Annotated in this window: 51 protein-coding genes (1 of these 51 running past the window's edge); 38 read left to right on the forward strand and 13 right to left on the reverse strand. The window is 66.5% G+C overall.

Annotation, left to right across the window (positions count from 1 at the left end; all coding sequences use genetic code 11):
- Positions 1-160 precede the first annotated feature (160 nt).
- Complete coding sequence (locus V9K97_RS18555; protein WP_337319996.1) at positions 161-1639, forward strand: NAD-dependent succinate-semialdehyde dehydrogenase; 1479 nt, start codon at positions 161-163, stop codon at positions 1637-1639.
- 67 nt (positions 1640-1706) lie between these two features.
- On the opposite strand, the gene V9K97_RS18560 is transcribed toward V9K97_RS18555, so the two are convergent.
- Entirely contained in the window at positions 1707-2441 is a 735-nt protein-coding gene (locus V9K97_RS18560) for a M48 family metalloprotease (RefSeq protein WP_443303659.1), read from the reverse strand.
- A gap of 272 nt (positions 2442-2713) precedes the next feature.
- Between V9K97_RS18560 and V9K97_RS18565 the strand changes: the two genes are divergently transcribed.
- The 9 genes from V9K97_RS18565 (at position 2714) to V9K97_RS18605 (ending at position 8964) form a co-directional block, all read left to right on the forward strand.
- Positions 2714-3121, forward strand: coding sequence for a hypothetical protein (locus V9K97_RS18565; RefSeq protein WP_258504249.1), 408 nt, complete (start codon positions 2714-2716; stop codon positions 3119-3121).
- Positions 3122-3263: 142 nt separating this feature from the next.
- Positions 3264-3608: a hypothetical protein gene (locus V9K97_RS18570; RefSeq protein WP_337319877.1), complete on the forward strand. Its 345-nt coding sequence runs from the start codon at positions 3264-3266 to the stop codon at positions 3606-3608.
- Positions 3605-5029: a TolC family protein gene (locus V9K97_RS18575; RefSeq protein WP_337319879.1), complete on the forward strand. Its 1425-nt coding sequence runs from the start codon at positions 3605-3607 to the stop codon at positions 5027-5029. Before V9K97_RS18570 ends, V9K97_RS18575 begins: the two co-directional genes overlap by 4 nt.
- A gap of 30 nt (positions 5030-5059) precedes the next feature.
- Positions 5060-6484 (forward strand): multicopper oxidase family protein, encoded by a 1425-nt coding sequence (locus tag V9K97_RS18580; protein WP_337319881.1) that lies wholly within the window; start codon positions 5060-5062, stop codon positions 6482-6484.
- Positions 6485-6504: 20 nt separating this feature from the next.
- Positions 6505-6996 (forward strand): cupredoxin domain-containing protein, encoded by a 492-nt coding sequence (locus tag V9K97_RS18585; protein WP_337298045.1) that lies wholly within the window; start codon positions 6505-6507, stop codon positions 6994-6996.
- Positions 6997-7016: 20 nt separating this feature from the next.
- Positions 7017-7310, forward strand: a complete 294-nt coding sequence (locus V9K97_RS18590; protein WP_337298046.1) for a copper-binding protein — start codon at positions 7017-7019, stop codon at positions 7308-7310.
- Positions 7311-7427: 117 nt separating this feature from the next.
- On the forward strand, positions 7428-7586 hold the full coding sequence (locus tag V9K97_RS27305) for a hypothetical protein (RefSeq protein WP_443303663.1): 159 nt from the start codon (positions 7428-7430) through the stop codon (positions 7584-7586).
- Between the two features lie 287 nt (positions 7587-7873).
- Entirely contained in the window at positions 7874-8119 is a 246-nt protein-coding gene (locus tag V9K97_RS18600) for a DUF378 domain-containing protein (protein WP_258504255.1), read from the forward strand.
- Entirely contained in the window at positions 8116-8964 is an 849-nt protein-coding gene (locus V9K97_RS18605; RefSeq protein ID WP_337319886.1) for an alpha/beta fold hydrolase, read from the forward strand. Before V9K97_RS18600 ends, V9K97_RS18605 begins: the two co-directional genes overlap by 4 nt.
- Positions 8965-8968: 4 nt before the next feature.
- Here V9K97_RS18605 and V9K97_RS18610 read toward each other — a convergent pair whose 3' ends face one another.
- The gene (locus V9K97_RS18610) at positions 8969-9526 is read right to left on the reverse strand and encodes a DUF4142 domain-containing protein (protein WP_337319888.1); all 558 of its coding nucleotides are present in this window, start codon (positions 9524-9526) and stop codon (positions 8969-8971) included.
- 299 nt (positions 9527-9825) lie between these two features.
- Here V9K97_RS18610 and V9K97_RS18615 point away from each other — a divergent pair, with 299 nt between their 5' ends.
- Entirely contained in the window at positions 9826-10098 is a 273-nt protein-coding gene (locus V9K97_RS18615; RefSeq protein WP_337319890.1) for a hypothetical protein, read from the forward strand.
- Positions 10095-10820 (forward strand): alpha/beta hydrolase family protein, encoded by a 726-nt coding sequence (locus V9K97_RS18620; RefSeq protein ID WP_337319892.1) that lies wholly within the window; start codon positions 10095-10097, stop codon positions 10818-10820. The genes V9K97_RS18615 and V9K97_RS18620 overlap by 4 nt, the downstream gene beginning before the upstream one ends.
- Before the next feature lie 3 nt (positions 10821-10823).
- Here the strand turns inward: V9K97_RS18620 and V9K97_RS18625 are convergent, their stop codons facing one another.
- The gene (locus tag V9K97_RS18625) at positions 10824-11030 is read right to left on the reverse strand and encodes a hypothetical protein (protein ID WP_337319894.1); all 207 of its coding nucleotides are present in this window, start codon (positions 11028-11030) and stop codon (positions 10824-10826) included.
- 234 nt (positions 11031-11264) lie between these two features.
- On the opposite strand from V9K97_RS18625, the gene V9K97_RS18630 reads away from it, so the two are divergent.
- From V9K97_RS18630 to V9K97_RS18645, 4 genes are all read left to right on the forward strand, one after another.
- Positions 11265-12182, forward strand: a complete 918-nt coding sequence (locus tag V9K97_RS18630) for a manganese catalase family protein (protein WP_258504264.1) — start codon at positions 11265-11267, stop codon at positions 12180-12182.
- 38 nt (positions 12183-12220) lie between these two features.
- Positions 12221-13147 carry an NAD(P)/FAD-dependent oxidoreductase gene (locus tag V9K97_RS18635; protein ID WP_337319897.1) on the forward strand — a complete coding sequence of 309 codons (927 nt, stop codon included), beginning with the start codon at positions 12221-12223 and terminating at the stop codon, positions 13145-13147.
- A 99-nt stretch (positions 13148-13246) separates the two neighbouring features.
- A complete protein-coding gene (locus tag V9K97_RS18640) occupies positions 13247-14428 on the forward strand; it encodes a zinc-dependent alcohol dehydrogenase (RefSeq protein WP_258504266.1) in 1182 nt (393 codons plus the stop codon).
- Positions 14429-14445: 17 nt separating this feature from the next.
- Entirely contained in the window at positions 14446-14967 is a 522-nt protein-coding gene (locus tag V9K97_RS18645) for a hypothetical protein (protein ID WP_258504267.1), read from the forward strand.
- A 20-nt stretch (positions 14968-14987) separates the two neighbouring features.
- On the opposite strand, the gene V9K97_RS18650 is transcribed toward V9K97_RS18645, so the two are convergent.
- Both V9K97_RS18650 and V9K97_RS18655 read right to left on the reverse strand, forming a co-directional pair.
- Complete coding sequence (locus V9K97_RS18650) at positions 14988-16871, reverse strand: ABC transporter ATP-binding protein (RefSeq protein WP_337319899.1); 1884 nt, start codon at positions 16869-16871, stop codon at positions 14988-14990.
- Positions 16760-20641 (reverse strand): FAD-dependent oxidoreductase, encoded by a 3882-nt coding sequence (locus V9K97_RS18655; protein ID WP_337319901.1) that lies wholly within the window; start codon positions 20639-20641, stop codon positions 16760-16762. The genes V9K97_RS18650 and V9K97_RS18655 overlap by 112 nt, the downstream gene beginning before the upstream one ends.
- Before the next feature lie 326 nt (positions 20642-20967).
- Between V9K97_RS18655 and V9K97_RS18660 the strand changes: the two genes are divergently transcribed.
- The 8 genes from V9K97_RS18660 to V9K97_RS18695 all read left to right on the forward strand — a co-directional run bounded on the left by V9K97_RS18660 (position 20968) and on the right by V9K97_RS18695 (position 31091).
- Positions 20968-22683 (forward strand): RecQ family ATP-dependent DNA helicase, encoded by a 1716-nt coding sequence (locus tag V9K97_RS18660; RefSeq protein ID WP_337319903.1) that lies wholly within the window; start codon positions 20968-20970, stop codon positions 22681-22683.
- A 10-nt stretch (positions 22684-22693) separates the two neighbouring features.
- Positions 22694-24019 (forward strand): lytic murein transglycosylase, encoded by a 1326-nt coding sequence (locus V9K97_RS18665; protein ID WP_337319905.1) that lies wholly within the window; start codon positions 22694-22696, stop codon positions 24017-24019.
- Between the two features lie 130 nt (positions 24020-24149).
- Complete coding sequence (locus V9K97_RS18670) at positions 24150-25403, forward strand: putative Na+/H+ antiporter (RefSeq protein WP_337319907.1); 1254 nt, start codon at positions 24150-24152, stop codon at positions 25401-25403.
- A 75-nt stretch (positions 25404-25478) separates the two neighbouring features.
- Positions 25479-27143 (forward strand): alpha/beta fold hydrolase, encoded by a 1665-nt coding sequence (locus tag V9K97_RS18675; protein WP_443303671.1) that lies wholly within the window; start codon positions 25479-25481, stop codon positions 27141-27143.
- Positions 27144-27179: 36 nt separating this feature from the next.
- Positions 27180-27767, forward strand: a complete 588-nt coding sequence (locus V9K97_RS18680; protein WP_337319909.1) for a helix-turn-helix domain-containing protein — start codon at positions 27180-27182, stop codon at positions 27765-27767.
- A 13-nt stretch (positions 27768-27780) separates the two neighbouring features.
- Positions 27781-28314, forward strand: a complete 534-nt coding sequence (locus V9K97_RS18685; RefSeq protein ID WP_337319911.1) for a GNAT family N-acetyltransferase — start codon at positions 27781-27783, stop codon at positions 28312-28314.
- A 66-nt stretch (positions 28315-28380) separates the two neighbouring features.
- Positions 28381-30027 (forward strand): Mur ligase, encoded by a 1647-nt coding sequence (locus tag V9K97_RS18690; protein WP_337319913.1) that lies wholly within the window; start codon positions 28381-28383, stop codon positions 30025-30027.
- On the forward strand, positions 30024-31091 hold the full coding sequence (locus V9K97_RS18695; protein ID WP_337319914.1) for an aldose epimerase family protein: 1068 nt from the start codon (positions 30024-30026) through the stop codon (positions 31089-31091). Before V9K97_RS18690 ends, V9K97_RS18695 begins: the two co-directional genes overlap by 4 nt.
- Positions 31092-31099: 8 nt before the next feature.
- On the opposite strand, the gene V9K97_RS18700 is transcribed toward V9K97_RS18695, so the two are convergent.
- Positions 31100-32050, reverse strand: coding sequence for an SMP-30/gluconolactonase/LRE family protein (locus V9K97_RS18700; protein ID WP_337319916.1), 951 nt, complete (start codon positions 32048-32050; stop codon positions 31100-31102).
- A gap of 107 nt (positions 32051-32157) precedes the next feature.
- On the opposite strand from V9K97_RS18700, the gene V9K97_RS18705 reads away from it, so the two are divergent.
- Positions 32158-32964 (forward strand): SDR family NAD(P)-dependent oxidoreductase, encoded by an 807-nt coding sequence (locus tag V9K97_RS18705; protein WP_337319917.1) that lies wholly within the window; start codon positions 32158-32160, stop codon positions 32962-32964.
- On the opposite strand, the gene V9K97_RS18710 is transcribed toward V9K97_RS18705, so the two are convergent.
- On the reverse strand, positions 32965-33924 hold the full coding sequence (locus tag V9K97_RS18710) for a LysR family transcriptional regulator (protein ID WP_126745424.1): 960 nt from the start codon (positions 33922-33924) through the stop codon (positions 32965-32967).
- Between the two features lie 138 nt (positions 33925-34062).
- Here V9K97_RS18710 and V9K97_RS18715 point away from each other — a divergent pair, with 138 nt between their 5' ends.
- The 10 genes from V9K97_RS18715 (at position 34063) to V9K97_RS18760 (ending at position 46845) form a co-directional block, all read left to right on the forward strand.
- Positions 34063-35514 (forward strand): aldehyde dehydrogenase family protein, encoded by a 1452-nt coding sequence (locus V9K97_RS18715; protein ID WP_337298066.1) that lies wholly within the window; start codon positions 34063-34065, stop codon positions 35512-35514.
- A 48-nt stretch (positions 35515-35562) separates the two neighbouring features.
- Positions 35563-36528 (forward strand): ABC transporter substrate-binding protein, encoded by a 966-nt coding sequence (locus tag V9K97_RS18720; RefSeq protein ID WP_337298067.1) that lies wholly within the window; start codon positions 35563-35565, stop codon positions 36526-36528.
- Between the two features lie 12 nt (positions 36529-36540).
- Positions 36541-37611, forward strand: coding sequence for a multiple monosaccharide ABC transporter substrate-binding protein (chvE, locus tag V9K97_RS18725; RefSeq protein ID WP_337298068.1), 1071 nt, complete (start codon positions 36541-36543; stop codon positions 37609-37611).
- 8 nt (positions 37612-37619) lie between these two features.
- Positions 37620-39176: a multiple monosaccharide ABC transporter ATP-binding protein gene (mmsA, locus tag V9K97_RS18730; RefSeq protein ID WP_337319919.1), complete on the forward strand. Its 1557-nt coding sequence runs from the start codon at positions 37620-37622 to the stop codon at positions 39174-39176.
- Positions 39163-40377, forward strand: a complete 1215-nt coding sequence (gene mmsB / locus V9K97_RS18735; RefSeq protein ID WP_337319921.1) for a multiple monosaccharide ABC transporter permease — start codon at positions 39163-39165, stop codon at positions 40375-40377. The genes mmsA and mmsB overlap by 14 nt, the downstream gene beginning before the upstream one ends.
- 4 nt (positions 40378-40381) lie before the next feature.
- Positions 40382-41902 (forward strand): sugar ABC transporter ATP-binding protein, encoded by a 1521-nt coding sequence (locus V9K97_RS18740; protein ID WP_337319923.1) that lies wholly within the window; start codon positions 40382-40384, stop codon positions 41900-41902.
- Between the two features lie 145 nt (positions 41903-42047).
- A complete protein-coding gene (locus tag V9K97_RS18745) occupies positions 42048-43082 on the forward strand; it encodes an ABC transporter permease (RefSeq protein ID WP_337319925.1) in 1035 nt (344 codons plus the stop codon).
- Positions 43079-44122 carry a galactofuranose ABC transporter, permease protein YjfF gene (gene yjfF, locus V9K97_RS18750; protein WP_337319927.1) on the forward strand — a complete coding sequence of 348 codons (1044 nt, stop codon included), beginning with the start codon at positions 43079-43081 and terminating at the stop codon, positions 44120-44122. The genes V9K97_RS18745 and yjfF overlap by 4 nt, the downstream gene beginning before the upstream one ends.
- A 47-nt stretch (positions 44123-44169) precedes the next feature.
- Positions 44170-45921, forward strand: a complete 1752-nt coding sequence (locus V9K97_RS18755) for an IlvD/Edd family dehydratase (protein WP_337319928.1) — start codon at positions 44170-44172, stop codon at positions 45919-45921.
- A gap of 6 nt (positions 45922-45927) precedes the next feature.
- Positions 45928-46845, forward strand: a complete 918-nt coding sequence (locus tag V9K97_RS18760) for a dihydrodipicolinate synthase family protein (protein WP_337298075.1) — start codon at positions 45928-45930, stop codon at positions 46843-46845.
- Between the two features lie 28 nt (positions 46846-46873).
- Here V9K97_RS18760 and V9K97_RS18765 read toward each other — a convergent pair whose 3' ends face one another.
- The 5 genes from V9K97_RS18765 to V9K97_RS18785 form a co-directional block, all read right to left on the reverse strand.
- Entirely contained in the window at positions 46874-47128 is a 255-nt protein-coding gene (locus tag V9K97_RS18765) for a hypothetical protein (protein WP_012746204.1), read from the reverse strand.
- Between the two features lie 175 nt (positions 47129-47303).
- A complete protein-coding gene (locus V9K97_RS18770) occupies positions 47304-47810 on the reverse strand; it encodes a hypothetical protein (protein WP_337319930.1) in 507 nt (168 codons plus the stop codon).
- Positions 47811-47889: 79 nt separating this feature from the next.
- Positions 47890-48297, reverse strand: a complete 408-nt coding sequence (locus V9K97_RS18775) for a hypothetical protein (protein WP_337319932.1) — start codon at positions 48295-48297, stop codon at positions 47890-47892.
- A 149-nt stretch (positions 48298-48446) separates the two neighbouring features.
- Positions 48447-51014 (reverse strand): cyanophycin synthetase, encoded by a 2568-nt coding sequence (cphA, locus tag V9K97_RS18780; protein WP_337319933.1) that lies wholly within the window; start codon positions 51012-51014, stop codon positions 48447-48449.
- A gap of 13 nt (positions 51015-51027) precedes the next feature.
- On the reverse strand, positions 51028-53271 hold the full coding sequence (locus V9K97_RS18785) for a cyanophycin synthetase (protein WP_337319935.1): 2244 nt from the start codon (positions 53269-53271) through the stop codon (positions 51028-51030).
- Between the two features lie 139 nt (positions 53272-53410).
- Here V9K97_RS18785 and V9K97_RS18790 point away from each other — a divergent pair, with 139 nt between their 5' ends.
- From V9K97_RS18790 to queC, 3 genes are read left to right on the forward strand one after another with little or no spacing between them, the layout of a single operon-like run.
- Positions 53411-55690: a cyanophycin metabolism-associated ABC transporter gene (locus tag V9K97_RS18790; protein WP_337319938.1), complete on the forward strand. Its 2280-nt coding sequence runs from the start codon at positions 53411-53413 to the stop codon at positions 55688-55690.
- Complete coding sequence (locus tag V9K97_RS18795; RefSeq protein ID WP_337319940.1) at positions 55690-56166, forward strand: cyanophycin metabolism-associated DUF1854 family protein; 477 nt, start codon at positions 55690-55692, stop codon at positions 56164-56166. The genes V9K97_RS18790 and V9K97_RS18795 overlap by 1 nt, the downstream gene beginning before the upstream one ends.
- Positions 56167-56223: 57 nt before the next feature.
- Entirely contained in the window at positions 56224-56928 is a 705-nt protein-coding gene (queC, locus tag V9K97_RS18800) for a 7-cyano-7-deazaguanine synthase QueC (protein WP_337319941.1), read from the forward strand.
- On the opposite strand, the gene V9K97_RS18805 is transcribed toward queC, so the two are convergent.
- A protein-coding gene (locus V9K97_RS18805) for an ABC transporter ATP-binding protein/permease (protein ID WP_337319943.1) crosses the window boundary here: on the reverse strand, positions 56925-57116 show its final stretch. 1614 nt of this gene lie beyond the right edge of the window; the window shows 192 of its 1806 coding nt (coding positions 1615-1806); its start codon lies beyond the right edge, outside the window; its stop codon occupies positions 56925-56927. The genes queC and V9K97_RS18805 overlap by 4 nt on opposite strands.

Genomic DNA, 57116 nt, shown 5'->3' on the forward strand with positions numbered 1-57116 from the left:
CCCGTCGATGGGGTGCCTTGCGCAGCGAAATAAAGGAGGAGGCCGCAGGCCGGGGGACATTCGCGGAGCAAGGTACCTCGTCGGCGGGTGCGCACCCTGAACAGCAGCGTCACCAAACAAGCCCCTCAACCAAACAGAATCGCAAACAAAACTCGAGACCATCGACATGAAAACATCTCCCCTTGCATTGCTGAACGACCCGACCCTCCTGAAGACAGATGCGCTGATCGCCGGCGAATGGATTCGGGGCAAGAGCCGCTTCGATGTGAACGACCCGGCCACCGGACAGAAGCTGGTCGATGTTGCCAATCTCATGCGGGCGGACGCTGCCCTGGCCATTGCCGCGGCCAACAAGGCGCTTGCTGCCTGGCGCGGCAAGACGGGCAAGGAGCGCAGCATCGTGCTGCGCAAGTGGTTCGACCTGCTGGTTGCCAATACCGAAGACCTGGGCCGCCTGATGACCGCGGAGCAAGGCAAACCCTTTGCCGAGGCCAAGGGAGAGGTGGCCTACGGCGCGAGTTTCATTGAGTGGTTTGCGGAGGAGGCCAAGCGCGTCAACGGCGAGGTGCTGCCGCAGTTCGACAACAACCGGCGCTTGCTGGTCATGAAGCAGGCCATTGGTGTGTGCGCTGCCATCACGCCTTGGAATTTTCCACTGGCCATGATCACGCGCAAGGTCGCACCGGCATTGGCCGCGGGCTGCACGGTCGTCATCAAGCCGGCGGAGCTCACGCCGCTTACCGCACTGGCCGCGGCCGAGCTGGCGGTGCGCGCGGGCATTCCGACCGGCGTGCTCAATGTGCTTACGGCAGACAGCCAGAACAGCATCGCCATCGGGAAGGAACTTTGCGAGAGCGACATCGTGCGGCACCTGAGCTTCACCGGCTCCACCGAGGTCGGCCGCATCCTCATGAGCCAGTGTGCGCCCACGGTGAAGAAGCTCTCGCTCGAGCTTGGCGGCAATGCGCCCTTTCTGGTGTTCGACGATGCCGATGTCGACTCCGCGGTCGAGGGTGCCATGGCCAGCAAGTACCGCAATGCCGGCCAGACCTGCGTGTGCGCGAACCGGCTGTATGTGCAAGATGGCATCTACGACAGCTTCGTCGAGAAGTTCGCGGCCAAGGTCAAGGCGCTGAAGGTGGGCAACGGCTTTGACGAGGGCGTGGTGCAGGGGCCGCTTATCGAGGATGCGGCCGTTGAAAAAGTGCAGCGACACGTCGACGACGCGGTGGCCAAGGGCGGCAAGCTGCTGGCGGGCGGCCACAAGATCGAGGGGCAGTTCTTCGAGCCGACGGTCATTGCCGAGGCCACGCCGGACATGCTGTGTGCGAAGGAAGAAACCTTTGGCCCCTTTGCGCCGGTGTTTCGCTTCAAGACCGAGCAGGACGCCATCGATGCCGCCAACAACACCGAGTTCGGCTTGGCGAGCTACTTCTATACGCGCGACGTGGGGCGCATCTTTCGCGTGGCGGAGGCGCTGGAGTACGGCATGGTCGGCATCAATGCCGGCGTGATCGCCACGGAGCACGTGCCCTTCGGCGGCGTGAAGCAGTCAGGCCTGGGGCGCGAAGGTTCCCACCATGGCATGGACGACTACGTCGAGATCAAGTATCTCTGCCTGGGCGACATCCAGAAATAAGAGAGAGAAGTAGGCCCAGGCGACCGGCTACGCGCGCAGGCGGCGCGTGCCGGTCGGGAGGCCGGCCTTACTTGGCCTTGGTGTCGAGGCGCTTCTGCATTGCTGCAGCGCGCTCGCTCGACGGCGGGTGCGAGCTCAGGATCGAGCTGCCCGAACTGCCGCTGCTGAGCGCGGCGAGTTTCTGGAAGCTGCTCACCAGGCCCTTGCGCTCCAGCTTGCGTTCCGTCAGCAGGTCGAACGAGTAGTTGTCGGCCGCGCTCTCTTGCGTTTGGGAGAACTGGGCGTTGATGAACTTCTCGCCGAGGTCGCCCGCTTGCGATTGCGACAGCTGGCCCACGACACCACCGGCGGCGCTGGCAAGGCCGCGGACAGCCGAGGCTGCGTACGCGGTTTGCATGCGCGACTTGGAATGGCCCAGTGCCACGTGGCCGATTTCATGGCCGATGACGCCGCGCAGCTCGTCGTCGTTCATCAGGTCCATCAGCCCGCTGTACACGCGGATGCAGCCGTTGGCCATGGCCCAGGCGTTCACGTCCTTGGTGAGGTAGACCTTGTAGTTGGCCGTCTTGCCGTTCACGCTGGTGGGCATGGCGCGCACCACCTGGTTCAGCCGCGTGGTGTAGCGGCTGTTGGCGGGTGCGACTTCGTTCTTCTGGTCCATTGCGGCGCAAGACTGGTCGGACATCGTTGCAATGTCCGCGTCGGTCAGCGACATGGCCTTGTAGGCCGAGCCGCCGACTTGCGCGAGAGCGCCGGTGTCTGCGCCCTTCATGGCTCCGCAGCCCGCGAGGGCGGCAGCCATGATGACGGAGACGGCGATTGGTAGTTTGAGATGGTGCATTGGAGCTCCCCTTCTTATGAATATTAAAAGTCAGTGCATCAAGCTGGCCGCGCTCCAGCACCCGACTTTGCATCGGTGCGCTGCGCGTCAGCGGGCGCCATCATAGGTGAGCAAAAGCGACTGGAGCCATTGCTTTTTAACTGCGTCGCTTCTTGTAATTCTTTCGTTGGACGGCTGTGGACTAATTCCCGCATCGGTCTTGTTGCTGTTCTCCCGGCCGATACAATTCCCGCATGTATCGGGTCCGCCTGTTCGTTCTTTGGGTCATGATGATCGCCGTGCCGTTCCAGGGGTACGCGGCGGTAGCCATGGCCTTTTGCACACCGGAGCACGGCGGTAGCCATGCGGCTGCAACGGCCTCGGCCGAACACTCGCACGGCGGCAATGGGCATGCGGACCATCACGCCAAGGCCCAAGACAAAGCAAAGCAATCCGCGGATGACAGCGCCGGCAACACCGCCAGCGCCGAGCCCGACGCAATGCACAAGTGCGGCACCTGCGGCGCATGCCACGGCACCGCCCTGATCAGCACGCCGCAATTCGCGGTACTCCACGGCCTGCCTCGCGCAGACCTGGTGGAGCCTCCCCTCGCGATGGCCACGCTCGAGCCTCGCGTTCTCGACAAACCTCCTCGCGCCTAACGCGTTCGCGTTTGTGCATGCGCGCCTGTGACCTGGTCACGGGCCGCCGCTGCCCTGCCGCGAACGCTCATGCATCGCTGCGCCGCGCCCGTTCCCGGGCCGCATTGGCGCACTCCGTTCATGAACACGTTGCGAGGACTCCATGTTCCATCCATTGCCGGCCCGTTGGCTGGCTGTATTTCCCGCCATGGCGGCGGTGGCTGCCATGGCGCAGCCCGCGCCCGGCGCAGCGCCGGAAGCGGCGCCCGCCGCGCTGACCTACAGGTCCGCGCTCGAGGGCTACCGGCCTTTCACTGACGAAAAGCCCATTCCGTGGAAGGAGGCCAACGAGACCGTGCGCCAGCGCGGCGGTTGGCAGGCCTATGCCAAGGAGGCGGCGGGCGGCAATTCGGCAGGGGCCGAACAACCGGCCAAGGGCAAGACGGAAGACCCTGCCGCGCACCGGGGCCACACGATGCCTATGCCGCCCAAGGAGCAGCAGCCATGAAGCCCGCTCTTCGCCTGGGCGCCGCTGCATTCGCGGCCACGCTGCTGGCAGGCTGCGCCTCGGTCGGTATCGACGATGCGCTGCAGGACACGAACACCAGCGCCCGGCAGTTCACAGGCGGCAAGCTCGAACTCAGCCGCACGCAAGAGCAGCGGGACCGCCGTTTGGCGCTCACGCAGGAGCTGCTCTCCAAGCCGCTGTCGCAGACCGATGCGGTGCAGCTCGCTCTGGCCAACAGCCCCTCTGTGCAGGCCCTGGTCGCGCAGAGCTGGGGCGACATTGCCGCGGCCAACCAGTCGAGCCGGTTGCCGAATCCGGTCTTCACCTTCGAGCGCATGCGCCTGAACAGCGAACTCGAGCTTGGCCGGCTGCTGTCGTTCGGGCTGGTGGATCTCATCCTGCTGCCGCAGCGCCTGTCCATCTCGCGGAGCCAGGCCAGCCAGGCCAAGTTGCAGCTCACCGGCGCCGTGGTCGACCAGGTCACGCAGGTCAGGCAGGCCTGGGTTCGCGCCGTGGCGGCGCAGCAGACGCTGCACTATGCCGAACAGGTGAACCGCTCGGCCCAGGCCAGCGCGGAGCTTGCGCGCCGCATGCAGCAGATCGGCAACTTCAGCAAACTGCAGCGCGCGCGCCAGCAGGTCTTCTATGCCGATGCGACCACGCAGCTGGCTTCGGCGCAGCACGCCGCCACGGCCGCGCGCGAGGAACTGGTTCGCGCGCTGGGCCTCGACGATGCACAGGCCGCCAGGCTGGCCCTGCCGGAACGTTTGCCCGATTTGCCCAAGACGCCGCGCGAGGCGAAGGAAGTGGCCAGCACGGCGGCCGAGCAGCGTCTCGACGTGCAGCTCGCGCGTGCGCAGCTCGACGTGGCGGGCAAGTCGCAGGGCATCAACCTGCTGTCGACCTTCGTCGACGTGGAGGTGGGCGGCCGGCGCGACACGATCTTCGACAACGCCGAGGGCACCCGGAGCACGCGGCGCGGCTTCGAGCTCGACATGCGGTTGCCGCTGTTCGACTGGGGCTCGGCCCGGCGCGATGCGTTGAACGCGCAATCGCTGGCCGCGGCCAACCGCTATGACGCCACGGTGCGCGGCGCCTCGTCGCAGTTGCGAGAGGGCTACTCGGCCTATCGCACGGCCTTCGACATCGCGCGGCACTACCGCGACGAGATCGTTCCGCTGCGGCAGGCGATGGCCGACGAAAACGTGCTTCGCTACAACGGCATGCTGATCGGCGTGTTCGAACTGCTGGCAGAAGCGCGCGACCAGGTTGCCAGCGTCACCAACGCCATCAACGCCCAGCAGCAGTTCTGGCTGGCCGACGCCGCCCTGGCGGCCTCGGTCATCGGAAAGCCCGTCGCCATGGGCGCCCCCGCAGCCGGTTCGGGCGGCGAGGCCGCCGCTGCAAGTGCCGCCCACTGAGCGCGCACGCTCATCAACCCATTGAACGACATGACCAACAGACGCAACTTTCTGGGTGGCGCGGGTGCCATCACCGGCGCCCTGGCCGCGGCGAGCGTGAGCAAGGTGGCAATGGCCGCCTTGCCGGAGCCCGTGACCCGCACCACGCCCGACACCATGCCGCCGCTCGCGCCTTCGAGCGGGCGGCCCTACAACCCCGTGGTCACGCTCAACGGCTGGACCCTGCCCTGGCGCATGAACAACGGCGTGAAGGAGTTCCATCTCGTGGCCGAGCCCGTGGTGCGCGAAATGGCGCCCGGCTTCAAGGCCAACCTGTGGGGCTACAACGGCCAATCGCCCGGCCCGACCATCGAAGTGGTCGAAGGCGACAGGGTGCGGATCTTCGTGACCAACAAGCTGCCCGAGCACACCAGCGTGCATTGGCACGGCCAGCGCCTGCCCAACGGCATGGACGGCGTCTCGGGCCTGACGCAGCCGCCGATCCGTCCGGGCAAGACCTTCGTCTACGAATTTGTCGCGCGCCGCCCCGGCACCTTCATGTACCACCCGCATGCGGACGAGATGACGCAGATGGCCATGGGCATGATGGGCTTCTGGGTGACGCACCCGAAGGCCGAGCATCCGCTGATCGAGAAGGTCGACCGCGACTTCGTGTTCTTGCTCAACGCCTACGACGTGGAGCCCGGCAGCGCGACGCCCAAGATCATGACGATGCTGGACTTCAACCTGTGGTCCTGGAACAGCCGCATCTTTCCCGGTATCGACTCGCTCAACGTGCGGCTCAACGACAAGGTGCGCATCCGCATCGGCAACCTGACGATGACCAACCACCCGATGCACCTGCACGGGCACGAGTTTCTCGTCACAGGCACCGACGGCGGCCCCACCCCCAGGAGCACGCGCCAGTACGAGGTGACCACCGATGTGGCGGTCGGCCAGATGCGGCAGATCGAGTTCCTGGCCGACGAGGAGGGCGACTGGGCCTTTCATTGCCACAAGAGCCATCACACCATGAACGCGATGGGCCACGACGTGCCCACGATGATCGGCCTGGACCACAAGGACGTGGCCAGGCAGATCACCAACCTTGTGCCCGACTACATGGTGATGGGTGAGCGCGGCATGGCCGACATGGCCGAGATGGAGATGCCGATTCCCGACAACACGGCGCCCATGATGACGGGCCAGGGCCCCTTCGGTTCCGTCGAGATGGGCGGCATGTTCAGCGTGGTGAAGGTGCGCAAGAACCAGAAGCCGGGCGACTACAGCAATCCCGGCTGGTTCAAGCATCCCAAGGGCACGGTGGCCTACGAGCTGGACGGCCCGCCGCCCGAGCCTGCGCGCCAGCGCGGCGCAGGCGCGGCCGCCATGCCCGCGCGGAACATGCCGGCCAGCAACATCGAAGTGCAGGTCCGCAAGCCGGGCAAGGCCAGTTCCGGCCATGCCGGGCATTGATTTTTATCGAAAGGAAAACCATGAAACACACGCTTCGCCATATCGTTCTCGCCGCCTTCTCCACGTTGGTGGCCGCAGGCGCCTCGGCCGCCGGCAACCATGCCGGCGGCCATGGGCACGATGCCGATGCCGCCATTGGCAAACCCGGCATTGCCGCCAAGGCCACGCGCACCGTCAACGTCGACATGACCGACTCGATGCGCTTCACGCCGGCCGACATCACTGTGAAGCAGGGCGAGACCGTGCGCTTTGTCGTCAAGAACTCCGGACAGCTGAAGCACGAGCTCGTGCTCGGAACCGAGCAGGAACTCAAGGAGCACTACGAAGCCATGAAGAAGAACCCCGAAATGGAGCATGCCGATCCGAACATGGTGACGCTGGCCGCGGGCAAGACCGGCGAGATCGTCTGGCAGTTCACCAAGGCCGGCAAGGTCGATTTCGGCTGCCTGCAGCCGGGCCACTACGACGCTGGAATGAAGGGCGCCGTGAAGGTTGCCAAGGCCGCCAGGTAGACGAGGAAAGGAGAACCCAGATGCCGAACATTCGTATCGCACTCGCAGCCTTCGTTGCCGCGCTTTCATTCACTGGCGCAGCGGCCGCGGCGGAACTTGCCGACGGTGAGATCCGCAAGGTGGACAAGGACAACAAGAAAATCACCATCAAGCACGGCCCGCTGACGGACCTGGACATGCCCGGCATGACCATGGTTTTCGGCGTCAAGGAAGACGCCTTGCTCGACAAGGTGAAGACCGGCGAGAAGGTGCGCTTCCAGGCCGAGAAGATCGACGGCAAGTTCGTCGTGACCGCAATCGAACCCGCGCAGTGAACGGCGGTTCAACCGGCCATTGAGCGGCACGCTGCCGCGCACTCCCGGCATGCCTTGGCGCATGCCTGGCAGTGCCCGGCCTTGTGTTTGGCGCATTCTTCGCCGCAGGCCTGGCAGATGTCCGAGCACAGGGCGCAGATGGACTTGGCATGTTCGCTGCCGCGCGCCATCGCGGCGGCGGCAAACTGGCAGGCGGCCGCGCAGTCGATGTCCAGCGCGATGCACCTGGCCATCATGGCGACATCGCTTTCCTTCAGGCAAGAGGCCGCGCAGTGATTGCACGCCGTGGCGCAGCCGTTGCACGCTTCAATGCATGCGGCATAGGTTTCATGTGGCATTGCTGACTCCTTCGAGCGTTCCAGAAAATGCTCTTCCCCCGATCGGTTGCATGTGTAGGAAGACGGCCCACCGGCTCGTGAGGCGGCGGCGATGCATGCCGCCTCCGCGGCGTGCAACTGCTGGCGGCGCCGACGCTCTCACCGGCGGTTTTCCTACGCGGCGGCCCACTGCGCAGAAGAGCATCCCGCCTTGATTCGGTTTCTCTCAACGCAGGAGCATTTCGCATGAGCACTACCCTTCGCAACGACGCGGCACTCGCCAAACACTCTCTCGGCATCGCGGACTGGATCGCGCTGGTCCTGATGATCGTCGGGGCCATCAACTGGGGCCTTGTCGGCGCATTCAATTTCGATCTGGTCGCCGCCATCTTCGGCGAGATGTCGATGGCCAGCCGCATCGTCTATGTGCTGGTTGGACTGGCGGGCCTCTACGGCCTGACCATGCCGATGCGCCTGGTGCCGCGCAGTTGATCCGCCATCAGCGCGTTGCCGCGAACGGCATCGGCTTTCACCTGGCGACCTGCGGGCCGGAAGATGGGCCCGCGGTGGTCTTGCTGCACGGCTTTCCGGAGTTCTGGTACGGCTGGCGGCACCAGATGGAGCCGCTTGCCGATGTTGGCCTGCGCGTGATCGTGCCCGACCAGCGCGGGTATGGCGAATCGGACAAGCCCGGCGGCATCGGCGCCTATGCGCTCGATAAGCTGGCCGACGACGTATGCGGCATATGCAGCCAGCTGGGGCACGAGCGCTTTGCGGTCGTGGGGCATGACTGGGGCGGCATCGTTGCATGGCATCTCGCCGCACGGGAGCCGGCGCGGCTGAGCCGCCTTGCGATCCTGAACGCGCCGCATCCGGCCACGTTGGCAAGCTATGCGCTCACCCATCCGCTGCAGGCCGTGCGCAGCGCCTACGTCGGGTTCTTCCAGATGCCGTGGCTGCCCGAGATGGCGCTGAGCGTCAACGACCATGCGCTGCTCGCACTGGCGCTCACCGGTCGAAGCCCGCCCGGTACCTTCGACGAGGCGGCGCTGGTCAGGTACCGCGAGGCGTGGTCGCGGGAGGGCGCACTCAGCGCCATGCTCAACTGGTACAGGGCAATGCCGCTCGCGCGGCCCGAGGGCCGGCGCATCGAGATTCCCGTGAAGGTTCTGTGGGGCGATGAAGATCCGGCGCTATCGAGCGGCCTGGCCGAAGCGGGCGCGGCATTCTGTGACACGTGCGAAGTGGTGCACCTGCCGCGCGCCACGCACTGGCTGCACCACGAGATGCCCGAAGAAGTGAATGCGTCGCTGGTTGCGTTCCTTGCCGAGACCTGAACGATCAGCGCATTGCTGAGCCGAGCGACAACGATTGGGCCGCGTCCAGATGCGAGCGCAGGGCTGGCAAGGTCTTGCTCGCCCAGGCCCGCAGCTCGGGGTCGCGAAGCTCGCGGCTTGCGCGCTCGAAGAGCGCAATGTCCCCCTGGTGGTCTTCGATGCCCACGATGCGGATGTACATGCGGTCGAACTCGCTGCCCGAGGCCGACGCCAGGCGGTCCAGCTTCGTGCGCTTGTCGCGCGGGAGCACGCCGGGCAACCGCATTCCACGGGCGCGCACCAGGTCCATGAGTTCGTTGTTGGCACGCGTGTGATGGTCGACGAGCATCTGCGCATAGCTCCGCACCTGCGGGCTCGCGGCGCGGTACATGGCCAGGCGCGATGCCTGCACCTCGTAGCGTCCGTTGGCTGCCGCCGCGGTCACGAACTGGGGGTCTTGAAGGCTGCTCGCGCGGACAGTGGCCGGTGCCGAGCCTGGGTCTGGCGGAGCCGTGCATCCACCCGCGAGTGCGGCAAGGCAAACAAGCATCAGGGCACGCGGGTGCGTTTCGAGCGTATTCAATGGTTCTCCTTGCAGCCCGGCAATCGCGGGCCTTCGCCTCGGCGAGACGAGGCCAATCTAAGTCCTGTGCGCGGGCCGCCGTGTCGGACGCTACCTGCATCTGTAGCCTGCCAACAACTTGCGATCGCCGCATCGGTAAGCCTTTCCGTTGCCATTGCACCGAGAACCGGCGCCTCTTCATCAACGCCGCAACTCATCAATTCCGGCGCGTGTAAAGTGACATCCCGTGAAATTTTTCACACGAAGTAAGCAGTGCCTGGAGCGGCATTGCGTTGGATCGGCAGAGCACAGGGGCAGCGATGGAGCTCATTCCGCAAGGGCGCTACTTTCACAAGGGATGGGAGATCGCCTTCTTCTCCGAAAAGGCGGCGAGCGGAGGCCAGAGCGCCGGCGTGGCCGAAGTGCGCAAGGAAGGCGAGCTTCGCTGTTCGCTGCTTTCCACAGGCATTTTCGAAAGCCGGAACAAGCTGTTCGAAAACCTCAAGGTACGCGGCATCCGGTGGATCGACGAGCACGAAGCCAGGAGAGATGTTGTCGCCTATTGGGAGGGATCGGAGGGACCCGGCTCATGAGCAAAGACCTTGGCTCGTTGCCGCCCGAAGTCTTGCAGAACCGCGTCGCGCAGAAGCCCGCGGTGCTTCTAGTGCCCGGATGGGACGACAGCAAGCACGAGCAGTACGACCGCATCAGCGCCGCGCTGGAAGAGCAGGGCTGGCTCATGCGCCGCGTCGAGTTTCCGGGGGACCGAAGCCAGGACGGCCCGCGCAAGGAAATGAACCGCGACCAGCACCTGAAAGAACTCGTTGCGGCATACGACGGCCTGGTGGCGCAGCAGGTGGTCGAGGGGAGGGCCGTCGCGTTCATCGGCTTCAGCTATGGCGGCTATCTTGGCGCGCTCCTGAGCGCCCAAAGGCCGCTGCAGTGGATGGCGCTGCGCTCACCCGCGCTGTACCGCGACGAGGACTGGTTCGTTCCCAAGGAAGAGCTGGACAAGGACGAGCTCGACCACTACCGCCGCAGCGTTCGAAGCCCCGAAGACAACGCGGCGCTTGCCGCGTGCGAGGCCTTCTCCGGAGACGTCCTGCTGATCGAATCCGAAGACGACGAAACGGTGCCTCATCCGGTGGTCAAGAGCTACAAGGCGTCGTTCAGGAATGCGAGGTCCTTCGACTACCGCCTTCTCGAAGGGGCGGACCACGAACTGTCGAGCAAGGCGGCGCAGAGCCGGTTCATCGATGAGCTGTTGCGCTGGATGAACCAGGTCACCGGCGGCACCGCCGCTGCGCTACCGTAAGCGTCAAGACTTCCGGCGCTTCAGGAAACCCGGCGCGTTCTCGCCCTTGCCGGGCTGCGCCTCGTCGTCGGCCGTGTCTCTTGCCTCTTCCGGCGCGGTCGATTCATCCAGCTCGAGGTCGTTTGCGCGTACCTCGGCCTCGAGCGGCAGCTTGCCCGGCGTGAGAGGCGCGGATTCCGCCGGCGTGGCGGACGGTTGCTTCCGATTCATGACTGGTGCTCCTGCTGTTTCGGCAGCGCCCATCCTCCTGCAGTTCGAGCGGCGGCAGGTCGGACGGAAAGTGCACGCGGTGCAGGCGCCGTCCTGCGCAAGAGTGCAGCCGGAATCAACCTACAGCAGTGTGGCGCGCATGCCGAGTCCGAAGCGCATGGGAGTCTGCAACATGAAAAACGGTCTTCGTTCTTTTCCGTTCTTTCAATCCTCTTTGCTTAAGGAGCCCCACGCATGTTCTCTCACAACAAGCGACTGCAATACACCGTGCGCGTCAGCGAGACCAATCCAGGCCTTGCCAATCTCATGCTCGAACAGTTCGGCGGCCCGCAGGGCGAGCTCGCTGCCGCCTGCCGCTATTTCACGCAGGCCGTGGGCGAGGACGACCCGGGCCGCAAGGACATGCTGTTCGACATTGCCACTGAAGAGTTGAGCCACCTGGAAGTCATCGGCACCATCGTCGCCATGCTCAACAAGGGGGCCAAGGGCCGCCTGGCCGAAGGAGTGGATGCCGAGGCCGAAGCTTTCCGCAGCATCACAGGTGCGGGCAACGATAGCCACATCACACAGGTGCTCTATGGCGGCGGCCCTGCGCTGGTCAACTCGGCGGGCGTACCGTGGACCGCCGCCTACATCGACACCATCGGCGAGCCCACGGCTGACTTGCGCTCCAACATCGCGGCGGAGGCGCGCGCCAAGATCGTGTACGAGCGGCTCATCAACCTGACGGACGATCCCGGCGTGAAGGAGGCGCTGGGCTTTCTGATGACGCGCGAGATCGCGCACCAGAAGTCGTTCGAGAAGGCGCTCTACGCAATCCAGCCCAACTTTCCGCCGGGCAAGCTGCCCGGCATGCCTGAGTTCACGAAGGTCTACTTCGACATGTCCAAGGGCGGCGAGGTGCGCGGGCCCTGGAACCAGGGCGAAAAATGGGAGTTCGTCAGCAAGCCCGAAGAGCAGATGGCGGTGGACGGCGGCTCCGGCGAACCGACCGTGCAGCTCACCGCCGAAGACCAGGCAGCGGTGGAAGCCATGGCCACTCGCACGGCTTCAGACCCGACCAGCAACCCGCCCACGGGCGCGGAGCTGGGCATGTCGGACGACGCCATCCTCGACGAGCTGGCAACCGAACTGGGCAAGCCGAAGGTCTGACCGCAAGGCCGCAGCCAGCGCGCAACGCGAGCTTCATCGTGCAGGCCCGGTCCGAACCCGTCGCCGATACGGTCGTTGTCGGCGGTGGTCCGGCCGGGCTCATGGCGGCGATCTACCTGGCCCGCTTCCGCCGCTCGGTGGTGCTCGTCGATGCGGGCCAAAGCCGGGTCGAGAAGATTCCGCGCTCGCACAACTATCCCGGCTTTGCCGACGGAATCTCGGGTGCAAAGGTGCGCGACATGCTGCGTGCGCAGTTGCGCAGCTATCCGGTCCGCATCGTCGAAACCTTTGTCGAGCGGGCAGAGCGCACGCCGGACGGCTTTCGCCTGGCAACCCAGGAGGGACCCATCGCGGGCAGGCGGCTGCTGCTTGCCACCGGCGTGACGGACATTCCACCCGCGATGCCGCACGTGCGCGCCGCCCTGGACGCCGGCGTGCTGCGCTACTGCCCAGTATGCGATGCCTATGAGGTGATCGGCAAGGCTGTCGGCGTGTATGCCAACGGCCCGGCCGGCGTGGCGGAAGCGATCTACCTGCGTCACTTCAGCGTCGACATCACGCTGTTCATGGCGCAGGGCGGACCCGGCCTTGCTGCGGAAGAGCGGCGCCGCCTGGCTGACGCCGGCATCCGCTGGAACGATGCACCGGTCGAATCCATACGAAGGAACGGCGAACGCGTCGAGCTGACGCATGCAGGCACCCACACGCTGTGCGACACGCTCTACTGCGCGCTCGGCCTGACTGTGCACTCGCAGATTGCAGTGGCGCTAGGCGCATCGGTCGACGACACGGGGTACGTCCAGGTCGATGCGCACCACGCGACGACCGTGCCCGGCTTGTATGCGGCGGGCGATGTGTCCAGCGGCCTCAACCAGATTGCTGTGGCCATGGGCGGCGCGGCCATTGCGGCTTCGGCCATTCACCGTGAACTCGGACCCGACTGGCCGGCGCGTGCCGGCACTTGACGCAATGTGGGCGCTGTCCGACGAGTCCTGTGGGTCTCTGCTTGCGCGGCGTACTCACCCGGCGCAGATGCTGGCGCCGTATTCAAGAAGGAGCAACCGATGCTGGCAATGAACTACCGCGGCCCCTACCGGATTCGCGCGGTGCACAAGCCCGAGCCCGAGATCGAACACCCCGGCGACGCCATCGTGCGGGTGACGCGCTCATGCATTTGCGGGTCCGATCTGCACCTGTACCACGGCCTGGTGCCCGACACGCGCATCGGCTCCACCTTCGGGCATGAGTTCACGGGCGTGGTCGAGGAGGTGGGCTCGGCGGTGCAGCACCTGAAGCCGGGCGACCACGTGCTGGTGCCTTTCAACATCTTCTGCGGCAGCTGCTACTTCTGCCAGAAGGAGCTCTACAGCAACTGCCATTCGACCAACCCGGAGGCCACGGCGGTGGGCGGCATTTTCGGCTACTCGCACACGGCGGGCGGCTACGACGGAGGGCAGGCCGAATACGTGCGCGTGCCTATGGCGGACGTGGGGCCCACGGTGATTCCGGCCGACATAGACCTGGACGATGCCGTGCTGCTGACCGACGCACTGCCCACCGGCTACCAGGCCGCCGAAATGGGCGACATTCGCGAAGGCGACACGGTGGTGATCTTCGGCGCGGGGCCGGTCGGCATCTTCGCGGCCAAGTCGGCCTGGCTGCTGGGCGCGGGCCGCGTGATCGTGGTGGACCATGTCGACTACAGGCTGGAGTTCGTGCGCTCGTATGCGCAGTGCGAGGTGATCGACTTCAAGCAGGTGGGCGACATGGCGATCCACATCAAGAAGATGACCGACGGCCTTGGTGCCGATGTGTGCATCGATTGTGTGGGCTGCGAGGCGGCGGGCAACTTTGCGCAGACGCTGCTGGGCGTCAAGCTCAAGCTGCAGGGCGGTGCGGCCACGGTGCTGCACTGGTGCATCAATTCGGTTCGCAAGGGCGGAACCGTATCGATCGTCGGCGTGTACGGGCCCACCTTCAACGCGGTGCCCATCGGCAATGCGGTGAACAAGGGGCTCACGCTGCGCATGAACCAGGCCAGCGTGAAGCGGCACCTGCCGCGCCTTATCGAACACATCCAGGCTGGCCGGCTGGAGCCGCGCCGCGTGATCTCGCACCGCATCGACCTGCGAGACGTGGCCGATGCGTATCACATCTTCTCGAGCAAGCTCGACAACTGCATCAAGACCGTGCTGGTGCCGCCAGGCATGGTGCGCGAAACCACCACCGCCGCCGCGAGCCTTTGATCGACTGGAGCGCACCAATGAACATGCCAGATCCTTCGAACACCCGTTCGCCGTCGCCCAGCCATGCGCACATCATCGGCTGGGGTGCCGACCTCGACCCCGCCATGCGCCCGGCCTACCCCAAGGAGCGCACGCCGCCGCGGCTGCCACACCCGGTGGAGCCGCCGGAGCAGCAGCACTCGCATGCGGAGGTGCTTCACTCGACCGAGCGCCCCGGCATCACGCCCATCTTCGGGAGCACCTTGCCGCCTTCGGGCCTGAGCGGCCGCTTGCGGCGCGTGGCGTTCCGGCATTCGGAAAACGACCTCCGGCACTGGCTCATGCTGCTGCTGGCCGACCGGGTGCAGATGGGCGAGGGCCTGATCGAGGACATCTCGCGCGGGCACGTACCGAACGTGTATGCCGAGATGGGCGGCCGCGCCGAGCTCAGGCACAACCCGATGGGCGCCGCGCGCAAGGCCGCCATCGGCGTGGCGGTGCTGGCGCTCGTAGCCATGGCGTTCAAGGGGCGCAGGCGGACTCGCCGGCTGCGGGGCTAGGCGGCTGCTTCAGGAGGCAATCAGGGCGTTTCCTGCCCCTCGGCCTGCAGCCTCCAGAGTTCGGCGTACACGCCGCCGAGCGCGATGAGTTCGTCCGGCGTGCCGTCTTCGACGACGCTGCCATTGACCAGCACGATGATCCGGTCGAAGTTGGCCACGGTCGAGAGCCTGTGCGCCACGGCCACCACCGTGCGGCCGTGCATCAGCCGCCCCAGCGCCGCCTGTATTTCCGCTTCGGAGCGGCTGTCGAGCGCCGAGGTGGCCTCGTCCAGCAGCAGCACTGGCGCATTCTTCAGCATGGCCCGCGCAATGCTGATGCGCTGCCGCTGGCCGCCTGAGAGGCGCGCGCCGCGTTCACCCACGATGGTGTCGTAGCCGTGCGGCAGGGCGCGTATGAAGTCGTCGCACAAGGCATGGCGCGCGGCGGCCACCACCTGCGCATTGGTTGCATCGGGGTTTCCGTAGCGCAGGTTTTCCATCACGCTGCGGTGAAAGAGCGACACATCCTGCGGAACCACGCCGATCGCGTCGCGCAGGCTGTCTTGCCGCACCTGTGAAATGTCGACGCCGTCGACCATGATGCGGCCGTAGGTCGGGTCCATGATGCGTCCGATCAGCCGGATGAAGGTCGACTTGCCTGCGCCCGAAGGCCCCACCACGCCGAGCCGCTGCCCCGCCGGAATGACGAGGTCCAGATGCTCGAAGACCGGCCGCTCGTCGTTGTAGGCAAAGCCCACGTCGTCGAAGACGATGGTGCCGGCGCGGGGCAGGAAGGGCGGCGCATGCGGCTTGTCCGAAACCTCGTGCGGCACCGTCACCACGTGCAGCATTTCGGCAATCACGCCGAAGTGCTGCGAAGCATCGACCAGCGACAGCGCAAGCTCCCGCGAGCCGTGCAGGATGCGAAAGGTCAGCGCACTGATCAGCACCACGTCGCCCGCCATGTTCTCGCCCGCGCGCCAGGCCTCCACGGCCCAGATCAGCATCGAGCCCGCCATGAGCCACATGCACACGTCGTGGAAGGCGCGGGCCTTTTCCAGAAAAAGCCAGCTGCGGCGCTGGGCCTGCGCCTCGAGGCCGAAGGCTTCGCGCAGCCGCCGGTACTCGCGCTCGCGCGCCGAGAAGGCCATGACGGTGAAGATGTTGGAGACCACGTCCACCAGCTCGCCGCCCACCTGCGACGCCTTTTCGGCAAACGCCTGCTGCAGGGGCCGCACGCGGAGCCCGAAGAAATACATGAAACCCGCCACCACCGCCACAAAGGCGATCAGCGTGAGCGCCATTCGGATGTCGATGGTGCAGAGCACCACCACCGCACCCAGAAAGTCGACGCAGGGTGGCAGGATCTTCCAGATGAGCGTGCCAAAAATGGCACCGGTGGCGCCGGCCGTTACCGTGATGCGGTTGCCGAGCGACCCCGCGAGATGGCGCGAGAAATATTCGAGCGAATGGCCCGAGAGATGGCGGAACAGGTCGAGCCGCACGTCCACGCCCGTGCGCACCACGGTCAGGCAGCCGAGCCAGCCGCTCAGCCGCCAGAAGGCGCTTTCGGCGCCGATCAGCACGATGAACAGGCCGAGCCACTGCCACACCGCGCGCGAGGTGCGGTCTTCGCTGGCCATCGTGTCGACGATCAGCTTCATGCCGTACTGCACGCCCACCGAGCATGCGGCGGCGGCAACGATCAGCGCGAGCAACGCGCCGAAGACCCCCCGCCGGCGCTGAACGTAGTGCCACAGGAAAGCGATGGGCCGGCCCGGCAGCGGGGAGGTGCCGGTTGTGGCCGCGGCGTTCAGGCTGCCACCGCCACGGCCGGTGGCGCCGGGTTGGCATTCAGGCCGAGCGCCGCTTCCGCCGCCTTGCGCCCGGCCACGAAGGCGTGGTCGGAGTTGTAGTACTCCCATTCGCTGTAGCGGCCCGCCAGCAGGATGTCGGCTTCGGCCAGCCAGTTGCGAATGGCTTGCACATGCGCCGCGCGCGCATGGTCGTACACCACGTAGGCACAAGGCATGTCGACTTCGTTCGCGGCAAGAAGCTGGTCGTCGGGCCGCAGCAGCCCCACGCGCACGCAGTCGTCGAAGCAGCGGCGCACCAGCGCGTCGCCCTCGGCCGGCAGCGGCTTCAGCGGCGAATAGGTGATCTCGCAGGTCAGGCCGAAACCGCCCGGCGCGTTGCAATGCGGGCTGGCGTTGCCCTGCACGAAGATGCGGTGGAACACCGTGTCCTCGGGGTAGTAGATCCAGTGCTTGTCGGTGATGTTCTCGCGCGCCACGCCCAGGTTGACGCAGCGCACCGACACATGGCGCAGGTGGCGGGCGGCCTCGCGCACGAACGCCGGCGCCTCGGCGCCGATGGCCTCCACCAGCCGGGGCAGCGGCATGGTGCTGATCAGCGTGTTGAACGACACGGTACGGCCGTTGTCGAAAGTCACCGTCTTGCGCGAGGGCGACACGGCGGTCACCCGCGTGCCAAGCGCCAACTCTCCTTCGAGCAGCGGCAGGAAGCCGTTCATCAGCGCCTGGAAGCCGCCGCGCAGCGGGTAGCCGAAGCGCGCGTTGGGGCCGACGGGCTTGCGCACCGGTTGCAGCGCGCCCTCGATCATTTCTTCCAGGTCGGGCAGCGGCACGCGTCCGCCGAGCCAGGAGGTTTCCATCTCGCTGAGCGGCACGGCCCATAGCTTGCGGTTGTACGGAATGGCAAAGTGCTTGGCCACGCCTTCGCCCCAGACCTTGTAGATAAACTCCTCGAAGTTGCGAGGCGGTGTGGCGGGCGTTGCCGCATGCGGCATGCCTGGGGCAGGGCTCTCTAGCGCGGCGGGTGGCGCCGCCGCGCGCGAAGGGCCGGTGGGCGACACGCGCAGCTCCGGCTTGCCGATGCTGCCGAAGCGTGCCTCGATGGCGCCGATCAGGCATTCCTTGAGCACCGGCGGCGGCAGGCCGTGCAACGCCGACTGGAAGGGGTAGCGCGTATAGACCGACTTGCTGTAGATCCAGGCCTCGCGGTCCTGCCAGTGCACGTTGTCGCCGAGCAGGCGCTTGTACAAATCGAGCACGTACGGATCGTTGGAGAACATGATGTGCCCGGCGTAGTCGAAGGTGAAGCCCTTGTCTTCGACCGAGCGGCACCATCCGCCGACGGTTGCGTTCTGCTCGACCAGCAGGCTGCCGTGGCCCGCGTGCAGCGCGGCGGCCAGGCCCGTGGGGCCCGCGCCCAGGATCACGGTGGCATACGCATCGGCCATTCCGTCGGCTTGCTCATTCGCGGCCGGCGCCAGCGTGATGGGCGCGAGCGTGTTGTTGCTGCTGGTGCCATGCGCCTGCGGGGGCGCTTGCCTCGTGCGCTTCTTTTCGCCTTCCTCCGCGATCAGCGACGCCATCTCGTCCGCGGTGCGGTCCCACGAAGTGGCCCGCACGATCGCCTCGCACGCGCTGGCCTGCCGTGCCTGCTCTTCAGGGCCGCGCGCGAGCACGGCTTCGCATGCTTCGACGAAGGCTGTGCTGCCATGGGCAATGGACACCACGCCTGCATAGGGGCCGACCACGTCGTGGATCGGCGTGCTGACCACCGGGCGGCCCGCGGCCATGTATTCGAGCGTCTTGGTCGGACTGATGTAGCGCGTGGCCTCGTTCAGCGCAAAGGGCATCAGGCACACGTCCCAGCCGCCGATCAGCGCCGGCAGTTCGTCATACCCGCGCTGGCCCAGCCAGTGGATGTTGGGCCGCTGCGGCAGCGTGGCGGGGTCTATCTTCACCACCGGACCGACGGCCACGATCTGCCAGTCGGCATGCGCGTCGGCCAGCGCGGCAAGAATGTCCAGGTCGATGCGCTCGTCGATCACGCCGCAATAGCCGAGCCGCGGGCGGCCGATGCCGGCCTGGGCCTCGTGCTCCCGGTGGTCGCCGGGCGCGCGCGCAAAGTGGGGCGCGTCGACGCTGCTCGGAAAGCAATGCACGCGGGGGTGCCGCTCGCGCTTCGACTCGTACAGGCTCTGGCCTCCGGTAAACACCAGGTCGGCCGCCTGCAGCAGGGCGCTCTCGCGCTGCAAAAGCTGGCGCGGCGCGTGGCGAAATGCGGAGAGCTCGTCCATGCAGTCGTACACCACGCCGGCGGGGGACAGCCCAGCGGCCAGCGGCATGGCCATGGGCGTGTAGAACCACAGCCAGTAGTCATCGATGGCCGCTTCGCCCAGGTATTCGGCAAGCAGCTTCTGCAGCTGCGGAATGTGGTCGTCGTGAAAGCCCGGCGCACCGGCGGTGAGGTGCGGGCGCAGCACCACCACGCCTTCGCACGGCGACAGCATCTCGAGCACCGGCTGCGCCGCGCCGGGCATCGGCTCTTCGACGAACACCACGGGGAAGCGATGCGCCAGTCGCGAAAGCAGTTGCTGCGGGCGCTGGTAGACGAAGTTCCAGCGCAGGTGGGAGAAGACGATCAGGTGGGTCATGGGCTTTCCTGGAGTTGACGGCGATGAAGAAGGTGGTGCCTCGGTGCCGGCCAGCAGCGCCTGCCAGTGCTCCAGGCGGCGCGCCGACGGGCGGTGGAGGGTTCGCACGCCCGTACGTTCGTCCACGTCCCACAGGCCGCTGCGGTGCCAGGCGCGAGCGTCTTCCCAGTCAGGGCGGTCGATGAGCGGGTACAGGCAGATGCCTTGCAGCGGAACCCCGGCCGTCTTGCAGCGCATGGCCAGCGATCCCACTTCGTCGATCCACTGCGCGCGTCCGTCGCCGACGTGGCCGGTCTCGGCGATGAACACGGGGCGGCCGTAGCGCTCGCACACCTCGGCCACCATGGCCACGGGATCGCGGCGGCGCGCATCGCGCAGGTGCCAGTGGAGGCGCTCGTTGGTCGGGTGCTCCCACTGGTTGTTGTGGTAGTAGTTGAGGCCCAGAACATCCAGGTAGCGGGGTGCGCCGCCAAGGCCCGGTTCGAGCCGGCCGCAGAGCATGTCCCAGGCTTGGTATTGCGCGGCGGAAAGCGCGCGCACCTCCTCGGCCCATTCGGGCTGGTCGCCCGTGGGCACGATGTGGATGATGGGATCGGTGTGCACGATGCGCGCATCCGGGCAGGTGGCCCATAGCGCATCGCAGGCCTGCAATGCGGCACGCGCAAGGTTGCACTTGAGCTCGTAGCCGCGTTCGGGCGAGTCGGCCTGGAACGGATGGATCAGCGGCGTGCTGCTGGCGGCCCAGCTGAGGAAGGAGATCTCGTTGACGGGCTGGAAGAAAAGCGGCTCGCCATCGCTGCTGTCTTTCAAGGCACGCGCAACCTGGTCGCAGAAGCCGGCAAGGCGCGCGGGAAAGTCGCGCGAAAACATGTCCACGCCGTCCGGCACTCCGTAGTGGTGAATCGTCCAGATGACCTGCAAGCCGAACTTGCGGGCGGCCTCTGCGGTGCGTGCGAGGCGTGCCATGTCGGCGCCGGGCCCTGCCGCGGCGCTAGCGCGCCAGCCGATGCTCTCGCGAATGGTGCGAATGCCGAAGCGCGCGAGCTGGGCGTAATCCTCTTCGAGCCGCTCCCAATGACCATTGCTGCGGTTCATCAGCACCTGCTCGCCGCGGCTGTTCACATGGTCGGCACCTTCGAAGCCTCCCATCCAGAACGAGCGGAACAGTGGCTTGGCGGAGGGCGGCTGCGGCTCGCTGCGTTCTTGCGAAGGCGGTACGGCTGTGTTCAAGGTGGCTCTCTTCGTGTCGAGTGGACGCCAAGCTGGCGCGGCCCTTGTGCAGGGCAACGGCCATGCCCGCGTGTGCGCGCATCGGCCCGGCCAGAGGACCAGCGCACGTCCGCAGCATTTGCGGCAATTTGTGCCGCCATGCAGTCAGCGCGCCGCGCCGACACGCCGCGTGGGCGCGCTCTCACAAGGAGGCTGCCGCGCGGCAGGCAGATTGGCGGCCGGCCATGCAACAGAGGAGAAGCAAACTGGAGAAGACCACGCAGCAAGAAAAATCTGAAAGGCCCCGCGTCCGCAAGAAGCGGGCTGCGCCGACGGCAGAAGCCGGCGTGGACCGGGTGCTTCACGAAGTGTTTGGCCACGAGCGCCTGCGCCCCGGGCAGCGCAGCGTGATCGACAGGGTGGTCGCGGGCGAAGCGACGCTCGCCGTCATGCCCACGGGCGCCGGCAAATCGCTTTGCTACCAGGTGCCCGCGGTTCTCGCGTCCGGGCAGACGGTGGTGGTCTCGCCCTTGATCGCGCTCATGAAAGACCAGTGCGAAAAGCTCAACGCCAAGGGCGTGCGCGCCGTGCAACTGAACAGCCTGTGCGCCGCCGACGAGATCGATGCGGCCGAAGCAGCCATTGCCGACGGCTCCGCGCGCGTGATCTTCAGCACGCCGGAACGATTGGCGGACGCTGCCTTTCTGAAGCTGCTGCAGCAGCGGGCAACATCGTTGCTGGTCGTCGACGAGGCGCATTGCATCTCGCAGTGGGGGCACGACTTTCGACCCGCGTTCCTGGAGATAGGCGCGGCGGTGCGCGCCCTGCGCAAGCCGGTGGTGCTGGCGCTCACGGCCACCGCCAATGACGAGGTGGCCGAAGAGATCATGGAGAAGCTCGGCATCCCGCGCGCGGGCCTGATCGACACCGGTGCCTACAGGCCCAACCTGCACTACACCGTCGAGCCGATGATGCGGGAGGAAGACAAGCTGCAGCGTGCGCTGGCGCTGGTTGCGGGCCTCGAAGGAAGCGGCATCGTCTACACCGCCACGGTGAAGGCGGCCGAGTCGCTTGCCGCCAGTCTTGCGGATGCGGGCGAGTCGGTGGGCCTGTACCACGGCAAGCAGCGCTCGGGCGAGCGGCACGCGGCGCAAGACGCGTTCATGGCCGGCAAGCTCCGCGTGATGGTGGCCACCAATGCATTCGGCATGGGCATCGACAAGCCCGACATCCGCTTTGTGCTGCACTACCAGATGCCCTCGAGCCTGGATGCCTACTACCAGGAGTCGGGTCGCGCCGGCCGCGATGGCGAGCGCGCGGATTGCGTGCTGCTCTATCTGCGGCGCGACAAGGCCGTGCAGCAGTTCTTTCTGGCCGGCTGGTTGCCCGAGGTGCCCGAACTGCGCGCGCTGCAGCAGGCCTTGTCGAGCCCGCCTCCCGCGGCCGAAGGTTGGACGGCGGCAGAGCTCCAGCAGCGCGCGCGCCTGCCGCGCGGCAAGCTTCGCGTGTTGCTGAGCCTGCTGCGGCAAGAGGGCCTGCTGAAGCGCAACAGCGAGGGCCTGCTGCGCTGGGCAAGAAAGCAGCCGCTCGAAGACGCCGAGCTCGACGCGCTGCTGAACGGCCACCGCGAAAAGCGCGAGCAGGAGCGCGAGGCGCTGGAGCGCATGACCTTCTATGCGACCACCGGCATGTGCCGATGGCAGGTGCTTCTTTCGGGATTGGGGAGCGACGAGCTCGCGCAGCGCTGTGGTGCCTGCGACAACTGCGTGCGCCTGGCCAGGCACGAGCGGGCGCAGGCCGCGCGAGATGCGCAGGCGGAACCAGTGGCCGAAGAAGAAGCCGGCGCCACTTCGCCGCGTGTCGCCTTTGCAAAAGGCGATTCGGTGCGCGTTCCGCGCTATGGCGTCGGGTCCGTGGCAAGTGCCGATGCGGTCTCCGTCACCATCGAATTTGCGGATGGCAGCCAGCGCTGCTTCCAGCCCCAGTTCGTGCGTCCGGTGCTTGCGCGGCGGGCGAGCCGGGCGGCGCAGCGTCTGGTAACAGGCCGTGCGAGCCAGCGGTGAGAATCGATGAATGCATCAAGCAAGCAGTCTTTCCATTTCGCGCTTCAACAGGTTCGCACTCCTGGCCGCATCGGCGGCCGTTGCCGCATTGCTGGCCAGCTGCGCATCCGCTCCACCACCCGCTACCGTAAAGCCGCCCGCATCGGCAACCGGTGCCCGGCCCGCAACCGCATCTGCGACATCAGGAGCGGCTGGTGCGGAAGACCAGGCAGCCGAACAGCGGTTCGCAAAGTGGGTGGCTGATTTTCGAGCTACCGCCCGCGCGGAAGGCATTAGCGACGCCACGCTGAAGAGCGCGTTCGATCAGGTCCAGTACTTGCCGCGCGTGATCGAACTCGACCGCGCCCAGCCCGAATTCACGCGCACCGTCTGGGAGTATCTGGACAACGCCGTTACGCCGCAACGCGTGGCAACGGGGCAGGACAAGCTCCTGCAGGTTCGCGCCGAGGCCGATGCAGCCGCTGCGCGCTACGGCGTGCCGCCTGCGGTGATCGTCGCCATCTGGGGCATGGAAAGCAACTACGGCGGCAACTACGGCAATACCCCGGTCATCGACGCGTTGGCCACGCTCGGCTTCGAAGGGCGCCGCGAAGATTGGGCCAAGCGCGAGTTGCTGTCGGCATTGAAGATTCTCGACAGCGGCGACATCGCGCGCGAGCGGATGATCGGCTCCTGGGCCGGTGCCATGGGCCAGACGCAGTTCCTGCCCTCCAACTTCCTGGCCTATGCGGTGGATGCCGATGGCGACGGTCGGCGCGACATCTGGGGCAGCATGCCCGATGTGGTGGCTTCCACCGCCAACTTTCTTTCGCGCTCCGGCTGGCAGGCCGGCGTGCCCTGGGGCGTCGAGGTGCGGTTGCCGCCGGGCTTCGACTACGGCCGTGCCGATACGTCGGTGCGGCAGTCGTCCGCGCAATGGGCGGCCGAGGGGCTGCGCGCGATCGACGACCAGCCGTTGCCGGAGTTTGCCGAGGCCACGGTGCTGCTGCCGGCGGGTGCGCGCGGGCCGGCCTTTTTGATCGGGCCGAACTTTCGTGCCGTTCTGCGCTACAACAACTCGACCAACTACGCGCTCGCGGTCGGCCTTCTTGCGCAGCGCCTGGGCGGCGGGCCGGGCGTGCAGGCGGCATGGCCGCGGGACCTGCCCGCGCTCTCGCGCAGCCAGATGGTCGAGTTGCAAACCGCACTCAACCAGCGCGGCTTTGCGACCGGCGCCGCGGATGGTGTGATGGGCCCCGCCACGCGCGAGGGACTGCGCCGCTACCAGCGCAGTGTCGGCCTGCCGGCGGACGGCTATCCCAGCGCGGAGCTGCTGCAGCGCCTGCAGCAGCCATAGCCTGACCTGCAGCGATTGACGGGCTGCGGTGCATGCCCGTTAAACTGGCATCGGGTGCGAGGCTGCTTTCCATGGCGTCGCAGGTTCATGCGCTGGTCGGGCCGCCGCGCGGAGCAGTCACGCCAATCCCATGCAAGAACCCACCATCCAGTACATTGCCGCAGGCCTCTTCGCCGTCGCGCTCATCCACACCTTTGCCGCCAAGCAGTTCGAGCGGCTGTCGCACCGCTTTCCCCGCCATGCCGGCCTGTTCCACCTGCTGGGTGAGGTGGAAGTCGTCTTCGGCTTCTGGGCCATCGTGCTCGTCGTTGCCATGGCCCTGGTGGTGGGCGGCGGCCCGGCGCTCGGCTATGCGGAATCGCGCAACTACACCGAGCCGCTCTTCGTCTTCGTGGTGATGGTGGTGGCCGCTTCACGGCCCGTGCTGCGCACGGTGATGTCGGGTGTGAGCCTTGTCGCACGGGTGCTGCCGGTGCCCACGCCCATGGCATCGGCCTGGCTCGGCCTGGCGGCCGTGCCGCTGCTGGGCTCGCTCGTCACCGAGCCGGCGGCCATGACCATTGCGGCGTTGATGCTCGCACCGCAGATCTTCCGGCCGCAAGTGCCTGAGCCGGTGAAGTACCTGGCGCTGGGCGTGCTGTTCGTCAACATATCGATCGGCGGCACCCTCACGTCGTACGCCGCGCCGCCGGTGCTGATGGTCGCTTCGACATGGCAGTGGGACAGCGCATTCATGCTCGCCACCTTCGGATGGAAGGCCGCCATTGCGGTGCTGGTCAACGCAACCGTGGCCACCTTCGTGCTGCGCAAGCACCTGAATGCTGCGCCGTCGGCTGCAGAGGCCGAAGCGCCCGTGCCGCCCGCTGTGGCCCTGGTGCACCTGGCGCTGCTCGCCGGCATTGTGCTGTTCGCCCATCATCCGGTGGCGTTTCTCGGGCTCTTCCTGATGTTCCTCGGGTACACGCAAGCCTACGAACGCCACCAGAGCCCGTTGATCATCAAGGAGGCGCTGCTCGTCGGTTTCTTTCTGGCCGGGCTGGTGGTGCTGGGCGGAATGCAGCAGTGGTGGCTGGAGCCGGTGGTTTCGAGCCTGCAGCCGCTGGCGCTGTTCTTCGGCGCGCTGGGCCTCACGGCCATTACGGACAACGCGGCGCTCACCTACCTGGGCTCGTTGATCGCGAACATCTCGGACGAATCCAAGTACATGCTGGTCGCCGGTGCGGTGGCCGGCGGCGGCTTGACGGTGATTGCCAACGCGCCCAATCCGGCGGGCGTGGCGTTGCTCAAGCGCGGCTTCTCGGACGAAACTATCGGCGCCGGTGGCTTGCTGCTGGGGGCGCTCGGGCCGACGGTGGTGGCTGCCGCGGCATTCATGCTGCTGTAGCGCAACGGCCGCCCGGCGCGTGAAGATCGGCAGCGGTGTGATCGCGCCGCGCACGCAGATGAAGGAGACAAGAGCATGTTCATGCGTTGTCGCACGGGCCTGGCCGCTGGCGCGGCGTTCATGGCCTTGGCAACGGCGGGCTGCGCCCACCAGGGCGGCGCCGCTTTCACGCACGCTCGCCCTGAGCCGCCGCCCACCGATTGCCGCGCCTGGGTGGGAGTCGACCGCAATCACGAGCTGCCCGGCTACCTGCTGCCGCAGCCCGGCGGCGATACTGTTTGCGTGCCGCTCGGCGTCAACGCGCATCGGCCTCCCGCGGGGTATGCAGGCGACTACTACGTCGACGAGTTCACCGACGCACGCCTGAAGGAGCGCTGGCGTGCTTGCAAGGCTGATGCCGCCTGCTTTGCGCGCATCGACGCGCAGGTGCAGCGTTGGCTGCCACCGAACAAGGCGCCTTCGACCCGCTCGACCGGCACCGTCGATCCCTCGGGAAAGATCGATCCCGATGGCGCGGTGGACCTGCGGCAGATCCGCCGCCCGGCGTTCTTTGCGAAGGCGCCTTATGCGGAGGCCATTGCGCGGGCCGATGCCAGCACCTACATCGTCGAGTTCACCGTGCCGCGCGACACCTTCGAGCGCATCGACCTGAAGATGACCGACCCCGTCAAGCTGCGCGGCTGGTACATCGAAGGCCGCGGTGTCGATGACGGCAAGGGCGGCATCACGCGCGCGCTGGTGGTCATGGCGCCGGGCGGCGGCGGGCAGCTCACGGCGATTCAGCATCCCGACGAGAAAGCCTACCGCATCGATCCGGCCACGGGCAGGGCAGTGGACATCCGCTTTCCGAATGCCACGACCGAAACGATGGGGCAGCGCTGGTGGCGCGAGAACCTCGATGCGCTGAACCAGGCGGGCTTCGACGTGCTGGCCTACGACCGGCGCGGCGAGGGCATCTCGGGCGGGTTCAGCGACACGAACACGCTGGAGCAGGGCGAAGACGTCTTTCGCGTTCTGGCGCAGTTCGACACCGGCAACGGCCTGCGGCTTCTCACGCCTGGCGGGCGCACGCTTGCAGGCGATGAGGCCGCCGGCAAGCTGCTGGGCGGCATGAAGTCGACCCGCATTCCCATCCTTCTGGGCGGCTATTCGCGCGGCTCCATGTCGATGGCCTGGGCCATGGCCAAGAACTATTCCGGCGCATGCAGCTACGACATGCCGGTGCCCGAATGCGCCGCGCCCAAGGGGCTGGCAAACATCAAGGGCGCGATTCTGCTGGCGTCCTTTGCGAGCGGTGCGGGGTACCTGCCGTCGTCGCCCGATCTGGCCGACCGCAACCTGTTTCTCGGCGCCATGGCGGCCGAGCATCACATCCTGTTCTATCCCAACTCGGCGCCGCTCGCGGGCATGCACCAGTGGCCGGCTGCCTTCTTCGGCAAGGGCTTGTGGGACCGTGCGGAAACGCTGGAGGGCACCGTTGCGGCCTATGACCGCATTCGCGGTGCGCGCGAAATCGTGGCGGCCCGCGCGCCCCATTCGATCGAGGCCTGGCCGGAGAGCGACAGGCAATATCTGCGCGAGCGGATGGTTGCCTTTGCCAAGGTCGCGATAGCCGGCGGCACCGTCGTGCCGGGGGCAAAGCCCTGGTCGAACCTGAAAGAGCTGGTCGCGACCACGCCCGATTCATGGGAGGCTTCGTCCAAGCCCAAGGCTGCTGAGGCGGTTCGCACTTTGCCTTGACTTTGCTTCCATCATGTTGGATATTCCTCCGACATCATGGAAAACGAATCGTCCAGCCTGAATGAACGCATCGCGCAGCGCGTGCGAGACCTGCGCGCCGCGCGCGGCCTCTCTCTCGATGCGCTGGCGACGCATTGCGGCGTCAGCCGCTCGATGATCTCGCTCATCGAGCGCGGCGAAAGCAGCCCGACAGCGGTGCTGCTCGAAAAATTGGCCACCGGCCTCGGTGTTCCACTGGCCTCGTTGTTCGAGGCGCCCCAGCCCGAGGCCGGGCCGGTGTCGCGGCTGGCCGACCAGCCGCAGTGGCGCGATCCGCATTCCGGCTATGTGCGCCGCAATGTGTCGCCAGCCGGCACCTCATCGCCCATCCACATCGTCGAGGTGCTGTTTCCGCCCAAGGCCCGCGTGGCCTACGAAACCGCCGCTCGGGAACCGCAGGTGCATCAGCAGGTGTGGATGCTCGAAGGAACCATCGAAGTCACGCTCGGCGACGAACGCCACCGACTCGACGCGGGCGACTGCCTGGCGCTGGTGCTCGACCGCCCCATGAGCTACTACAACCCGACCCGCAAGATCGCGCGCTACGCCGTCGTGATCGCGACCCCGCCCTTTGCTTCAAGATGATCGTGGAGATGAGATGACAGATACGGCAACACTCGCGCCGAGCATTCGCGCTCTTACCAGCGTCAACGACGCGCACATCTGGCAGCTTGCCGATGTGCTTATCGACTGCGTGGAGGGCGGTGCATCCGTGAGCTTCATGCTGCCGCTCTCGCGCGATCGCGCACTCGCCTTCTGGCAACGCGTGGGCGAAGGCGTGGCCCGCGGCGAGCGCGCGCTGCTGGTGGCCGAAGACGCGCAAGGCATCGTCGGAACCGTGCAGCTCGTGCTCGATCAGCCGGAGAACCAGCCGCATCGCGCCGAAGTATCCAAGATGCTCGTGCACCGGCGCGCCAGGCGGCAGGGCATTGGTGCGCTGCTGATGCAGGCCGCCGAGCGGCTTGCCCGCGAACACGGCAAGACCTTGCTGGTGCTCGATACATCCAGCCCGGACGCCGAGCGGCTTTATGCCCGCCAGGGCTGGACACGGGCTGGCGTGATCCCGGGCTTTGCACTGCTGCCGGGCGGCGAGCCGTGCGATACCACTTACTTCTACCGGTCGCTGGGCTAGCGTGTCCGGTTCGGCGCGAGGCCTGTCATCATTCGCGCCTGCATGAACCAGGAAACGACCCTCCCCATGGATCTGTTGAATCGCGCCAGGCAGGTCCTGGCGGCGCCTGACGGCACGTTGCCCGGAACCGCCGCCACACCCGAGGCGGGCTGCGTGGCCTTCGTTGCGCTGGGCGACGGTGCGAGCCGCGCACGCGTCACGGCCGGGCGCGGTGCCACCGCTGATGAGGCTTGGCAGCAGGCGGGCGATGCCGCGCTTGCGCTCGTCCGGCGCATCGGCCTGGAGCCCTGCCGCATGCGCGTGGAAATCGTCGACGAGGTCGAGCCCATGACCTGGAGCGCATTGAAAGAGCGCCTGTCGCGCACCAAGCGCAACTACTTCAACCGGGGCGTGTCGTTCGACGCCAAGTTCGAAGTGGCGCTGCTCGCGCCCGAGATCAACGGCAGCGCCATCTTCTACAACGGCACCGTGGAGCATGCGGAGCCCAACCCGGGCAACCTGCGCCTGCACGGGCAGCGGCGCTTCGGAAGAGACATCGACTTCCCCTCGGACGACGACGCGCCGGTGTGGTGCTTCACCACCCGGGGCGCCTACGTTGACGCCGAGGGGGCATGGCCCCTTACCGCCAAGGGCCAGGCCGCGTGTTATCGAACGCTGCCTGAGTGGAACGCGGACCAGGCGCGCCGGCTTGTCGACACCGCGAGCGACTACCTCGCCGCGCAGGTCAAGCCCTCGGGCGAGTTCTACTACGGTTGGTTTCCGTGTTTCGACCGGCCGATTCCCACCTACAACACCCTGCGCCACGCCAGCTCGACCTACGCGCTGCTCGAGGCCTGGGAGCTGACCCGCAGCGACACCCAGAAGGCGGCCATCGACCGCTCGCTGGCCTTCTTGAAAGACCGGCTCATCCGTCAGGTCGAGCTGCCCGACGGCACGCGCGCCGCCTACCTGCTGGATGTGGGCAATGAAATCAAGCTTGGCGGCAATGCGGTGTGCCTGCTGGCTTTGGTCAAGTACACCGAGCTCACCGGCGATGCGCAGTACCACCCGCTGATGGAGCAACTCGCGCTCGGAATCCAGGCCATGCAAGACCCGGCGAGCGGGCGCTTCGTGCACGTGCTCAATCATCCGGGGCTCGATGTGAAGGATGCGTTCCGCGTCATCTACTACGACGGCGAAGCGGCCTTCGGCCTCATGCGCCTGTACGGCCTCACGCGCGATCCGCGCTGGCTTGCCGTGGTCGAAAAAGCCTTCGAACATTTCATTGCCGCGGAGCATTGGCGCGCGCACGACCACTGGCTGAGCTACTGCGTCAACGAGCTCACGCGCTACAGGCCCGAAACGCGCTACTACCAGTTCGGCCTGCAGAACGTGGCCGACTACCTGGACTTCGTGCTGCAGCGCATCACCACCTTTCCCACGCTGCTCGAATTGATGATGGCCGCGCGCGAAATGGTGGCGCGGCTCGATGCCGACCCCGCGCTGCGCCCGCTGCTCGAAGGGCTCGACCGCGACAAGTTCGACCGCGCGCTCGAGCATCGCGCGCGCTACCTGGCCAACGGTTATTTCTGGCCTGAGCTCGCGATGTTTTTCCGGAACCCCGACCGCGTGGCCGGTTCGTTCTTTATCAAGCACCACAGCTTTCGCGTTCGCATCGACGACGTGGAGCACTATCTTTCGGGCCTCGTCGCCTACTGGAAATACCGCCGATGAACAGCCGCATCACCTCGCGCGAGTTCGGCCGCATGCCCGATGGGCGCGCCGTGACCGAATACACCCTCGACAACGGCCGGGGCCTCAGCCTCAGCGCCATCAACCTTGGCGGCATCGTCACGGCGCTGCATGTGCCCGATCGCGGGGGGCAAAGCAGCAACATCGTGCTCGGCCTGCCCACGCTCGAGGACTACCTGAAGCCGCATCCGCACTTCGGCACCATCGTCGGCCGCTATGCCAACCGCATTGCGGGCGGGCGCTTCACGCTGGACGGCGTTGCGCATCAGGTCGCGGTGAACAACGGCGCCAACTCGCTGCATGGCGGGCACAAGGGCTTTGGTACGCGCTTCTGGCACATCGAAGAAGTGCCGGCAGACAGCGCGGCGGGCGAAGTGGCCATTGAGCTGCGCTACACCAGTGCGGACGGCGAAGAGGGCTTTCCGGGCGAGGTGCAGGTGACCGTGCGCTACGTGCTCGGCACCACCGACAACACATGGCGCATCGACTACCGCGCCGAGGCCGACCGGGCTACGGTGTTGAACCTGAGCCACCACGACTACTTCAACCTGGCCGGCGGCGGTGCCGTGCGGGACCATCGGCTGACCATTCCGGCGAGCCGCTTCTGCCCCGTGGATGCGGGCCTGATTCCCCTCGGCCTGGCGCCTGTGGACGAAACGCCGTTCGACTTTCGCGTGCCCGCGCAGATCGGCGCGCGCATGGACGAACCGGATGAGCAGTTGCGCGTGGCGGGCGGCTACGACCACAACTGGGTGCTCGACCGCGAGCCTGCCGGCCTGGCGCTGGCGGCGCGTCTGGAGCACGAGCCCTCAGGCCGCGTGATGGAGGTGCTGACGACGGAACCGGCGGTGCAGTTCTACTCGGGCAACTTTCTCGACGGCAGCCTTCGCGGGCGCAGCGGCGAGAGCTTTCGCCAGGGCGCGGGCCTGTGCCTGGAAACGCAGCACTATCCCGATTCGCCGAATCAGCCGGGCTTTCCTTCGACGGTGCTCCGGCCCGGAGAAACCTTCAGCAGCAGCACGCTGCACCGCTTCGGCGTTGCTTGAATAGCTAGCTAGCTGTTGACCGCAGCCGCGCCGAACTCCGCGGCGGGCAGGCCGGGGCTTCCGATGCGAACCGAAAACAGCGCGCCGGCCAGCGGCTCCGCTTCGATCTGCTTGGCCGTGAGCCCGCTGCGAGCGGTGGTGATGTAGAGCGTGCACATGTCTTCGCCACCGAAGGCGCAGTCGGTCACATTGCTGGCAGGCAGCTCGATGCGGCACAGCTCGGCGCCGCTCACCGGGTCATGGCAGCTCACGCAGTGCCCGCCCCAGCGCGCAATCCACAGGCGGCCGGCCGCGTCGGTCGTCATGCCGTCGGGCAGGCCGTCGCCCTCGGCAAAGCGCAGCCACACCCGCTTGTTGCTCACGGTGCCGGCCTCGCGGTCGAAGTCATACGCATACACGCAGCCTTCGACGGTGGCGTTGAAATACATCGTGCGCTCGTCGAGCGACCACGCGGGGCCGTTGGTGACTGCAAAGCCGTCGTCGTGGCGCGTGCAGCGGCTGTCGGCATCGAAGCGGTAGAGCGCACCCGTCGGCGCCACGCAATCGAAGTCCATCGTGCCGCCCCAGAAGCGGCCCTTGCTGTCGCACTTGCCGTCGTTGAAGCGGTTGCCGGGTCGGTCGGTTTCCGGTTGGTGCAGGTAGCGCGGCGGCACATCGACAGCCGGGTCGAAGAAGGCGAAGCCGCGGCGCATGGTGACGATCAACCCCGGCGCGCCTGCGCGCTCGGCCAATGCGGTGATCTCTTCGTCGAACTGCCAGCTTTGGCTCGCGCCGCTTTGCGGGTCGTAGCGGTACAGGCGGCATCCGAGGATGTCGATCCAGTAGAGCGCCCGTTCGCGCGGCGACCACAGCGTGCCCTCGCCGAGCGTGGCCTCCGCCGGCCACAGGCATTCGGGCTGGCCAAGAATGGTTGGCGCACCGAGGGGTGCGGGCGTGGATGTGCTGCCGTTCTGGGTCACTTGTTTTTGCACCTTCGTTGTCTCGGGTCCTTGACGCGGCGGATCGTATCAAGGCATATTGATAATAGAAATCAAAGTTTATGGCATTAACTGATATTGATTTTGCAATGTCATCGCCAAGCCCGGAGACACACACCTTGACGGATTCCCAGAAGTTATCGATTCACCCCAGCCTGAAGGGGCGCGCCGTGTTCGTCACCGGCGGCGGCAGCGGCATTGGCGCGGCCATTGTTGCCGCCTTTGCCGCGCAGGGCGCGCGCGTGGCGTTCATCGACATTGCCGAAGGCGCCAGTGCAGCGCTGGCGCAACGGATCGCCGACGAAGGCCATGCGGCGCCGTGGTGGCGCGCCTGCGACGTGCGCGACATCGGCGCCATGCAGAAGGCCATTGCCGATGCGGCCGCCGAACTGGGCGACTTTGCCGTGCTGGTCAACAACGTGGCGAGCGACGACCGCCACACGCTGGAATCGGTCACGCCCGACTACTACGACAACCGCATGGCCATCAACGAGCGGCCCGCGCTGTTCGCCATTCAGTCGGTGGTGCCGGGCATGCGGCGGCTGGGCTTCGGCTCGGTGGTCAACCTGGGATCGACGGGCTGGCAGACCAAGGGCTCGGGCTACCCCTGCTATGCCATTGCGAAGTCTTCGGTTAACGGCCTCACGCGCGGCCTGGCGGTGGATCTGGGCAAGGACCGCATCCGCATCAACACCGTGTCGCCCGGCTGGGTGATGACGGAGCGGCAGGTTCAGCTGTGGCTGGACGACGAGGGCGAGCAGGCGCTCAAGCGCAACCAGTGCCTGCCCGACAAGCTCATGCCCGAGGACATCGCGCGCATGGTGCTGTTCCTCGCGTCGGACGACGCGAAGATGTGCACCGCGCAGGAGTTCACGGTGGACGCGGGCTGGACCTGATCAGTCCATTTCGAGCTTGCGGCCGTAGACGCTGAAGCTCGCGGTCTTCAGCGCCTTCATCATCACCTTGGCCGCGGGCGAGAGCAGCCGGTCGGTGCGCGTGATGATGCCGAAGGCGTCCATGTGGCAGGGCATGTCCAGCGGCAGCAGCGACACGATGCCGTGCGCCGCGTAGTAGCGCGCCACGTCGCTGGCGAGCACGGCGACCATGTCGCTTTGCTGCAGCATGCGCGTGATGAAGAGCAGGGCCGAGCTCTCGATGATGTTGCCCGGCGGTGAAAGGCCTTCCTCCTGGAACATCAGCTCGAAGCGGTGGCGCAGCACGCTGCCCGCGGGCGGCACGATCCAGCCGGCGCCCACCACGTCGCGCAGCGTGAGGCTGCTCATGCCCAGCAGCGGATGGCCGGGGCGCACCAGTGCGCACACCGGCTCCTCGGCCAGCGCCTCGTAGCGCAGTTGCGACTTGTCGTGCTCGGCGAACAGCCGTGCCACCAGGATGTCGAGCTTGCCTTGCTCGAGCCGGTCGATCAGCACCGCGCTGGTCTCGATCTCGAGCGACACGCGCAGGTCGGGCTGTTCGCGCTTCACCATGGCCACCGCGGGCGGCATCAGCGTGAGGCCCGGCGCGGTGATGGCGCCCACGCCCACCTGGCCGAAGCGGCCCGCCTTGAGCGCGGTGAGTTCGTCGTGCGCCTGGTTCAGGCTGGCCAGCGCCACGCGGGCGTGGCGGATCATGGTTTCGCCGTACCAGGTGGGGCGCATGCCGCGCGGCAGCCGGTCGAACAGCGGCACCTCCAGCACGTCTTCCAGGTCTTTCAGCAGCTTGGAGGCCGCGGGCTGGGTCATGTTGAGCACCTGCGCCGCGCGGTGGATGTTGCCTTCCTCCGCCAGCGCCACCAGCAAAAGCAGCTGCCGCGTCTTGAGGCGGGCGCGGATGAACCAGTGGTTGTAGTTGGTCATTTGTTATTGAAACTTTGGGCTGCCGGGTTTTCCAGAATCCAGCGATTGATATGCATTTTGTCGAAAAAATGATTGGATTGATATCAATTCTGTTTCTAGACTCGCGGCACTTCAAGAAAACGAGAGGCAAGAAGCGCGGTGATCCACGGCGAGCTTCATCAGAGCGTGCGGCAGTACATCAATGGCCGCTGGGAAACCAGCGCGACCACGGGTGTGAGCGCCAATCCTTCGGACACCAGCGAAGTGGTGGCCGAATACGCGCGCGCCGATCGCCGGCAGGTCGAGTTCGCGATTCGCGCGGCTGCCGACGCCTTTCCGCACTGGAGCCACAGTACCCCGCAACGCAGGGCCGACGTGCTCGACCGCATCGGCACCGAGCTCTTGGCGCGCCGGGACGAACTCGGCCTGCTGCTGGCGCGCGAGGTCGGCAAGACCTTGCCCGAGGCGGTGGCCGAAGCCACGCGCGCCGGCCAGACCTTCAAGTTCTTCGCGGGCGAGGCGATGCGCGGCGGCGGCGAAAACATGGCCTCGCTGCGCGCCGGCGTACAGGTCGACGTCACGCGTGAGCCGGTGGGCGTGGCGGGGCTCATCACGCCGTGGAACTCGCCGCTGGCGGTGCCCGCCACCAAGATTGCGCCTGCGCTGGCGCATGGCAACAGCGTGGTGTTCAAGCCGGCCGAACTGGTGCCGGCCTGCGGCTGGACGCTGGCCGAAATCATCAGCCGCGCCGCATTGCCGGCGGGCGTTTTCAACCTGGTGATGGGCAGCGGCCGCGAGGCGGGCCAGGCGCTGGTCGACAGCCCGCTGGTCGATGCGGTGAGCTTCACCGGCTCGGCGCGCAACGGCGAGCGCATTCTCCAGGCCGCTGCCGCGCGGCGCGCCAAGGTGCAGCTCGAGATGGGCGGCAAGAACGCGCTCGTGGTGCTGGCCGATGCCGACATCGATCACGCGGTCGATTGCGCGGTGCAGGGCGCCTACTTCTCCAACGGACAGCGCTGCACGGCGTCGAGCCGGCTCATCGTCGAGGCCGCCGTGCACGACGTCTTCGTTGCGCGGCTGCACCAGCGGCTCAAGACGCTGAAGATCGGCCATGCGCTGGAGCGCGGCGTGGACATCGGGCCCCTGGTCGACGAAGAGCGGCTCGCGCGCAGCCTGGCCTGGGTCGAGATTGCTAAAGAAGAGGGCGCCGAGCATGTGTGGGGCGGCGCGCCGCTCAAGCGCGCCACGGCCGGCCACTACATGAGCCCGGCGCTCTTTCTGGCCAGGCCCGAGCACCGCATTGCGCGCGAGGAAATCTTCGGCCCAGTGGCCTGCGTGCTGCGCGCCGCCGACTACGACGAAGCGCTGGCGCTGTGCAACGACACGCCCTCGGGCCTCAGCGCGGGTATTTGCACCAACTCGCTCAAGCACGCGATGCATTTCAGGCGCCATGCCGAAGTGGGCATGACGATGGTCAATCTGCCGACCGCGGGGGTGGACTTCCACGTGCCCTTCGGCGGCCGCAAGGGGTCGGGCTACGGGCCGCGCGAACAAGGGCGCCACGCCGCGGAGTTCTACACGACGGTCAAGACCGGCTTCATGCGGGCCTGACCACCACGGACGGTTTTCAACAAGCACTTAGAAAGAAGGAGACAAGCCATGAAACTCAATCGCCGCACCCTCAATATCGCGCTGGCCGCAGCTTCGCTCGGCGGGCTTCTGCCTGCCACGGCACTGGCGCAGAAAAAAATCGTGCTGGGCTTCAGCCAGGTTGGCGCCGAAAGCGAATGGCGCACCGCCAACACCGAGTCGATCAAGTCTTCCGCCAAGGAAGCGGGCATCGAGCTCAAGTTCTCCGACGCGCAGCAGAAGCAGGAAAACCAGATCAAGGCGATCCGCTCGTTCATTGCGCAGAAGGTGGACGTGATCGCCTTCTCGCCGGTGGTGGAGTCGGGTTGGGAAACCGTGCTGCGCGAAGCCAAGGCCGCGAAGATTCCGGTGGTGCTGACCGACCGCGCCGTGAACACCAAGGACGATTCGCTCTACGTGACCTTCATGGGATCCGACTTCGTGGAAGAAGGCCGCAAGGCGGGCCGTTGGCTGGTCGAGAAGATGAAGGACCAAAAGGGCGAGGTGAACATCGTCGAGCTGCAGGGCACCGTGGGCTCCGCCCCGGCCATCGACCGCAAGAAGGGCTTCGAGGAAATCATCAAGGCCGACCCGAAGTTCAAGATCGTGCGTTCGCAGACCGGCGACTTCACGCGCGCCAAGGGCAAGGAAGTGATGGAAGCCTTCCTGAAGGCCGAGGGCAAGAAGATCAACGTGCTGTACGCACACAACGACGACATGGCCATCGGCGCCATCCAGGCCATCGAGGAAGCAGGCCTGAAGCCGGCCAAGGACATCACGATCATCTCGATCGATGCCGTCAAGGGCGCCTTCGAAGCCATGATCGCCGGCAAGCTCAATGTGTCGGTCGAATGCAGCCCGCTGCTCGGCCCGCAGCTGATGAGCGCCGTGAAAGACATCAAGGCCGGCAAGGCACTGCCCAAGCGCATCGTGACCGAAGAAGGCATCTTCCCCATGGAAGTCGCTGCCAAAGAGTTTCCCAATCGCAAGTACTGAGAGCCTATTCCCATGAAACGCAACTTCCTCAAGGCCTCGCTCGCAGGCATCGCGCTGGCCATGGCCGGCATCGCACCGCTCGCGCATGCGCAGGACAAGGGCCCGATCGCCATCTCGATGCCCACGAAGTCGTCAGCCCGCTGGATCGCCGACGGCGCCAACATGGTCAAGTACTTCAAGGAAAAGGGCTACAAGACCGACCTACAGTACGCCGACGACGACATTCCGAACCAGCTCGCGCAAATCGAGAACATGGTCACCAAGGGATCGAAGGTGCTGGTGATTGCGGCCATCGACGGCTCCACGCTGTCCGACGTGCTGCAGAAAGCGGCCGACAAGGGCGTGAAGGTCATTGCGTACGACCGGCTCATCAAGGGCTCGAAGAACGTCGACTACTACGCCACCTTCGACAACTTCCAGGTGGGCGTGCTGCAGGCGCAGTCGATCGAGGCGGCACTTGGGCTGAAGAGCGGCAAGGGCCCGTTCAACATCGAGCTGTTCGGCGGCTCGCCGGACGACAACAACGCCTTCTTCTTCTACAACGGCGCCATGTCGGTGCTGGACCCGTACATCAAGAGCGGCAAGCTCGTGGTGCGCAGCAAGCAGATGGGCATGGAAAAGGTCGGCACGCTGCGCTGGGACGGCGCGGTGGCGCAGGCGCGCATGGACAACCTGCTGTCGGCCTACTACACCAAGGACCGTGTCGATGCGGTGCTGTCGCCGTACGACGGCTTGTCGATCGGCATTCTGTCGTCGCTCAAGGGCGTGGGCTACGGCTCCGCTTCGCAGCCGATGCCCGTCGTCTCCGGCCAGGACGCCGAGATTCCTTCGGTCAAGTCGATCCTGCGCAAGGAGCAGACCTCGACCGTGTTCAAGGACACGCGCGAACTGGCCAAGGTCACGGTGGCCATGGTCGACGCGATGCTCTCGGGCAAGACGCCTGAAGTGAACGACACCAAGACCTACAACAACGGCGTCAAGGTGGTGCCTTCTTACCTGCTCAAGCCCGTGAGCGTGGACGGGGGCAACTGGAAGCAGGTGCTGGTCGACAGCGGCTACTACAAGGAAAGCCAGGTCAAGTGAGAAGCGGCATGGAAGCAGACTCGCGCAGCATCCTCGAGATGCGCGGCATCACCAAGACGTTTCCCGGCGTGAAGGCGCTGAGCAATGTCAACCTGGCGGTGCGCGCGGGCGAGATCCATGCGGTGGTCGGCGAGAACGGCGCGGGCAAGTCGACGCTCATGAAGGTGCTGAGCGGCGTCTACCCGTGCGACTCGTACACCGGGGAGATCCACTTCGAGGGCGAGCTGCGCCGCTTCAAGAGCATTGCAGACAGCGAGAAGCTCGGCATCATCATCATTCACCAGGAGCTCGCGCTGGTGCCGCTGCTGTCCATTGCCGAGAACATCTTTCTCGGCAACGAAATTACGCGCGGCGGCGTGATCGACTGGTTTGCCGCCTACGGAAAGACGCGCGAGCTGCTTGCCAAGGTGGGCCTGAAAGAGCCGCCCACCACGCTGGTGACCGATCTGGGCGTGGGCAAGCAGCAGCTGGTCGAGATTGCCAAGGCCCTGGCCAAGGAAGTGAAGCTGCTGATTCTGGACGAGCCCACCGCCAGCCTCAACGAGAACGACAGCGACGCCTTGCTGATGCTGCTGCTCGAGTTGAAGCGGCAGGGCATCGCGTCGATTCTCATCTCGCACAAGCTCAACGAGATTGCCAAGGTGGCCGACTCGATCACCGTGCTGCGCGACGGCGCCACGGTGGAAACAATGGATTGCCGCAACCAGCCGATCAGCGAGGACCGCATCATTCGCGGCATGGTCGGCCGCGACATGGCGCACCGCTATCCGCAGCGCCATCCGAAGATCGGCAACACCGTGTTCGAAGTGCGCGACTGGCGCGTGCACCACGCGCTGCATGCCGACCGCGAGCAGATCAAGGGTGTGAACCTGCATGTGCGCCAAGGCGAGATCGTCGGCATTGCGGGCCTCATGGGCGCGGGGCGCACCGAACTCGCAATGAGCGTGTTCGGCAAGTCCTACGGCCAGCGCATCAGCGGCACGGTGCTGATGCACGGCCAGCCGGTGGACGTGGGCACGGTGCGCAAGGCCATCGACCAGGGCATTGCCTATGTCACCGAAGACCGCAAGGGCCTGGGCCTGGTGCTGGAAGAAAACATCCAGAAGAACGTGAGCCTGGCCAACCTGGAGGCGGTGTCGAGTTCGATGGTGATCGACGACGCGCGCGAATTCAAGGTGGCCAGCGACTACCGCAAGGCGCTCAACATCCGCTCTTCGGGTGTGGAGCAGTTGGTGGTCAACCTGTCGGGCGGCAACCAGCAGAAGGTGGTGCTCAGCAAGTGGCTCTTTACCAAACCCGAACTTTTGATCCTCGACGAGCCCACGCGCGGCATCGACGTGGGCGCCAAATATGAGATCTACACCATCATCGACCAGCTCGCGAGCGAGGGCAAAGGCATTCTCATGATTTCTTCCGAACTGCCGGAGCTGCTAGGCATGTGCGACCGCATCTATGTGATGAACGAGGGCCGCTTCGTGGCCGAATTTACGGCGGCAGAGGCTTCGCAGGAACGCATCATGCACGCCATCGTGAGCGCCGGGAGTTCCGTCCATGTCGCAGCCTGAAGCCAACGCGGTGAACGCCGCCGTCCCCGTCGCAGAGGCTGCCCCGAAGCTGCACGCCGGCTTCCTGAAGAACAACCTGCGCGAATACGGCATGCTGATCTCGCTGGTCGCGATCATGGTGCTGTTCCAGGTGCTGACCGACGGCACGCTGCTGCGGCCGCTGAACCTGACCAACCTGCTGCTGCAGAACAGCTATGTCGTGATCATGGCGCTGGGCATGCTGCTGGTGATCGTGGCGGGGCACATCGACTTGTCGGTGGGCTCGGTCTGCGGCTTCATCGGGGCGCTGGCGGCGGTGCTGATGGTCGAGTACGAATGGCACTTCGTCCCCACGGCCCTCATCAGCATTGCGGCGGGCGCGGTCATTGGCGCGGCGCAGGGCTGGTTCGTCGCATTCCGAAAGATTCCGTCGTTCATCGTCACGCTCGCGGGCATGCTGGTGTTCAAGGGGCTCACGCTGGCGTTGCTGGCGGGGCAGTCGGTCGGGCCGTTTCCGGTCGAGTTCCAGCGGCTGAGTTCGGGCTTCATTCCCGATCCGCTGGGTGGCGACACATTGCGCACCACCTCGCTGGTGGTCGGCGCGCTGGCCGCCGCGGCGCTGGTGTTCTTCAAGCTGCGTGGGCGCGCCAAGCTCGCGGCGCACGGCATGGAAACGGAGCCGTACGTGTTCTTCCTTGTGAAGAACCTGTTTTTCGCGGCCATCATCCTGTTCTTCAGCTACCTGTTGTCGACCTACAAGGGCCTGCCCAATGTGCTGATCGTGATGGCGGTGCTGATCGTGGTGTACGACTTCGTCACCAACCGCACCACCATCGGCCGGCGCATCTACGCGCTGGGCGGCAACGAAAAGGCGGCGCGGCTGTCGGGCGTGAAGACGCAGCGCCTTGCGTTCCTGACCTTCGTGAACATGGGCGCGCTGGCCGCGCTCGCGGGCCTGGTGTTCGCGGCGCGGCTCAACACCGCCACGCCCAAGGCCGGCCTGGGCTTCGAGCTCGACGTGATCGCGGCCTGCTTCATCGGTGGGGCCTCGGCCTCGGGCGGCGTGGGCCGCGTGATGGGCGCGGTGATCGGCGCGTTCATCATGGGCGTGATGAACAACGGCATGTCGATCCTGGGCATCGGCATCGACTACCAGCAGGTGATCAAGGGCCTGGTGCTGCTGGCTGCGGTGTTCATCGACGTCTACAACAAGAACAAGTAAGCGCATGACGGGCGGCAGCATTTCACCCGTGCTCGAACTGCGGGGCATCCACAAGCAGTTCGGCGACATTCCGGTGCTGCGCGATGTGCAGCTGCGGCTCTACCCGGGCGAGATCCATGCGCTGATGGGCCAGAACGGCGCGGGCAAGTCGACGCTCATCAAGGTGCTGACGGGTGTGCTGCCATCAAGCGGCGGCGAAATATGCCTCGACGGGCAAGCCATTCATCCCGCATCGCCGCTCGAAGCGCAGAAGCTGGGCATCAGCACGGTCTACCAGGAGGTCAACCTGTGCCCGAACCTCTCGGTGGCCGAGAACGTGTTTGCGGGCCGTTATCCGCGCTGCGGCGCGGCGCAGGGCTTTCGCATCGACTGGGCGGCCGTCAACCGGCGCGCCGCTGAACTGCTGGCCCGCATCGGGCTCGACATCGACGTGACCCGGCTGTTGTCGAGCTACTCGGTGGCTGTGCAGCAGCTGGTGGCCATTGCGCGTGCGCTGGGCGTGTCGTCGAAGGTGCTGATCCTCGACGAGCCGACTTCGAGCCTTGACGACGACGAGGTCGAAAAGCTGTTCGAGGTGCTGCGGCGCCTGCGCGGGGAAGGGTTGGCCATCGTCTTCGTGACCCACTTTCTGAACCAGATGTATGCAGTGTCAGACCGCATCACGGTGCTGCGCAACGGCAACTGGGTGGGCGAGTGGCGTGCCGCGGACCTGGGACCGCAGGCGCTGATTGCCGCAATGCTGGGGCGGGAGCTCGCGGCCCAGTCGGCCCGACCCGCTGCGCTGCCGGCGTTCGACGAAGCGGCGCCGGCCTTGCTTCAGGCAGAAGGCCTGGGACAAACAGGGCAGTTGCAGGCAACCGATTTGCGCGTGCGCGCCGGTGAGGTGGTCGGCATTGCGGGCCTGCTGGGCGCCGGCCGCACCGAGCTCGCGCGCCTGCTGTTCGGGCTCGAAACGCCCGACCGCGGCGTGCTGAAGATCGACGGACGGACGGTCAGCTTTTCGAACCCGGCGGACGCGGTTCGCGAAGGGCTGGCGCTGTGCCCCGAAGAGCGCAAGACCGACGGCATCGTGGCCGAGCTGTCGGTGCGCGAGAACATTGCGCTCGCGCTGCAGGCGCGGCTCGGCACGCGGCGCTTTCTGCCGCACGCCGAACAGACCGCGATGGCCGAGCGCTTCGTCGCGTCGCTGGGCATCAAGACCGCGAGCGTGGAAACACCCATCGGCCTGCTTTCGGGCGGCAACCAGCAGAAGGCGATGATTGCGCGCTGGCTCGCAACGGAGCCGCGCCTGCTGATACTCGATGAGCCCACACGCGGTATCGACGTGGCGGCCAAGCAGGAAATCATGGAAGAGATCCTTCGGCTTGCGCGAGCGGGCATGGCGGTGGTCTTCATCTCTTCCGAAATCAGCGAAGTGGTGCGCGTGGCGCATCGCATCGTGGTGCTGCGCGATCGCAAGAAGGTGGGCGAACTGCCGGGCGGTTCGACCGAGGACGAGGTCTACGAAATGATTGCAGCAGCATGAGCACCCTTTTGTCTTTCTCCCTCCCTTTCCGGGGGAGGGCAGGGGTGGGGGCACAGCGGCCTTCGATTGAATGCTGCTGGCTCGCGAGCGCCGTCTGCCCCCATCCCAGCCTTCCCCCGGAAGGGGAAGGAGCAAGGCAGAACACATGACGCGCCTCTCTACCTTCATGCGCCACCGCCTGGCCTGGCCCATCGTCACGCTGCTGCTCCTGCTCGCAGTCAACACAGCCTTCAACGCCAGCTTCCTGCACCTCGAGTGGCGCGACGGCCATCTCTACGGCAGCCTGATCGACATCGTGAATCGCGCGGCACCGCTGGTGCTGGTGTCGCTGGGAATGACATTGGTCATTGCCACGCGCGGCATCGACATTTCGGTAGGCGCCGTGGTGGCCATTGCGGCGGCCGTGGCGGCCTGGATGATCGGCGGCTCGGTCGCCAGCGACGTAAGCCGCTTTCCGATGTGGCTGGCCATCCTGGCCGCCCTTGGCGTGGCGCTGCTGTGCGGCCTGTGGAACGGCCTGTTGGTGGCCAAGGTCGGCATGCAGCCGATCATCGCGACGCTGATCCTCATGGTGGCGGGGCGCGGCATTGCGCAGCTCATCGCTGACGGGCAGATCATCACGATCTACTACAAGCCGTTTTTCTTCCTTGGCAGCGGTTATCTGCTGGGCCTGCCGTTCTCGCTGTTCATCGTGGCGGTGGTGTTCGTGCTGCTGTACCTGGCCATCACGCGCACCGCGCTCGGCCTGTTCATCCAGGCGGTCGGCATCAACCCGACCGCGGCGCGCGTGGCTGGTGTGCAGGCGCGGCGGCTCATCGTTGGAGCGTATGCGTTCTGTGGCGTGTGCGCGGGCATTGCGGGCCTCTTGATCAGCTCCAACGTCAAGAGCGCAGACGGCAACAACGCGGGCCAGCTGCTGGAACTCGACGCCATCCTGGCCGTGACGCTAGGCGGCACCGCGCTCACCGGCGGGCGCTTCAGCCTCATGGGTAGCGTGATCGGCGCATTGATCATCCAGACGCTGACCTATGCCATCTACTCGCTGGGTGTGCCGCCGGAGATCAATTTGGTCGTCAAGGCGGTCGTGGTGTTTGCGGTGATGCTGTTGCAGTCGCCGGAGTTCAGAGCAGAAGTGCGGTCGCTGGTGCAGCGGCCGGCGCATGAAGGGGGACGGGCATGAGCGCGGTGATCGAGGCGGCTGCACCCTCACCCCAACCCCCTCCCACCAGTGGGAGAGGAGGAGGGAGAGGGGGCAGGGCAGGGCTCAATCCGAAGTACTTGCCGCTCACGGCGACCATCTCGCTGTTCTTGCTGATGGCCACGCTCGGTTCGGTGTTCTACGACGGCTTCTTTTCGGCGCAGGTGTTCCTCAACCTGCTGATCGACAACGCCTTCCTGATCGTCGTGGCCGTGGGCATGACCTTCGTGATTCTTTCGGGCGGCATCGATCTTTCGGTGGGCTCGGTGATTGCGCTGACCACGATGGTGTCGGCCTCGCTGGTCGAGAAGCACGGCTGGAGCCCTATGGTGGTGATTCCGCTGGTACTGGCCATGGGCACGGCCTTCGGCGCGTTCATGGGCCTGCTCATCGAGCGCTTCAGGCTGCAGCCCTTCATCGTCACGCTCGCGGGCATGTTCCTGGCACGCGGGCTTTGCTACCTGATCAGCATCGATTCGATCAGCATCACCAACGAGTTCTATTCGGAGGTCTCGCAGATCCGCATTCCCATCTGGGGCGAGGCTTCGCTGTCGATCAGTGCGGTGATCGCCGTCGTGGTGCTGCTGGCCGCGGTGTTCATTGCGCACTGCACGCCCTTCGGCCGCGCGGTGTACGCCATTGGCGGCAGCGAGCAGTCGGCCATGCTGATGGGCCTGCCGGTGCGTTCCACGCTCGTTGGCGTGTACACGCTGTCGGGCTTCTGCTCGGCGCTGGCGGGCGTGATCTTCACCTTCTACATGCTCTCGGGCTACGGCCTGCACGCGCTGGGGCTGGAGCTCGATGCGATTGCGGCGGTGGTCATCGGCGGCACGCTGCTCACGGGCGGCGTGGGCTATGTAGCGGGCACGCTCTTCGGCGTGCTGATGCTCGGGATCATCCAGACGCTTATCTCGTTCGACGGCACGCTGAGCTCGTGGTGGACGCGCATCGTGGTGGGTGCGCTGCTCTTCGTGTTCTGCCTGCTGCAGCGCTTCTTCACTTCGCGTGCGCCCCGGCGCTGACGCGTTCGTTGTTTTTCTCTTTTCTCTCGCTTTCAGGAAACTTCCGCATGCCGGACCAAACTCCCAAGAAGAAGCTTCGCTCGACCGAATGGTTCGGCTCGGCCGACAAGAACGGCTTCATGTACCGCAGCTGGATGAAGAACCAGGGCATACCGGACCACGAGTTCGACGGCCGCCCGATCATCGGCATCTGCAACACATGGTCGGAGCTCACGCCGTGCAACGCGCACTTCCGCAAGATCGCCGAGCATGTGAAGCGCGGCATCTCCGAGGCGGGCGGCTTTCCGGTCGAGTTTCCGGTGTTCTCCAACGGCGAATCGAACCTGCGGCCCACCGCCATGCTCACGCGCAATCTTGCGAGCATGGACGTGGAAGAAGCCATTCGCGGCAACCCGGTCGATGCGGTGGTGCTGCTCACGGGCTGCGACAAGACCACGCCCGCACTGCTGATGGGCGCGGCAAGCTGCGACATTCCCGCCATCGTCGTCACGGGCGGGCCGATGCTCAATGGCAAGCTCGAAGGCAAGAACATCGGCTCGGGCACGGCCGTGTGGCAGTTGCACGAGTCGCTGAAGGCCGGTGAGATCAACCTGCACCAGTTCCTTTCGGCCGAAGGCGGCATGTCTCGCTCGGCGGGCACCTGCAACACCATGGGCACGGCCTCGACGATGGCCTGCATGGCCGAAGCTCTGGGCGCCTCGCTGCCGCACAACGCGGCCATTCCGGCGGTCGATGCGCGGCGCTATGTGCTTGCGCAGATGTCGGGCATGCGCGCTGTCGAAATGGCGAAGGAGGGCCTCACGCTCTCGAAGATTCTCACGCGCGAGGCTTTCGAGAATGCGATTCGCGTCAATGCGGCCATCGGCGGATCGACGAACGCGGTGATTCACCTGAAGGCCATTGCTGGGCGCATCGGCGTCGACCTCGAGCTGGAGGACTGGACGCGCATCGGCAGCAACACGCCGACCATCGTCGACCTGATGCCCTCGGGCCGCTTCCTGATGGAAGAGTTCTATTACGCCGGCGGCCTGCCTGCGGTGCTGCGGCGCCTTGGCGAAGCCGGCCTGCTGCCGCACCCCGGCGCGCTCACCGTCAACGGCCAGTCGATCTGGGACAACGTGCGCGAGGCGCCGAGCCTCGACGACGAGGTGATCCGGCCGCTGGACAAGCCGTTGATCGCCGACGGCGGCATTCGCATCCTGCGCGGCAATTTGTCGCCGCGCGGCGCGGTGCTCAAGCCGTCCGCAGCGTCGCCAGAGTTGCTGAAGCATCGCGGTCGGGCCGTGGTGTTCGAGAACCTCGAGCACTACAAGGAGCGCATCGTCGATGAAAGCCTGGAGATCGACGCCAGCTCCGTAATGGTGATGAAGAACTGCGGCCCCAAGGGCTACCCCGGCATGGCCGAAGTCGGCAACATGGGCCTGCCGCCCAAGCTGCTGCGCCAGGGCGTGAAGGACATGGTGCGCATTTCGGATGCGCGCATGAGCGGCACGGCCTACGGCACGGTGGTGCTGCACGTCGCGCCCGAAGCGGCCGATGGCGGGCCGCTTGCGGCGGTGCGCGACGGCGACTGGATCGAGCTCGATTGCGATGCAGGCCGGCTGCACCTGGACATCAGCGACGAAGAGCTGGCGGCGCGCCTGGCATCGCTTTCGAGCAAGGACGCACAGCCCATGAGCACGCGCGGCGGCGGCTACCAGAAGCTCTACGTCAACCACGTGCTGCAGGCCGATGAAGGCTGCGACTTCGACTTTCTGGTGGGCTGCAGAGGCTCCGCCGTTCCCCGTCACTCACACTGATCCAACATGACTCCCAGATACCGCGGCATCTTCCCGGTGGTGCCCACCACCTTTACCGAACAGGGCGCGCTCGACCTCGAAAGCCAGAAGCGCTGCGTCGATTTCATGATCGATGCCGGCTCCGACGGCCTGTGCATCCTGGCCAATTTTTCCGAACAGTTCGTGCTGTCCGACGAAGAGCGCGAGGTGCTTACGCGCACGATGCTGGAGCACGTGAACGGCCGCGTGCCGGTGATCGTGACCACCACGCACTACAGCACCAAGGTGTGCGCCGAGCGCAGCCGGCGCGCGCAGGACATGGGCGCGGCCATGCTGATGGTGATGCCTCCCTATCACGGCGCCACGTTCCGTGTGCCCGAGCCGCAGATCTTCGAGTTCTACGCCGGCCTGTCAGATGCGGTGAGTATTCCGATCATGATCCAGGACGCACCGGCGAGCGGCACGGTGCTGTCGGCGCCGTTCCTCGCGCGCATGGCCAAGGAGATCGAGCAGGTCGCGTACTTCAAGATCGAGACGCCCGGCGCGGCCTCGAAGCTGCGCGAGCTGATCCGCCTTGGCGGCGACGCCATCGAAGGCCCGTGGGATGGCGAGGAAGCCATCACGCTGATGCCCGACCTCGATGCCGGCGCCACGGGCTCAATGACCGGCGGGGGCTACCCGGACGGCATTCGCCCGATCATCGAGGCGCACCGCGCCGGCGACCGCGACAAGGCCTTTGCGCTTTACCAGCAGTGGCTGCCGCTCATCAACTACGAGAACCGGCAAGCCGGCCTCCTGGCCTGCAAGTCGCTCATGAAGGAAGGCGGCGTGATTGCCTGCGAGGCACCGCGGCATCCTTTGCCGGCAATGCACCCGGACACGCGCGCAGGGCTGATCGAAACCGCGAAACGGCTCGATCCGCTGGTGCTGCGCTGGGCGCGCTGAAGAGAAAAGACTTGAAAGAGAAGGGCGCTCAGCTCTTCTCGAGTTCGCTCACCTGCAGCGACAGGTCGAACAGCTTCGACTTGCTCGCGTAATAGCGGTCCAGCCGCCATTCCTTCAGGATGTCCATGGCGAGCTCGAAGCTCTTGTAGTCAAGGCTGTAGAGCGTGACCAGCTCGAAGCTGCGTTCGGATTCGAGCGCCAACACGAGCTGGGCCAGGATCTTGGCCGATTCGTTGGCCGGGTCCGTTTCTATGAATCGGCGAGCGACCTTGATGGCATTCATGGGAAAGGTTTCCTCGGTAGGCAGAGACCGAGAACTATAGCTAGCAGCCCGCCGTGCTTTATGACAGTCGTGTGACAAGCGGGGTCATCGCAGCGTGCGCGGGCCTGGTGTATGCAGCCCGTCGCCGCATCGAAAGGCGGCGACGGGTGCCGCAGCTGCCGACCTCAGCGCTGCATCAGCGTGCGGGCAGCGGCGCCGGCTGCATGGGCGCGATCGGCGTCATGGGAGCCATCGGCGCGATCGCCGGAGCCGGTACGCGTGAAGGCGCGGGCACTGGAGCCGGCATCACGGCAGGAGCCGGCATGACCACGGTGGTGACCGATTCGCGGATCACGCCGCCGCCCATCACGCTGCCATCGACGGCACCGCGGGTGTTGCCACTGCCGCCAAGCACGCGTGCTTCGCAGTCGGCGCGATCGGCCGGCGGCTGCAGTCCGCAGCGCGCGAGCGCGTTGCGCTGGTAGTCGGGCGCGCTGGTCAGGCCGCCGCGAGCGGCTTCCTGGCGTGCGGCGCCGGCTTCGCGAATGCAGGCGGCCCGGTCTTGCTGGTTGTGCCCGCAGACCGCGATCTCCTGGTGGTAGGTGGAATCGCCGCGACGCGGCTGCGCCGAGGCCGATGTGGCCGCGGCAATACCGCCCACGGCAATCAGGGCGGCAATCATCGAACGTGCTGTGCTGTTCATGGTGTGCTCCTCTAAGTGGCGTGAAACGAAAACTGTTCGACAGGCTGCTTCAAGCCAGGTTCCACGCGTGGATGGCTGCTCAGCGCGAAGGCGCGGCAGGTTGCGGGGGCAGGGGTGTCACGGTTTCGCGGATGACGCCGCCGCCCATCACGCTGCCTTCAGTGGTGGTGCGTGCGCCGCCCTGCAGGCGGGCTTCGCAATCGGCGCGGTCGGCAACCGGCTGTTCGCGGCAACGCGCCATGGCATTGGCGTCTGCGCGGCCCGGGCCCACGTTGGTCAGGCCATTGCGCTGCGCTTCCTGCCGCGCGGCACCGGCCTCGCGAAGACATGCGGCGCGGTCCTGCTGGACGCCGTCGCACACGGCGCGCTCCTGCTGGGCGCGTTCCGCGGAACCGGGCGCCTGGGCCAGCGCCGGGGCAGTTATGAAGAAGCTGCTTGCTGCAAAAAGCGCGGCAGCAGAAAGGTTGGAACGAACTGTTGTTGTCATCGGGTGCTCCTGGTTGAGGCGCGCCCTCCGAAAGCGCGACCGGAGCAACAGTGTGGTCCGGCCGCCCCCTAAGGGGTGTGGGACTGCAGAGACAGCAGCCCCGGCCAGACTCGCCGATGCGTGTGGGACGTGTCCGGCACCCGCCGGGATCAGCCCGCTGCGATGCGCTGTGCCAGGTGTGCGAGCGCTTCTTCGACCTGGTCGACCAGGATCAGCGACAGGTCGCCGGGTTGCAGCCGCGCGAGCGCGGTGTCGATGGCAACGAACTCCCCGCGGATCTCGTCGATGTAGCGCGTGCGTGCCGCGCCTTGCAGGCCCTGGCGCAGCAGCGCCATTACCTCGCCGTCGGCACGGCCGCGCTGGGCTGCGTCCTGGTAGAGGATCACGTCGTCGAAAGCCTGGCCCAGGATGGCCGTCTGGTCGCGAATGTCGGAATCGCGCCGGTCGCCCGCGCCGCTGATCACCACCGAGCGCTTGTTGGCCGGCATGGTGTCCACGGCCGACACCAGCGCGCGCATGGCGTCGGTGTTGTGGCCGTAGTCGGCAATCACGGTGGCGCCGCGGTAATCCATGACGTTGAAGCGCCCCGGCACGCCGGCCGCGTCGTTCATAAAGCTTGCGAGGCCGCTGCGGATGGTGTCCCAGTCCAGGCCCACGGCCCACGCCGCGGCCACCGAAGCCATCACGTTGTCGACCTGGAAACCGATGGTGCCGTTGCGCGTGATCGGCACGTCGCGCAGCGCAATGCGCTCGCGCCACGAGCCCTCGGCCGCCACCAATGCGTCCTGGTCGACGTACACCGTGCGCTTGCCCTGTGCGCGGTGCGTGGCCATGACCGGATGCTGGCGGTCGGCGGTGAAGAAGATCACGTGGCCGGGGCAGCCGGCGGCCATGGCGGCCACGTTGGGGTCCGCGGCGTTGAGCACCGCATAGCCGTCGGTCGCCACGTTGCGGACGATCACGCGCTTGAGCACCGCCAGGTCTTCGACCGTGGTGATGTAGTTCAGGCCCAGGTGGTCGCCGCTGCCGATGTTGGTGACCACGGCCACCTGGCAGCGGTCGAAGCCGAGGCCTTCGCGCAGTACGCCGCCGCGCGCCACTTCGAACACGGCCGCATCCACGTCGGGGTGCATGAGCACGTTGCGCGCGCTCTTGGGGCCGCTGCAGTCGCCGCTGTCGGTCTGGCGGCCGTCGACGTACACGCCGTCGGTGTTGGTCATGCCGGTGCGCAGGCCGCTCGATGCGAGCAGGTGGTTGATGAGGCGCGCCGTGGTGGTCTTGCCGTTGGTGCCTGTGACGGCCACCACGGGAATGCGGCCGTCGTCGCCGGGGGCGAAGAGCGTGTCCACGATGGCCTCGCCGACCGCGCGGCCGCGGCCGAAGGAGGGCGAGATGTGCATGCGCAGGCCGGGCGCGGCATTCACTTCGACCACGCCGCCGTGCTGCTCTTCGAGCGGGCGCAGCACGTTTTCGCACACCATGTCGACGCCGCAGATGTGCAGGCCCACCATCTGCGCCGCATCGACGGCGCGCGCGGCCACCTCGGGGTGCACGGTGTCAGTGACGTCGGTGGCGGTGCCGCCGGTGGAAAGGTTGGCGTTGTTGCGCAGCACCACGCGCTCACCGCGCGCGGGCACGCTCTCGGGCGTGAGGCCCTGAGCCTCGAGCCGGCCGATGGCAATATCGTCCAGGCGAATCTTGGTGAGCGAGGTGGCATGGCCTTCGCCGCGGCGCGGGTCGAGGTTCACTGCGTCGACCAGCTGGCGCACGGTGGAGTTGCCATCGCCGATCACGTTCGGCGGATCGCGCCGCGCGGCGGCCACGAGGCGGTCGCCCACCACCAGCAGGCGAAAGTCGAAGCCCGGCAGAAACTTCTCGACCATGACTTCGCCGTACGCTGCGGCCGATTCGTAGGCGGCCGTGAGCTGCTCGCGCGTCGTGATGTTGACCGTGACGCCCTTGCCCTGGTTGCCGTCCTGCGGCTTCACCACCACCGGCAGGCCGATTTCCATGGCCGCGGCCCAGCCGTCGTCGGCGTCGGCCACCGGCCGGCCCAGCGGCACGGGCACGCCGGCGGCATTGAGCAGCTGCTTGGTGAGTTCCTTGTCCTGCGCAATCGATTCGGCCACGCCGCTGGTGCTGTCGATTTCGGCCGCCTGGATGCGGCGTTGCTTGGAGCCCCAGCCGAACTGCACCAGGCTGCCGCTGGTGAGGCGGCGGTACGGAATGCCGCGGGCCACGGCGGCATCGACGATGGAGCCGGTGCTCGGGCCGAGCCGCTCCGACTCGTCGAGGTCGCGCAATTCAGTGATGGCGGCGGAGGCGTCGAAGGCCGTGTCGGCCAGTGCGGCGGCAATCAGCTCTTCGGCCAGCGCGAGCGCGCGGCGCCCGACGGCTTCTTCGGTGTATTGGAAGGTGACCTGGTACACGCCTTCTTCCACGGTGGGCGAGGTGTGGCCGAAGTTGACGGCACAGCCGGCCTGCGCCTGCAGCGCCACGGCGGCGTTCTCGAGCACGTGCGCGAGTGCCAGCGGCTGGCCCAGCACCATCGGGTGCAGTTCGCCGATGGTGGGAAAGCGCGCACGCAGGCGGGCTTCGAAGCCCGGCAAACGGCTGATGGCGTTTTCATTGCCTTCGCAGGCAACGACCGCTTCGATGGCGGTGTGGCGGCTCCAGAGATTGGGACCGCGCAAGGCGCGGATACGGGTAACTTTCATGGGGCGGCGCGCATCAGGCAAATTGGGGTTGGGACGAAAGCGGCTGCGTCTGCGAGAGCTGCAGCGAGGCCAGCGCCGCCTGCAGGTCGGCTTCGAAAGCCTCGACACCCGCACCGATGAGGTTCAGCGGAATGCCCAGCGCCCAGGCTGCGGCCACCGCGGCCAGCAGGCTCTCGAGGCTGACGCCCGCATGCGTGGCGCGCCAGACGGTCAGGCGGCCGAGGCCGGGCAGGAACGATTCGCTGCTGCCGGTGGCCAGCACCACGCGGTCTTGCCGCACCAGCACGGCCTTGCCGCCCGCGGCCTGGTGTGCGGTGAGGGCAGGCGCCTGCGGATCGGCGGCATACAGGATGACGGAGCCGTCGCACAGCGGCGCCAGGCCCGCCACGCGCGGATCGCCCGCGTTGAGCACGGCTGTTCCTTCGGCCAGAACCACGTCGACCTGCGTGCGCAGCACCTTGACCATCTGGTCGCTTTCGGTGATGTCGTAGTCGGCCAGCGCCTCCACGCCTTCCAGGTCGGTGACGATGCCCACTTCGCAGCGGTCGTACGCAAGGCCGTCGCGCAGGATCGTTTCGGCGCCGTTCTCGATGACGACGGCTTCCACCGCGCGGTTCACGAGCAGGCGGTGGCCGGCGTCCCAGTTGGCGCTGTCGCGTGCATCGACGCGGCGGCGCTCGAGGAACAGGCCGTCGCGGCAGGCAAGGCCGGTGTGGCGCCCGCCAAGGTTGATGACCCAGGCGACCAGCCGCGCAAGCACGGCGGTGCCTTGGGAGCCTGCAACGCCCACCACCGGAATACGGCCCGGTGCGTCGTTGGGGAACAGGTGGTCGCAAATCGCGCGGCCCACCGGGCGCGGCGAACCGACGGCCGGCTTCAGGTGCATCAAGAGGCCGGGGCCGGCATTCACTTCGACGATGGCGCCGCGCTGCGGGCCGAGCGGCTTGCCGATGTCCTGCGCCACGAGGTCGATGCCCGCAATGTCGAGGCCCACCACGCGCGCGGCCAGCACGGCGGCATGCGCCACTTCGGGATGGACCTGGTCGGTGCAGTCGTTGGCCATGTTGCCGTTGCGCTGGATGGTGACCACGCGGCTCGCGGCCGGCACGGAAGCACCGTCGAGCTCCTGGCGCTTGAGCTCGAGTTGCAGCTTGGCATCGGTGGCCAGCACGATCAGGTCGAGCGGGTACTCTTCTTCAGCGCCGCGGCGCGGGTCGCTGTTGAGCTGCTTTTCGATGAGTTCGGCCACGGTGCTCTTGCCGTCGCCCGTCACGGTAATGATCTCGCCGCGCGCGGCCGCCACCACTTCGCCGCCCACCACCAGCAGGCGGTGTTCGTGGCCGCGAATGAAGCGCTCGACCATCACATCGCTGCCTTCGGGCTCGGCCACCGCGAAAGCGGCCATGACTTCTTCGCGCGTGGTGAGTTCGAGCGACACGCCGCGGCCGTGGTTGGCGTCCGAAGGCTTCACGACCACCGGCAGGCCGATGTCTTCGGCGGCTTCCCAGGCTTCTTCGGCGCTGGCCACTACCTGGCCTTCGGGCACCGGTACGCCGCAGCTGGCGAGCAGCGACTTGGTCAGTTCCTTGTCGCTGGCAATCGATTCGCCGATGGCACTGGTGTAGTCGGTCTCGGCGGTCCAGATGCGCTGCTGGTTGGCGCCGTAGCCCAGCTGCACCAGGTTGCCGCTGTTCAGCCGCATGTGCGGAATGCCGCGGTCCGTGGCTGCGGACACGATGGCCGCGGTGCTCGGGCCCAGGTAGCAGTCTTCGACCTTGGCCTTGACCGCATCGACCGCCTTTTGCACGTCGGCGGCGGTGAACGGGTCGTTGTTGATGGCCGCCATCAGCAGGCGGTGGCCTTCGGCCAGCGCCACCCGGGCCACCTGCTCGTCGCGCGCGCGAAACACCATGCGGTAGACGCCGTGCTCCGAGGTGCTGCGGGTCTGGCCGAAACCGGTCGGCATGCCCGCCAGGTTCAAGAGTTCGATCACCACGTGTTCGAGCACGTGGCCCGACCAGGTGCCTTCGGTCAGCCGCTGGATGAAGCCGCCGCGTTCGCCCACGCCGCAGTGGTGCTCGATGAGCGCCGGCAGCAGGGTCGTCAGGCGGTCGGTAAACCCGTCGATCTTGTTGGAGGGGTAGTCTTCCAGCTGGCCCAGGTCGAGCCACACTTCGAGCACCGGACGGTAGGTCCAGAGGTTGGGGCCGCGCAAATAGTTGATGCGCAACAGGCGGATGTCGTCGAAACGGGTCATGCAAACGTTCGATGTGCTTTGGCCGAGCACCACGGCGCCTTCAAGCGCGCCCATGGCAATCGGTCAGAATCGGCGCCCGACAAAGGACGCCATGGCGCGGTCCCTGAGGCCCGCGACGGGCAAGAGTCAAAGAAACACAATGCAACATCACGATCCAGTCGGCACCCGGGAGGGCGAAACAGAGGCGGCATCAGACGCGCTGAAAAGCCGGCTCACTGCCGCGGAAAACGTTCTGGTCACATTCCCGGTTGACCTCGACGAAGAACTTCTGTTTACGTTTGGCCTTGTGGCCCTGACCGACCGGCGGCTGATGGCGCTGCAACCGGGTGGGCAATGGTGTGAGTGGTCACTATCCGATGAGTCGCTGGAACTGTATCTCAACGACCATTCGGGCGTCGGAACCCTCGATCTGATCGGGGCCAAGGGCCGGCTGGCGCGCTGGCGCTTCACCTTGGCCAACCAGCCCGCCGCGCTGCGGCTGCTCAAGCTGTTCGGCCAGCGCGCGAACGGCGTTGTCGCCGAGGCGACAGCGGAGCCCGATGGCGACGACCTGGCCGCCGCCGACGCCGAGCTGCAAACGCCCCCTTCGACCTGGGTGCTGCTGCGCCTGGGCCGCTTTGCCAAGCCTTATCGCAAGCAGCTGATCGCGGGTTTCTTCCTGACCCTGATTTCGACCGCCGCGACGCTGGTGCCGCCGTACCTGACCATCCCGCTGATGGACGACATCCTGATTCCGTTCCAGAACGGGCAGAAGATCGATCCGTCCCGGGTGGGGCTGTACCTCAGCGGCCTGCTGGGCGCGGCGCTGGTCGGCTGGGGCCTGGGCTGGGCGCGCACTTATCTGCTGGCGCTGGTGTCGGAACGCATCGGCGCCGATTTGCGCACCACCACGTACGAGCATCTGCTTACGCTGCCGCTCGACTATTTCGGCGGCAAGCGCACGGGTGACCTGATGGCGCGCATCGGCTCGGAAACCGATCGCATCAACGTGTTTCTCTCGCTGCACGCGCTCGACTTTGCGAACGACGTGCTGATGATCGTGATGACCGCGGTCATTCTGGTGTCCATCAACCCGCTGCTGGCGGTGGTCACGCTGGTGCCGCTGCCCTTCATCGCCTGGATGATCCACGTCGTACGCGACCGGCTGCGCACGGGCTTCGAGAAGATCGACCGGGTGTGGTCGGAGGTCACCAACGTGCTGGCCGACACCATTCCGGGCATTCGCGTGGTCAAGGCCTTTGCGCAAGAGCGCCGCGAAGCCGAGCGCTTTCGCATTGCCAACGTCTACAACCTGCAGGTCAACGACAAGCTCAACCGCACCTGGTCGCTGTTCACGCCCACCGTGTCGCTGCTGACCGAAATCGGCCTGCTGGTGGTGTGGGGCTTCGGCATCTGGCAGGTGGCGCGCGGCAGCATCACCGTGGGTGTGCTCACCGCCTTCATCGCGTACATAGGCCGTTTCTACACGCGACTCGATTCCATGAGCCGCATCGTCTCGGTCACGCAAAAGGCCGCGGCGGGCGCCAAGCGCATCTTCGACATCCTCGACCACGTGAGCAACGTGCCGGAGCCCGCCAACCCGGTGAAGATCGAGCGCGTGCAGGGCCGCATCGAGATGAGCGGGCTGGGCTTTCGCTACGGTTCGCGCGCGGTGATCCGCGACCTCGACCTGACCATCGAGCCCGGCGAGATGATCGGCCTGGTGGGCCACAGCGGCTCGGGCAAGAGCACGCTGGTCAACCTGATCTGCCGCTTCTATGACGTGACCGATGGTGCCATCAAAGTCGACGGCACCGACATCCGCCGCTTTGCCGTGGCCGACTACCGGCGTCACGTCGGGCTGGTGCTGCAGGAGCCGTTTCTGTTCTTCGGCACCATTGCGCAGAACATCGCCTACGGCAAGCCCGATGCCACGCGTGAAGAAATCGTGGCCGCAGCGCGCGCCGCGCATGCGCATGACTTCATTCTTCGCCTGCCGCATGGCTACGACTCGCTCGTCGGCGAGCGCGGCCAAGGCCTTTCGGGCGGCGAGCGCCAGCGCATCAGCATTGCGCGCGCGCTGCTCATCGACCCGCGCATCCTCATCCTCGACGAGGCCACGTCGGCCGTGGACACCGAGACCGAGAAAGAAATCCAGAAGGCGCTCGACAACCTCGTGCAGGGCCGCACGACCATTGCGATCGCGCACCGCCTGTCGACGCTGCGCAAGGCCGACCGGCTGGTGGTGATGGACCGCGGCGAGGTGGTCGAGGTCGGTCCGCACGACGAATTGATGGCGAAGCAGGGCGCCTACTGGCGGCTCTACCAGGCGCAACTGCGCCAGGCGGACGACGATGCGAGCGAAGGCGCTGTGGACGAACGCGCGGGCGCCCAGCTGCCGTTGGTGAGCCATGCAGCGCATCCGGCGGGAGAGGCGTGATGAACGGCAACATTCCCGTCTTCAATCTCGAGCGCGATTCCTTCGGCCGCCTGGTGCTGACCGATGCCGAGGGCGAGCGCCACGTGGGCGTGACGCCTGTGCGGGCCTTTCCGCTCAGCGCGCCCGGCGAGGGCGTGTCGCTGGTCGGCGGCGAGGGCCGCGAGCTGGTCTGGATCGACCGCGTTCAGGTCTTGCCGGCGGAAACGCGCGCATTGCTCGAGCAAGAGCTGGCAGTGCGCGACTTTGCGCCCACGCTGCTGAAGCTGCATGGCGTGTCGAGCTTCGGCGTGCCCAGCACCTGGACCGTGAGCACCGACCGCGGTGAAACCACCTTCGTACTCAAGGCCGAAGAAGACATTCGCCGGCTCGAAGGCGGCGCGCTGCTGATTGCCAGCGCGCACGGCGTGCAGTTCCGCATTCCCGACGTGAAGGCGCTCGACCGCCCCTCGCGCAAGCTGCTCGAGCGCTTTCTCTAGCAGGCTGCGAAAATCGGGGCTTTTGTACCCGCGACGGCCCACCGCCGTCGAAGAGAAATGCCCCTGCACACCACCGCCCTCGTCCTGTTCTCCGGTGGCCAGGACTCGACCACCTGCCTCGCGGACGCGCTCTCCAAGTACCAGCGCGTCGAAACGCTGGGTTTCGACTACGGCCAGCGGCACCGCGTGGAGCTCGACGTGCGCGGCAGCATCCTGTCGAAGCTGCGCGAGCGCTTTCCAGACTGGGCGCCGCGGCTGGGCGAAGACCACGTGCTCACGCTCGCCGCACTGGCGCAGCTCGGCGGTTCCTCGCTGACGGAAGAGGTCGCGTTCGAAATGCAGGCCGACGGCCTGCCCAACACCTTCGTGCCCGGCCGCAACCTGCTGTTCCTCACCCTTGCCGGTGCGCTGGCCTACCGCCGCGGGCTGCAGGTGATCGTCACCGGCGTCTGCGAGACCGACTTTTCGGGCTACCCCGACTGCCGCGACGACACCATGAAGGCGATGCAGCTCGCGCTCTCGCTCGGGCTGGAGCGCCGCCTGGTCATCGAAACGCCGCTGATGTGGATCGACAAGGCCGAAACCTGGCAGATGGCGCACCGCCTGGGCGGCGCGCCGCTGGTCGACCTGATCGTGGAAGAAACCCACACCTGCTACCTTGGCGACCGCGAACATCGGCAGGCTTGGGGCTACGGCTGCGGCGAATGCCCCGCTTGCGATTTGCGCAAGAAGGGGTGGGAGCGCTACGCCTCTCGCGCCTAGGCGGCAACGGAGGCCGAGGTCTCCAGCCGATAGCGCGCGCCGCCGGCCGGTGCGCCTTCGGGCTGGGGCACCAGCGTCCAGCGCTGGTTGTGGAAGTCGCCGACCGCTGCCCGGTGCGCAATCGACACCATGGCGCCACCCGCGGCCTTCACCCTGTCGGAGAGACGCTTGTAGAGCACGCCTTCGGC

This window comes from Variovorax sp. CCNWLW186, assembly GCF_037203865.1.
Lineage (GTDB): Bacteria > Pseudomonadota > Gammaproteobacteria > Burkholderiales > Burkholderiaceae_C > Variovorax.

Coding starts and splice junctions, on each gene's coding strand:
- V9K97_RS18560 (WP_443303659.1), bottom strand. CDS start 2,441: ATGGCTGCCGCCCTCGCGGGCTGCGGAGCCATGAAGGGCGCAGACACC.
- V9K97_RS18565 (WP_258504249.1), top strand. CDS start 2,714: ATGTATCGGGTCCGCCTGTTCGTTCTTTGGGTCATGATGATCGCCGTG.
- V9K97_RS18570 (WP_337319877.1), top strand. CDS start 3,264: ATGTTCCATCCATTGCCGGCCCGTTGGCTGGCTGTATTTCCCGCCATG.
- V9K97_RS18575 (WP_337319879.1), top strand. CDS start 3,605: ATGAAGCCCGCTCTTCGCCTGGGCGCCGCTGCATTCGCGGCCACGCTG.
- V9K97_RS18580 (WP_337319881.1), top strand. CDS start 5,060: ATGACCAACAGACGCAACTTTCTGGGTGGCGCGGGTGCCATCACCGGC.
- V9K97_RS18585 (WP_337298045.1), top strand. CDS start 6,505: ATGAAACACACGCTTCGCCATATCGTTCTCGCCGCCTTCTCCACGTTG.
- V9K97_RS18590 (WP_337298046.1), top strand. CDS start 7,017: ATGCCGAACATTCGTATCGCACTCGCAGCCTTCGTTGCCGCGCTTTCA.
- V9K97_RS27305 (WP_443303663.1), top strand. CDS start 7,428: ATGTCCGAGCACAGGGCGCAGATGGACTTGGCATGTTCGCTGCCGCGC.
- V9K97_RS18600 (WP_258504255.1), top strand. CDS start 7,874: ATGAGCACTACCCTTCGCAACGACGCGGCACTCGCCAAACACTCTCTC.
- V9K97_RS18615 (WP_337319890.1), top strand. CDS start 9,826: ATGGAGCTCATTCCGCAAGGGCGCTACTTTCACAAGGGATGGGAGATC.
- V9K97_RS18620 (WP_337319892.1), top strand. CDS start 10,095: ATGAGCAAAGACCTTGGCTCGTTGCCGCCCGAAGTCTTGCAGAACCGC.
- V9K97_RS18625 (WP_337319894.1), bottom strand. CDS start 11,030: ATGAATCGGAAGCAACCGTCCGCCACGCCGGCGGAATCCGCGCCTCTC.
- V9K97_RS18630 (WP_258504264.1), top strand. CDS start 11,265: ATGTTCTCTCACAACAAGCGACTGCAATACACCGTGCGCGTCAGCGAG.
- V9K97_RS18640 (WP_258504266.1), top strand. CDS start 13,247: ATGCTGGCAATGAACTACCGCGGCCCCTACCGGATTCGCGCGGTGCAC.
- V9K97_RS18645 (WP_258504267.1), top strand. CDS start 14,446: ATGAACATGCCAGATCCTTCGAACACCCGTTCGCCGTCGCCCAGCCAT.
- V9K97_RS18650 (WP_337319899.1), bottom strand. CDS start 16,871: ATGGGAGTACTACAACTCCGACCACGCCTTCGTGGCCGGGCGCAAGGC.
- V9K97_RS18665 (WP_337319905.1), top strand. CDS start 22,694: ATGCATCAAGCAAGCAGTCTTTCCATTTCGCGCTTCAACAGGTTCGCA.
- V9K97_RS18670 (WP_337319907.1), top strand. CDS start 24,150: ATGCAAGAACCCACCATCCAGTACATTGCCGCAGGCCTCTTCGCCGTC.
- V9K97_RS18675 (WP_443303671.1), top strand. CDS start 25,479: ATGTTCATGCGTTGTCGCACGGGCCTGGCCGCTGGCGCGGCGTTCATG.
- V9K97_RS18680 (WP_337319909.1), top strand. CDS start 27,180: ATGGAAAACGAATCGTCCAGCCTGAATGAACGCATCGCGCAGCGCGTG.
- V9K97_RS18685 (WP_337319911.1), top strand. CDS start 27,781: ATGACAGATACGGCAACACTCGCGCCGAGCATTCGCGCTCTTACCAGC.
- V9K97_RS18690 (WP_337319913.1), top strand. CDS start 28,381: ATGGATCTGTTGAATCGCGCCAGGCAGGTCCTGGCGGCGCCTGACGGC.
- V9K97_RS18695 (WP_337319914.1), top strand. CDS start 30,024: ATGAACAGCCGCATCACCTCGCGCGAGTTCGGCCGCATGCCCGATGGG.
- V9K97_RS18705 (WP_337319917.1), top strand. CDS start 32,158: ATGTCATCGCCAAGCCCGGAGACACACACCTTGACGGATTCCCAGAAG.
- V9K97_RS18710 (WP_126745424.1), bottom strand. CDS start 33,924: ATGACCAACTACAACCACTGGTTCATCCGCGCCCGCCTCAAGACGCGG.
- V9K97_RS18720 (WP_337298067.1), top strand. CDS start 35,563: ATGAAACTCAATCGCCGCACCCTCAATATCGCGCTGGCCGCAGCTTCG.
- chvE (WP_337298068.1), top strand. CDS start 36,541: ATGAAACGCAACTTCCTCAAGGCCTCGCTCGCAGGCATCGCGCTGGCC.
- mmsA (WP_337319919.1), top strand. CDS start 37,620: ATGGAAGCAGACTCGCGCAGCATCCTCGAGATGCGCGGCATCACCAAG.
- mmsB (WP_337319921.1), top strand. CDS start 39,163: ATGTCGCAGCCTGAAGCCAACGCGGTGAACGCCGCCGTCCCCGTCGCA.
- V9K97_RS18740 (WP_337319923.1), top strand. CDS start 40,382: ATGACGGGCGGCAGCATTTCACCCGTGCTCGAACTGCGGGGCATCCAC.
- V9K97_RS18745 (WP_337319925.1), top strand. CDS start 42,048: ATGACGCGCCTCTCTACCTTCATGCGCCACCGCCTGGCCTGGCCCATC.
- yjfF (WP_337319927.1), top strand. CDS start 43,079: ATGAGCGCGGTGATCGAGGCGGCTGCACCCTCACCCCAACCCCCTCCC.
- V9K97_RS18755 (WP_337319928.1), top strand. CDS start 44,170: ATGCCGGACCAAACTCCCAAGAAGAAGCTTCGCTCGACCGAATGGTTC.
- V9K97_RS18760 (WP_337298075.1), top strand. CDS start 45,928: ATGACTCCCAGATACCGCGGCATCTTCCCGGTGGTGCCCACCACCTTT.
- V9K97_RS18765 (WP_012746204.1), bottom strand. CDS start 47,128: ATGAATGCCATCAAGGTCGCTCGCCGATTCATAGAAACGGACCCGGCC.
- V9K97_RS18770 (WP_337319930.1), bottom strand. CDS start 47,810: ATGAACAGCACAGCACGTTCGATGATTGCCGCCCTGATTGCCGTGGGC.
- V9K97_RS18775 (WP_337319932.1), bottom strand. CDS start 48,297: ATGACAACAACAGTTCGTTCCAACCTTTCTGCTGCCGCGCTTTTTGCA.
- cphA (WP_337319933.1), bottom strand. CDS start 51,014: ATGAAAGTTACCCGTATCCGCGCCTTGCGCGGTCCCAATCTCTGGAGC.
- V9K97_RS18785 (WP_337319935.1), bottom strand. CDS start 53,271: ATGACCCGTTTCGACGACATCCGCCTGTTGCGCATCAACTATTTGCGC.
- V9K97_RS18790 (WP_337319938.1), top strand. CDS start 53,411: ATGCAACATCACGATCCAGTCGGCACCCGGGAGGGCGAAACAGAGGCG.
- V9K97_RS18795 (WP_337319940.1), top strand. CDS start 55,690: ATGAACGGCAACATTCCCGTCTTCAATCTCGAGCGCGATTCCTTCGGC.
- queC (WP_337319941.1), top strand. CDS start 56,224: ATGCCCCTGCACACCACCGCCCTCGTCCTGTTCTCCGGTGGCCAGGAC.